The sequence below is a fragment of the Allobosea sp. 05L423 genome (assembly GCF_056397745.1).
Genome location: NZ_JBFTOA010000020.1, coordinates 1 through 56,915, shown reverse-complemented (window position 1 = coordinate 56,915; position 56,915 = coordinate 1). Strand labels below are relative to the sequence as shown.

General features: G+C 65.4%; 51 protein-coding genes (1 of these 51 running past the window's edge). 23 read left to right on the top strand and 28 right to left on the bottom strand.

Annotation, left to right across the window (positions count from 1 at the left end):
* The 4 genes from AC1DNE_RS26170 to AC1DNE_RS26155 form a co-directional block, all read left to right on the top strand.
* Window positions 1-695, top strand: the 3' portion of a protein-coding gene (locus AC1DNE_RS26170; RefSeq protein ID WP_476765249.1) for an amino acid ABC transporter ATP-binding protein. 34 nt of this gene lie to the left of the window's left edge; only the last 695 of its 729 coding nucleotides appear in the window; its start codon lies beyond the left edge, outside the window; its stop codon occupies window positions 693-695.
* Between the two features lie 7 nt (window positions 696-702).
* The gene (locus AC1DNE_RS26165; RefSeq protein ID WP_441469023.1) at window positions 703-1,302 is read left to right on the top strand and encodes a helix-turn-helix domain-containing protein; all 600 of its coding nucleotides are present in this window, start codon (window positions 703-705) and stop codon (window positions 1,300-1,302) included.
* Window positions 1,303-1,391: 89 nt separating this feature from the next.
* Window positions 1,392-2,462: an NAD/NADP octopine/nopaline dehydrogenase family protein gene (locus AC1DNE_RS26160; protein ID WP_476841272.1), complete on the top strand. Its 1,071-nt coding sequence runs from the start codon at window positions 1,392-1,394 to the stop codon at window positions 2,460-2,462.
* Window positions 2,463-2,521: 59 nt separating this feature from the next.
* Window positions 2,522-3,394, top strand: a complete 873-nt coding sequence (locus tag AC1DNE_RS26155; protein WP_441469021.1) for an amino acid ABC transporter substrate-binding protein — start codon at window positions 2,522-2,524, stop codon at window positions 3,392-3,394.
* A 91-nt stretch (window positions 3,395-3,485) separates the two neighbouring features.
* Here the strand turns inward: AC1DNE_RS26155 and AC1DNE_RS26150 are convergent, their stop codons facing one another.
* The 10 genes from AC1DNE_RS26150 to AC1DNE_RS26105 all read right to left on the bottom strand — a co-directional run bounded on the left by AC1DNE_RS26150 (window position 3,486) and on the right by AC1DNE_RS26105 (window position 14,302).
* Window positions 3,486-5,219, bottom strand: a complete 1,734-nt coding sequence (locus AC1DNE_RS26150; RefSeq protein ID WP_476765247.1) for a hypothetical protein — start codon at window positions 5,217-5,219, stop codon at window positions 3,486-3,488.
* 19 nt (window positions 5,220-5,238) lie between these two features.
* The gene (locus AC1DNE_RS26145) at window positions 5,239-6,336 is read right to left on the bottom strand and encodes a protein-glutamate methylesterase/protein-glutamine glutaminase (protein ID WP_476765246.1); all 1,098 of its coding nucleotides are present in this window, start codon (window positions 6,334-6,336) and stop codon (window positions 5,239-5,241) included.
* Window positions 6,333-7,208, bottom strand: a complete 876-nt coding sequence (locus AC1DNE_RS26140; RefSeq protein WP_476841271.1) for a CheR family methyltransferase — start codon at window positions 7,206-7,208, stop codon at window positions 6,333-6,335. The genes AC1DNE_RS26145 and AC1DNE_RS26140 overlap by 4 nt, the downstream gene beginning before the upstream one ends.
* A gap of 23 nt (window positions 7,209-7,231) precedes the next feature.
* Window positions 7,232-7,708 (bottom strand): chemotaxis protein CheW, encoded by a 477-nt coding sequence (locus AC1DNE_RS26135; protein WP_476765244.1) that lies wholly within the window; start codon window positions 7,706-7,708, stop codon window positions 7,232-7,234.
* An 83-nt stretch (window positions 7,709-7,791) separates the two neighbouring features.
* Window positions 7,792-9,870: a HAMP domain-containing methyl-accepting chemotaxis protein gene (locus tag AC1DNE_RS26130; RefSeq protein ID WP_476765243.1), complete on the bottom strand. Its 2,079-nt coding sequence runs from the start codon at window positions 9,868-9,870 to the stop codon at window positions 7,792-7,794.
* 27 nt (window positions 9,871-9,897) lie between these two features.
* Window positions 9,898-10,308 (bottom strand): chemotaxis protein CheW, encoded by a 411-nt coding sequence (locus tag AC1DNE_RS26125; protein ID WP_441469015.1) that lies wholly within the window; start codon window positions 10,306-10,308, stop codon window positions 9,898-9,900.
* 77 nt (window positions 10,309-10,385) lie between these two features.
* The gene (locus AC1DNE_RS26120; RefSeq protein WP_476765242.1) at window positions 10,386-12,404 is read right to left on the bottom strand and encodes a chemotaxis protein CheA; all 2,019 of its coding nucleotides are present in this window, start codon (window positions 12,402-12,404) and stop codon (window positions 10,386-10,388) included.
* Complete coding sequence (locus AC1DNE_RS26115; RefSeq protein ID WP_441469013.1) at window positions 12,404-12,766, bottom strand: response regulator; 363 nt, start codon at window positions 12,764-12,766, stop codon at window positions 12,404-12,406. Before AC1DNE_RS26115 ends, AC1DNE_RS26120 begins: the two co-directional genes overlap by 1 nt.
* 31 nt (window positions 12,767-12,797) lie before the next feature.
* Complete coding sequence (locus tag AC1DNE_RS26110; protein WP_441469501.1) at window positions 12,798-13,040, bottom strand: STAS domain-containing protein; 243 nt, start codon at window positions 13,038-13,040, stop codon at window positions 12,798-12,800.
* Between the two features lie 284 nt (window positions 13,041-13,324).
* Entirely contained in the window at window positions 13,325-14,302 is a 978-nt protein-coding gene (locus AC1DNE_RS26105; protein ID WP_441469012.1) for an AraC family transcriptional regulator, read from the bottom strand.
* A gap of 787 nt (window positions 14,303-15,089) precedes the next feature.
* On the opposite strand from AC1DNE_RS26105, the gene asnB reads away from it, so the two are divergent.
* The 4 genes from asnB to nadE are packed head-to-tail and all read left to right on the top strand — an operon-like array spanning window position 15,090 to window position 19,892.
* Entirely contained in the window at window positions 15,090-17,027 is a 1,938-nt protein-coding gene (asnB, locus tag AC1DNE_RS26100; RefSeq protein ID WP_441469011.1) for an asparagine synthase (glutamine-hydrolyzing), read from the top strand.
* A gap of 23 nt (window positions 17,028-17,050) precedes the next feature.
* Window positions 17,051-17,317, top strand: coding sequence for an acyl carrier protein (locus AC1DNE_RS26095; protein ID WP_441469010.1), 267 nt, complete (start codon window positions 17,051-17,053; stop codon window positions 17,315-17,317).
* 26 nt (window positions 17,318-17,343) lie between these two features.
* The gene (locus tag AC1DNE_RS26090; protein WP_441469009.1) at window positions 17,344-18,888 is read left to right on the top strand and encodes a class I adenylate-forming enzyme family protein; all 1,545 of its coding nucleotides are present in this window, start codon (window positions 17,344-17,346) and stop codon (window positions 18,886-18,888) included.
* Window positions 18,885-19,892: an NAD(+) synthase gene (gene nadE / locus AC1DNE_RS26085; protein WP_441469008.1), complete on the top strand. Its 1,008-nt coding sequence runs from the start codon at window positions 18,885-18,887 to the stop codon at window positions 19,890-19,892. Before AC1DNE_RS26090 ends, nadE begins: the two co-directional genes overlap by 4 nt.
* A gap of 63 nt (window positions 19,893-19,955) precedes the next feature.
* Here the strand turns inward: nadE and AC1DNE_RS26080 are convergent, their stop codons facing one another.
* The 3 genes from AC1DNE_RS26080 to AC1DNE_RS26070 form a co-directional block, all read right to left on the bottom strand.
* Complete coding sequence (locus AC1DNE_RS26080; RefSeq protein WP_441469007.1) at window positions 19,956-21,068, bottom strand: hypothetical protein; 1,113 nt, start codon at window positions 21,066-21,068, stop codon at window positions 19,956-19,958.
* Window positions 21,069-21,070: 2 nt separating this feature from the next.
* Window positions 21,071-21,733, bottom strand: a complete 663-nt coding sequence (locus tag AC1DNE_RS26075; RefSeq protein ID WP_441469500.1) for a N5-glutamine methyltransferase family protein — start codon at window positions 21,731-21,733, stop codon at window positions 21,071-21,073.
* 305 nt (window positions 21,734-22,038) lie between these two features.
* Window positions 22,039-24,693, bottom strand: coding sequence for a bifunctional diguanylate cyclase/phosphodiesterase (locus AC1DNE_RS26070; protein ID WP_476841270.1), 2,655 nt, complete (start codon window positions 24,691-24,693; stop codon window positions 22,039-22,041).
* 170 nt (window positions 24,694-24,863) lie between these two features.
* Here AC1DNE_RS26070 and AC1DNE_RS26065 point away from each other — a divergent pair, with 170 nt between their 5' ends.
* Window positions 24,864-25,655, top strand: coding sequence for a PstS family phosphate ABC transporter substrate-binding protein (locus tag AC1DNE_RS26065; protein WP_441469005.1), 792 nt, complete (start codon window positions 24,864-24,866; stop codon window positions 25,653-25,655).
* A gap of 21 nt (window positions 25,656-25,676) precedes the next feature.
* On the opposite strand, the gene AC1DNE_RS26060 is transcribed toward AC1DNE_RS26065, so the two are convergent.
* From AC1DNE_RS26060 to AC1DNE_RS26005, 12 genes are all read right to left on the bottom strand, one after another.
* The gene (locus AC1DNE_RS26060; RefSeq protein WP_441469004.1) at window positions 25,677-26,717 is read right to left on the bottom strand and encodes a 2Fe-2S iron-sulfur cluster-binding protein; all 1,041 of its coding nucleotides are present in this window, start codon (window positions 26,715-26,717) and stop codon (window positions 25,677-25,679) included.
* A 127-nt stretch (window positions 26,718-26,844) separates the two neighbouring features.
* Complete coding sequence (locus tag AC1DNE_RS26055; protein ID WP_441469003.1) at window positions 26,845-28,500, bottom strand: ethylbenzene dehydrogenase-related protein; 1,656 nt, start codon at window positions 28,498-28,500, stop codon at window positions 26,845-26,847.
* Between the two features lie 505 nt (window positions 28,501-29,005).
* The gene (locus AC1DNE_RS26050; RefSeq protein WP_441469002.1) at window positions 29,006-30,307 is read right to left on the bottom strand and encodes an acyl-CoA thioesterase/bile acid-CoA:amino acid N-acyltransferase family protein; all 1,302 of its coding nucleotides are present in this window, start codon (window positions 30,305-30,307) and stop codon (window positions 29,006-29,008) included.
* On the bottom strand, window positions 30,304-31,872 hold the full coding sequence (locus AC1DNE_RS26045) for an ABC transporter substrate-binding protein (RefSeq protein ID WP_441469001.1): 1,569 nt from the start codon (window positions 31,870-31,872) through the stop codon (window positions 30,304-30,306). The genes AC1DNE_RS26050 and AC1DNE_RS26045 overlap by 4 nt, the downstream gene beginning before the upstream one ends.
* Window positions 31,869-32,894, bottom strand: coding sequence for an ABC transporter ATP-binding protein (locus AC1DNE_RS26040; RefSeq protein WP_441469000.1), 1,026 nt, complete (start codon window positions 32,892-32,894; stop codon window positions 31,869-31,871). The genes AC1DNE_RS26045 and AC1DNE_RS26040 overlap by 4 nt, the downstream gene beginning before the upstream one ends.
* Entirely contained in the window at window positions 32,891-33,880 is a 990-nt protein-coding gene (locus AC1DNE_RS26035) for an ABC transporter ATP-binding protein (RefSeq protein ID WP_441468999.1), read from the bottom strand. Before AC1DNE_RS26035 ends, AC1DNE_RS26040 begins: the two co-directional genes overlap by 4 nt.
* Window positions 33,877-34,776, bottom strand: coding sequence for an ABC transporter permease (locus tag AC1DNE_RS26030; RefSeq protein WP_441468998.1), 900 nt, complete (start codon window positions 34,774-34,776; stop codon window positions 33,877-33,879). Before AC1DNE_RS26030 ends, AC1DNE_RS26035 begins: the two co-directional genes overlap by 4 nt.
* Entirely contained in the window at window positions 34,773-35,747 is a 975-nt protein-coding gene (locus AC1DNE_RS26025; RefSeq protein WP_441468997.1) for an ABC transporter permease, read from the bottom strand. The genes AC1DNE_RS26030 and AC1DNE_RS26025 overlap by 4 nt, the downstream gene beginning before the upstream one ends.
* Window positions 35,747-37,201, bottom strand: coding sequence for a SidA/IucD/PvdA family monooxygenase (locus AC1DNE_RS26020; protein WP_441468996.1), 1,455 nt, complete (start codon window positions 37,199-37,201; stop codon window positions 35,747-35,749). The genes AC1DNE_RS26025 and AC1DNE_RS26020 overlap by 1 nt, the downstream gene beginning before the upstream one ends.
* The gene (locus tag AC1DNE_RS26015) at window positions 37,198-38,166 is read right to left on the bottom strand and encodes a LysR family transcriptional regulator (RefSeq protein WP_441468995.1); all 969 of its coding nucleotides are present in this window, start codon (window positions 38,164-38,166) and stop codon (window positions 37,198-37,200) included. Before AC1DNE_RS26015 ends, AC1DNE_RS26020 begins: the two co-directional genes overlap by 4 nt.
* Before the next feature lie 4 nt (window positions 38,167-38,170).
* Window positions 38,171-38,749 carry a peroxidase-related enzyme gene (locus tag AC1DNE_RS26010; protein ID WP_441468994.1) on the bottom strand — a complete coding sequence of 193 codons (579 nt, stop codon included), beginning with the start codon at window positions 38,747-38,749 and terminating at the stop codon, window positions 38,171-38,173.
* A complete protein-coding gene (locus AC1DNE_RS26005; protein ID WP_441468993.1) occupies window positions 38,746-39,225 on the bottom strand; it encodes a hypothetical protein in 480 nt (159 codons plus the stop codon). The genes AC1DNE_RS26010 and AC1DNE_RS26005 overlap by 4 nt, the downstream gene beginning before the upstream one ends.
* 261 nt (window positions 39,226-39,486) lie before the next feature.
* Between AC1DNE_RS26005 and wrbA the strand changes: the two genes are divergently transcribed.
* From wrbA to AC1DNE_RS25990, 3 genes are all read left to right on the top strand, one after another.
* A complete protein-coding gene (gene wrbA, locus AC1DNE_RS26000) occupies window positions 39,487-40,089 on the top strand; it encodes an NAD(P)H:quinone oxidoreductase (protein ID WP_441468992.1) in 603 nt (200 codons plus the stop codon).
* Window positions 40,090-40,250: 161 nt separating this feature from the next.
* Window positions 40,251-43,310: a cyclic nucleotide-binding domain-containing protein gene (locus AC1DNE_RS25995; protein WP_476765239.1), complete on the top strand. Its 3,060-nt coding sequence runs from the start codon at window positions 40,251-40,253 to the stop codon at window positions 43,308-43,310.
* Window positions 43,303-44,154 carry an MBL fold metallo-hydrolase gene (locus AC1DNE_RS25990; protein WP_441468990.1) on the top strand — a complete coding sequence of 284 codons (852 nt, stop codon included), beginning with the start codon at window positions 43,303-43,305 and terminating at the stop codon, window positions 44,152-44,154. The genes AC1DNE_RS25995 and AC1DNE_RS25990 overlap by 8 nt, the downstream gene beginning before the upstream one ends.
* Window positions 44,155-44,251: 97 nt before the next feature.
* Here the strand turns inward: AC1DNE_RS25990 and AC1DNE_RS25985 are convergent, their stop codons facing one another.
* Together AC1DNE_RS25985 and AC1DNE_RS25980 are read right to left on the bottom strand one after the other, a co-directional pair.
* On the bottom strand, window positions 44,252-45,397 hold the full coding sequence (locus tag AC1DNE_RS25985) for an acyl-CoA dehydrogenase family protein (RefSeq protein WP_476765238.1): 1,146 nt from the start codon (window positions 45,395-45,397) through the stop codon (window positions 44,252-44,254).
* Window positions 45,398-45,407: 10 nt separating this feature from the next.
* Window positions 45,408-46,571: a dihydrodipicolinate synthase family protein gene (locus AC1DNE_RS25980; RefSeq protein WP_441468988.1), complete on the bottom strand. Its 1,164-nt coding sequence runs from the start codon at window positions 46,569-46,571 to the stop codon at window positions 45,408-45,410.
* Window positions 46,572-46,738: 167 nt separating this feature from the next.
* Here AC1DNE_RS25980 and AC1DNE_RS25975 point away from each other — a divergent pair, with 167 nt between their 5' ends.
* The 11 genes from AC1DNE_RS25975 to AC1DNE_RS25925 all read left to right on the top strand — a co-directional run bounded on the left by AC1DNE_RS25975 (window position 46,739) and on the right by AC1DNE_RS25925 (window position 56,274).
* The gene (locus AC1DNE_RS25975) at window positions 46,739-47,791 is read left to right on the top strand and encodes a LacI family DNA-binding transcriptional regulator (protein WP_441468987.1); all 1,053 of its coding nucleotides are present in this window, start codon (window positions 46,739-46,741) and stop codon (window positions 47,789-47,791) included.
* A 24-nt stretch (window positions 47,792-47,815) separates the two neighbouring features.
* The gene (locus tag AC1DNE_RS25970) at window positions 47,816-49,408 is read left to right on the top strand and encodes an acyl CoA:acetate/3-ketoacid CoA transferase (protein ID WP_476841269.1); all 1,593 of its coding nucleotides are present in this window, start codon (window positions 47,816-47,818) and stop codon (window positions 49,406-49,408) included.
* Window positions 49,405-50,178 (top strand): enoyl-CoA hydratase/isomerase family protein, encoded by a 774-nt coding sequence (locus tag AC1DNE_RS25965; RefSeq protein ID WP_441468985.1) that lies wholly within the window; start codon window positions 49,405-49,407, stop codon window positions 50,176-50,178. The genes AC1DNE_RS25970 and AC1DNE_RS25965 overlap by 4 nt, the downstream gene beginning before the upstream one ends.
* 1 nt (window position 50,179) lies before the next feature.
* Entirely contained in the window at window positions 50,180-50,941 is a 762-nt protein-coding gene (locus AC1DNE_RS25960; protein WP_441468984.1) for a 3-ketoacyl-ACP reductase, read from the top strand.
* A 112-nt stretch (window positions 50,942-51,053) separates the two neighbouring features.
* Entirely contained in the window at window positions 51,054-51,722 is a 669-nt protein-coding gene (locus AC1DNE_RS25955; protein WP_441468983.1) for an amino acid ABC transporter permease, read from the top strand.
* Window positions 51,723-51,732: 10 nt separating this feature from the next.
* Complete coding sequence (locus AC1DNE_RS25950; protein WP_441468982.1) at window positions 51,733-52,383, top strand: amino acid ABC transporter permease; 651 nt, start codon at window positions 51,733-51,735, stop codon at window positions 52,381-52,383.
* Between the two features lie 45 nt (window positions 52,384-52,428).
* Window positions 52,429-53,265 (top strand): transporter substrate-binding domain-containing protein, encoded by an 837-nt coding sequence (locus AC1DNE_RS25945; RefSeq protein WP_441468981.1) that lies wholly within the window; start codon window positions 52,429-52,431, stop codon window positions 53,263-53,265.
* Window positions 53,266-53,461: 196 nt separating this feature from the next.
* On the top strand, window positions 53,462-54,196 hold the full coding sequence (locus tag AC1DNE_RS25940) for an amino acid ABC transporter ATP-binding protein (protein ID WP_441469499.1): 735 nt from the start codon (window positions 53,462-53,464) through the stop codon (window positions 54,194-54,196).
* An 8-nt stretch (window positions 54,197-54,204) separates the two neighbouring features.
* Window positions 54,205-55,383, top strand: coding sequence for an AGE family epimerase/isomerase (locus tag AC1DNE_RS25935; protein ID WP_476765237.1), 1,179 nt, complete (start codon window positions 54,205-54,207; stop codon window positions 55,381-55,383).
* Window positions 55,364-55,666 carry a DUF6522 family protein gene (locus tag AC1DNE_RS25930; RefSeq protein WP_441468979.1) on the top strand — a complete coding sequence of 101 codons (303 nt, stop codon included), beginning with the start codon at window positions 55,364-55,366 and terminating at the stop codon, window positions 55,664-55,666. Before AC1DNE_RS25935 ends, AC1DNE_RS25930 begins: the two co-directional genes overlap by 20 nt.
* 80 nt (window positions 55,667-55,746) lie before the next feature.
* Window positions 55,747-56,274: an L-2-amino-thiazoline-4-carboxylic acid hydrolase gene (locus tag AC1DNE_RS25925; RefSeq protein WP_441468978.1), complete on the top strand. Its 528-nt coding sequence runs from the start codon at window positions 55,747-55,749 to the stop codon at window positions 56,272-56,274.
* 55 nt (window positions 56,275-56,329) lie between these two features.
* Here the strand turns inward: AC1DNE_RS25925 and AC1DNE_RS25920 are convergent.
* Window positions 56,330-56,915, bottom strand: a 586-nt coding sequence (locus AC1DNE_RS25920) for an aminotransferase class III-fold pyridoxal phosphate-dependent enzyme (protein WP_476841268.1), incomplete at its 5' end; no start/stop codon positions are given.

Genomic DNA, 56,915 nt, shown 5'->3' with positions numbered 1-56,915 from the left:
GCTCGCAGCAGATCCTCCGCGGTTGTTCGGCCGAAATTCGTCTCGGCGAGGTCGTGGTGGTCTGCGGGCCTTCGGGTTCCGGCAAGAGCACGCTGATCAAGTGCATCAATGGCCTGGTGCCTTTCGAACAGGGCACGATCACCGTCGACGGCGTCTCGGTCTCGTCGCCGAAAACGGATCTCCCGGCCCTGCGCTCGCGGATCGGCATGGTCTTCCAGAGTTTCGAGCTCTACCCGCACATGACCGCGCTGCAAAACGTCAGCCTGGCGCAGGTCCATGTGCTCGGGCGCTCGCAGAAGGAGGCCGACGCGCGTTCCGAAAAAATCCTGACGCGGGTCGGGCTCGGCGGCAAGCTCGGCAACCGCTCGTCTCAACTCTCCGGCGGGCAGCAGCAGCGCGTGTCGATCGCTCGCGCGCTGGCGATGAATCCGCAGGCGATGCTGTTCGACGAGCCGACCTCGGCGCTTGATCCCGAGATGATCAACGAGGTGCTGGAGGTCATGCAGGAACTCGCCCTCGAGGGTATGACCATGATCGTCGTCACCCATGAGATGGGCTTCGCCCAGCGTGTCGCGGATCGCGTTCTGTTCATGGATCGCGGAGAGATCGTCGAGGATACGCCCAAGGACCAGTTCTTCACTTCGCCTTCCTCGGAGCGGGCGAAGCAATTCCTGAAGCAGGTCCTGACGCACTGAGGGGCCAATGAACGAGCTGAACGCCCCTCAGATCGGCCCGCTTCTCCAACGCCAACGCAAGGAGCGGGGTCTGACGTTGCAGCAGCTCTCCGCGCTATCGGGCGTTTCAAAATCGATGCTGTCGCAGATCGAGCGGGGGGAGGCCAATCCGACCTTTGCCGTGCTCTGGAGCCTGACGCGCGGACTGGGGATCGACTTCGTTGCGTTGCTGGGAGAGAGGCAGGCGACGGCGGGCGCCGACAACGCCATCGAGATGCTGTCACTGGAGCGCACGCCGACGATCCGCAGTGCCGACAGTTCCTGCCAGTTGCGCATCCTGAGTCCACCCAGCCTATCCGGCGATATCGAATGGTACGATGTCGAGATCGCGGCTGGCGGATGCCTCGACAGTTCGCCTCATGCTCCAGGAGCCGTCGAGCATTTCACGGCGCTCTCCGGCGAGTTCGTGATCGCCAGCGGGAGTTCCCGCCACCTGCTCAGGCAAGGTGAGACGGCGCGATATCCGGTCGATGTGGTGCATTCCATCAGCAATCCGCTGGAGAAGTCGTCGCGCGGCCTGATGGTGCTGCTCTATCGCAAGTCGTCGAAGGGGCGAAATGCCCTTTAAGACGCGAATATATCCGGGTTTCAGTTTCTCCGAAGCGGCGGGCCTCATTTTTGGCGGGCTGCCGTTCCTAGCAGAAGAGGCGATTTCATATGCGCGTTAGTATCTTGGGTGCGGGGGCGGCTGCCTGCGGTGCCGCCGCCCAGCTATCGGTCATGGGGCATGATCCGATGCTCTGGTCGCCGTCAGGTCGGAGCACGGAGGCGCTTGCAGCCGGCGCGCCGCTGCGCGCAACGGCCGCGATCGAAACCAGCTTCCACCCGCGCATCGCTGGCAATGCCGCGGACGCCGTCGCCACTGYCGACGTCGTGATGCTCGCGATGCCGGGCTACGCCCACAAGATGGCGTTCGATGCGATCGCGCCTCATCTGAGGGAAGGGCAGCCCGTCATCATCAGCTCGCATGCCTCTTTCGGTGCGCTGTATCTTTCGCGATTGCTGGCAGCCCGAAAGATCCACGCCCCGATCATCGCATGGGGCACGACGCTGACGACCGGCCGCAAGGTTTCGCCGACCGAGGTCGCCGTGAATTCGCTGCGTTCGAAGATCGATCTCGCGACGGTGCCGCAGGACGCGTCGGCCGAAGCGCTGGCGCTGTGCACGTCTCTGTTCGGCGAGCGTTTCGTCCTCCGCGAAGGGCTGCTTGCGATCGCGCTGAGCAATCTCAACCCTCAGAACCATCTCGCGATTGCTCTGTTCAACCTGACCCGGATGGAGCGCGGCGAGAGCTGGGGCCAGGCGGAGAATGTCACGCCCGCGGTTGGGCGCGTGATGGAAGCGCTCGATGCCGAGCGGCTCGCCATTGCCGAAGCATTTGGCGTTTCGGTCAGGACGATCCACGAGCATTATGCCTATTCCTACCAGCTCCCGGTCGCCAGCATCGCGGAGATGAACGCCGAGCTGCACGGCCGCGGGAAGGGCGGTTTCGGCCCTGCGACGTTGGAGAGCCGCTATGTTCTCGAAGATGCGCCTTACGGATTGTTGCCGACCGTGCTGCTCGGACGGCTCATCGGGCGGCCGGCGACGTTGCACGAGGCGGGACTGACCCTGCTGTCGGCCGCTTATGGGCGCGACTTCACCCGCGAGAACGAACTGCTGCCCGCGCTCGGCTTCGACGTGATGACACGCGAGGAACTGGCCGCGCGGGCGAAGGACGGATTCTAGATACCGTCCTCCATCGAGGGCGGGCACCAGGCGAGCGATCGCAAAACGGGAGAGAGCTTATGAGATTCCATCTTTTCGCAGCTGCAGGCGCATTTCTGGCCCTGAATCTGGCGAGTTCAGCGGCCGGGGCCCAGGAGGTCGACGCGATCGTCAAGAAATTGCGCGACACCCAGACCATCACCATGGGCGTGCGCGAGGCGCTGTTTCCGTTCAGCTATCTCGACGACAACAAGAACCCGACGGGCTACGCGGTTGAGTTCTGCAAGCGCATCATCGACGACATCAAGACCGAGCTGAACCTGCCGGAGATCAAGATCAAATACGTGCCGATGACGATCCAGAATCGCCAGGCACTCGTCGCCAACGGAACGATCGATCTCGAATGCGAGGGAACGGTCAACACCTTCGGCCGCAACAAGCAGGTCGATTTCTCGTCGGTCAGCCACGTCTCGGCGAGCCAGCTCCTGGTTCTCAAGAGCTCGGGCATCAGGAACTATGACGACCTCAACGGAAAGATCGTCGCTGTGGCGACGGGCGGCACCAGCGAACCCGATCTCAAGAAGCTCGTGGCCGAGCGCAAGCTCAACCTGCGCGTCATCAATGTCGATGACCATGCCGCCGCCTTGATCGCTGTCGAAACCCGCAGGGCCGATGCCTATTTCAGCGACAACGGGGCGTTCTACGGGCTGATCAAGCAGTCGAAGAAGCCAGATGCGCTGGAGATCGTCGGCGACGAATATGGTTACGCGCCGCAGGGCTTCATGGTGCCCAAGCTCAATCCGACCATCCTCTGGATCGTCAATCACACGATGGGCAAGATGTTCAAGTCGGGCGAGGCCGAGGCCTTGTACATGAAGTGGTTCGGGCCGCTGGGGGCCCATGTCGGCCCGAAGCTGAAGGCGGCCTGGGCGACGCAATCCTACGCCGAGTGAACGCGACCGTCGCCGGATAGAAGCCTAACCCGCCATGGTCCGCATGGCCGGCTAGGCTGCCGAATTCGGCGGCGCCGTCGCTCTCGGGACCTCAGAACAGCAGGGCATCGACATCATCGGAAGCCGGCTCCGCCGTCGATACTTGCGCCGCCGCGTCCCAGACGGGCTCTATCACTCCACAATGGATCGTCCGTTCGATCGCCATCGTGTAATGCGGCCACACGGTGCCGTTCAGCCAGCCCCGCACGAGCTCGTTCATTTCAGCGGGAACGGCGGGCTTGTCGGAGGCCATCGCTGCAACCGCATGTGCGGCCGCCCCGATGGCTTCTCCCGTCGCGGCCGCGCCAGAGAAGCCGAGCCGGGCCTGATCGACGACCTTGCCGAAGGCCGCGCCTTCGCGCATCAGGCGGCTCAGCTCCAAAGCCAGCTCCGAGGCCGTCTCCTGCACGACGATGAGCGCGGTGCTCATCTCGCGATCGAGCGCGCCGAAATGTGCTGCATCGAGGCGATCCTGGCGTTTCAGCTCGCCGGCGGCCCGCTGCATCTGCTCGAAGATCGCCGGCAGGCGACTGGAGACGCTGGCGACGAGGTCGGCGGCGAGTTTCAGCTCGTGCGCGATGATGACCAGACTGCGGCCGTTGCTGCCGACGCGCGCGGCGCGCAGGCTGGCATTCGTACCGATGAGCACGATATTCGAGACGGTCGTGGCAAGCGCGTCGACTGTCTGCTGGGAAGTGTCGAGCAGCGCGGTCAACGCCTGTGCGACCTGATCGGCGCCGGCGCGGGCGCTGTTGCACTTGCCCAGAAGCGCCGACGCGTGGCCGAGATCGGCCCCGAGCTGCGCCATGAAGGAGCCGGTATCCGCGCCGCCCGCCCCGTAGAGCGACCGGACGAGGTCGACAAGATCCATGGTTTCGTCACGCAAGAGCAGCAGGTTCTGCTCGATCAGCTCGGCGTCCTCGCCGAGAGTGGCGGCGCTCGCCTCGAGCTGTGCCGCCTCGATCCTGAGCAGCAGGTCGCGGGCGTGGGACAGGGCCTCCGTCGGCAGCCCGTCGGCGGGGCGGCCGTCCTCCAGGGTCTCCGCCAAGTGCAGCCCCGCGGTCGCGTGCTCAAGCCGTTGACGGATGCTATCGCCGGATTGCAAGGCGACGATCGCCATCCCGGCCGCCATGGCGATCTTGCCGGAGCGCGCCGCCGCTTCGCTCGCGAGCGTCATGCCGCTGCGCTGCCGATCCTCGACCTCGGCCAGCGTGAGCGAGAGCTTGTCGGAGAGCGACGAGAGCGCAGCGCCATATTGCGTCTCGAATTCGCGCTGGGAAGCCAGCGCCGTGGCCAGCAACGCGCTCATCCGGTCGTGTTCGCGCGCGCAGGCCTCGATCGTACGCTGGGCCTGGGTCGTCAGCTCGAAGATCTCGTTGGCGAAGTCGCCGAAGTCGCGCCCCACACCCTGAATCGAGATCGACTCGATGCGGGCGTAATGGGCGATGATCGTGATCAGCCGGATATGCTCGACCAGCTTCTCCCAAGTCTGGCCGGCGGCGGCGCTATGTACGGCAATGTCGACCAGGGAGCGCGTCTCCTCGGCCAGCGTCTGCCGCAGCGGGCGCAGATCGTCGGCGAGGCGTGCAAGCGCGGCGCCCGCCGTGATGATCCTGTCGCCGGAGAGACGGCCGGAGAGGGCGCTCAACCGTTCCTGCAAGGTGTCGAAGAGGTTCAGTCCCTTCCCGAGATCGCGGCCCGCAACCGCGAAGGTCGCATCGACCGAGCCGGCGTGATCCTCCAATGACCTGATCAGCCGCATCAGACGTTCTGTTGGAGCGTTCATCGCATCCTCACGCATGCCGCTATGCGGGACCGGCGGCGTTCACCGCCTGCGGCCACGCCATGATCTCCTGCGCGATGAGCGGGAGGCGCACGACGCGCTCGGCCGCGCCGAACTCGATCGCCTCCTTCGGCATGCCGAAAACGACCGAGCTCTCCTCATCCTGGGCCAGCGTCCGCGCCCCGGCTTTGCGCATTTCCAGGAGACCGCGTGCGCCGTCGTCGCCCATGCCCGTCATGATGATGCCAAGCGCGTTGCCGCCGGCGTACTGCGCCGCCGAGCGGAACAGCACGTCCACGGATGGGCGGTGACGCGAGACGTGCGGACCGTCCTTGATCGCGACGCGATAATGCTGCCCCACCCGCTGCAGCAGCATGTGGCGATTGCCGGGCGCGATCAGAACGCGGCCGATCTTCATCTCGTCGCCGTCTTCTGCTTCCTTGATCTCCATGGCGCAGATGCCGTCGAGCCGGCGCGCGAAGGCGGCCGTGAACTTCTCCGGCATGTGCTGGACGACGGCAATGCCGGGGCAATTGGCCGGCAGCGCCTCCAGCACTTCGCGCAACGTCTCGGTGCCGCCGGTGGAGATCCCGATGCAGGCGATGCGATCCGTGCGCGCATGGAACCGGCCGGAAAGCGGCGGCGGCATGATGACGTCGGCGGTGAGCTTCGCTTCGATCTGCATGACCGGCCGTGCGGCCCGAGGCCGCGGCTTGGCCTGCGCGGCGGCATGGACCGCATGGCGCAGCCGGTCGGCGGTCTCCAGCAGCGCGTTGCGGGTATCGATCCGCGGCTTGGCCAGCACCTCGACGGCCCCGCTTTCCAGCGCCTCGAACAGGGTGGGCGAGCCGGTGCCGGTCAGGGTCGAGCAGATGATCACCGGGATCGGCCGCTGCGCCATGATCTTGCGCAGGAAGGTCAGGCCATCCATCCCCGGCATCTCGATGTCGAGGATCAGCACGTCCGGCACTTCGTTCTGCATGCGCCTGGTCGCCGCGTAGACATCGCCGGCCGTGCCCATCACCTCGATGCCGGGCGATTGCGACAGGATCGAGCTCAGCACCTGCCGCACCGAGGCGGAATCGTCGACGACGAGGACACGTATGGGCTTGCGCGTCATGCTGCGCTCCTCCCGAGGGCGGCCGGTTTCGCCTGGTAGACGGTCGGCGCGACCGAGTGGAGGCCGGGCACCCCGGCTCCCGCCATGGATTCGGAATGCCCCAGCAGGAGATAGCCTCCGGGACGCAGATGGGACACCAGTCGCGACAGCACTTCGGCCTGGGTCCGGCGGCCGAAGTAGATCAGCACGTTGCGGCAGAAGATGACATCGATGTCGCGATCGAAGGGGTAGGCTTCGTCCATCAGGTTCAGATGCTCGAAGCGGGCCCTGCGACGCAGCTCGGGAGCGATCCGCACCGTGTCCTGCGCCGGGTTGCGGGCCCGCATGAGATAGCGCTGCTGCAGTGGGGCCGGGATCGGCGAGACAAAGGAGGTCGGATAGATGGCGGTGCGTGCGGCGGCGAGAACCTGCGTCGAGATGTCGGTGCCGAGGATGGAAAAGCTCAGTTCGCCAGAGCTTCCGCGCGTGGCATTCGCGAGGTCCTGCAGCAGCATCGCGATGGTATAGGCCTCGGCGCCGATCGAGCAGGCAGCGCTCCAAATCTTGAGCCTGGTCGGACGGGGGCCGTGCAGGCGCCGGAGTGCGGGCACCGCGGTGTCGCACAGGAACGTGAAATGATTTGGCTCGCGGAAGAAGTCGGTCTTGTTCGTACTGACGCAGTCGATCAGGTGCACGTATTCCTTGTCCAGGCCGCCGCGTTCGAACAGCAGGTGCCCATAGTCCGCAAGGCTGCTCAGGCCGAGCGCGCGGACCCGCTTGCGCAGGCGACCTTCGACCATCGTGCGCTTGGTGCGCGGGAGCTTGATGCCGGCATTGCGCTCGACGAGGCTCGCGATGGCATTGAAATGCCGCTCCTTGAGATGGTCGCCCATGGGCTCTGTCGTCGCCGGGGCCGTCATGCGGCTTCGCTCGCGTCGACATGAGGGGGGACCCCGGCGCCTGCCATGAGCCGTGCGAGGTCTAGGACGATGACGAAGGCTTCGCCCTTGCGCCCGAGACCGGCGATGTAGTGCGACTGCCAACGGCCGCCGACGTCGAGCGGCGCGTCGGTCTGCGCCGAATCGAGGCTCGTCACCTCGAAGACACGGTCGGCGACGAAACCGACGCCGAGAGTCCGGCCGTCCAGCGGCACGTCCAGAATGATGATCCGCGTCGCCTCCGTCGGCGCGACGCGCGGAAGGCCGAGCTTGGTGCGAAGATCGACGATCGGGAAGCCGGTGCCGCGCACGTCGATCATGCCGAGCAGGAAGTCGGGGGCGTGCGGGAGCTTTGAGATCGGCCGCATGTCGAGGATTTCTCGCACATGCGCGATGTCGATGCCGAAGGACTCGCCGTCGATCCCGAGCGTCAGATATTGTGCGTTCTGGGTCAATGCCGTCTCCGCAGGGGGAAGTCGTCAGGCGCCGGCAGCCGGCGGGAAAGGCGGCTCCGCCGAAGCGGAGCGCCCGCTCGTCTTCAGGAGGCGCGGCGGAACTCTGCGTCCCGTGCATCGTGGGCGTCGTCGAGATCGAAGGAGAAGCCTCCGGAGGCCGCCTTCGCGTGAGGCTTGGCCGCAAGCGCCTTGCCGGCCGCGGGCTTGGCAACCTTCGGGGTGGAGGCGGCCTTCATCTTGCTCGCCTGCGCCTTGAGCTGCTCCACCGCGCGGTCCACACCGGTGCCGGCTGCATCGATCTTGAAGAAGGCGATGGCGGTCTGGAGCTGCTCGGCCTGAGCCGCGAGCTCTTCGGACGTCGCGGAGACTTCCTCCGAAGCCGCGGCGTTCTGCTGCGTCACCTTGTCGAGCTGCTGGATGGCCTGGTTGATCTGCGCGGAGCCGACATCCTGCTCGCGGCAAGCGGCGGTGATTTCCTCGACCAGCTCTGCGGTCTTCTTGATGTCGGGGACGAGCTTGGCGAGCATGGAGCCGGCCTCCTGCGCGACCTTGACCGTATCGGTCGACAGCGTGCCGATATCGGCGGCGGCAGCCTGGCTGCGCTCGGCGAGCTTGCGGACCTCGGAGGCGACGACGGCGAAACCCTTGCCGTGCTCGCCCGCCCGGGCGGCCTCGACGGCCGCGTTGAGGGCGAGCAGGTCGGTCTGGCGCGCGATCTCCTGGATGATGGTGATCTTGGAGGCGATGGTCTGCATGGCGTCCACCGCCTTGCCGACCGCGATGCCCGAGGCCTCCGCGTCCTTGGCCGACTGGGCCGCGATCTGCTCGGTCTGGCTGGCGTTCTCGGCGTTCTGCTTCACATTCGCCGCCATCTCCTCCATCGAGGCCGAGGCCTCTTCGGTGGAGGAGGCCTGTTCCGTAGAGCCCTGCGAAAGCTGCTCGGCGCTGGCCGACAGCTCCTGCGAGCCGGCGGAGACGTTTTCGGCGGCGCGCAAAGCGTCGGACACGACCTCGCGCAGCCTCTCGACGGTGCCGTTCAATGCGGTCAGCAGGTCGCCGACCTCGTCATTGCTGCGGGCGCTCATCGTGCGGGTCAGATCGCCCGCGGCCACGGCATTGGCGAGGCCGACGGCACCGGCGAGACCGCGGCTGATGCCGAGCGCCATCCAGGTCGCGACGACCATCGAGATCAGGGCCGAGATGGCGACGATCGCGACCAGCAACATCTTGGCGAGGCTCGCCACTTCGGCCGCGTCGGCGCTGATCTCGCCCATCCGCTTTTCGGCGAAGGTGCTGTACTGATCCATGGCCGCGATCGTGGCGTTCAGTGCGTTGCGTCCGTCGCCCTTGCTGAGCTGCGTCGCCTTGATGTTCCCGCCTTCGCGCGCGACCTCGATGGCGCTCCTCATGGCCGTCTGCAACTGCTCGGACTGGGCTTCGAGAGACCCGATCGAGAGACCGGCCTCCTTCAGCGCGGACAGGGCCGATGCGGTGGCCGGGCGCAGGAGTTCCGTCTGGGTCAAAGCGGCCGCGCTGCGGGCGGCAAGTTCGCTTTCGGTGGTCGCCGTGAAGATCTCATAGGTCATCCGCAGCGCGCGAGCGGTCTGATAGCGCATCATCAGAACCTGGCGCGCCGCCGCCTCTTGCGCCGAGCCGCCTTGCTGAGCGAGATCGCGGGCGAGGCTGTCCAAAGCGGTGTTCTGGGCGTTCAGAGCAGGAAGACCGCGCGCGGTCCACAGAGCCTCGGCCTTGTTGCCGGAATTGAGCTTCGCTTGCCGGATGGTCTCGTCCTGAACCGTGTCGAGCGTCTTTCGGGTGCCGACGATCTTGTCGAGCAGCATCTTGCCCTGATCGCTGGCCTTCTGCTCGAGCTCGGCGATGATCTTGCCGGCTTTCTCCCGCCGTTGAAGAACATCGGCAGCGAAAGCCTCGATGTCCCGGCCTTCGGACGCCAGGATCACGTTTTTCTCGGAGCGGACCTGGCCTTCGAATTCCGCCTGAAGATCACCGAGCAGGCTGACCTGCTTGGCCTGCCGCAAGATTCGCTGCTGGGCCTCCTCCATCTCTGCCAGGCGATTGTAGGCAAGGCCCCCGGCGGTGACCGAAAGGGCGATGATGACGCCGAACGACGTCGCAAGCTTTGCTTTGATGGTGAATCGCATGTGTGGCCCCGATCTGCGTCGATTTCTTTAAATCAATATGGTCGATATGCAGGGAATTATGATGAATTCGCCGTTCCATTTCGTGATGAATCGAATGTATTCAGGTCGCCAGCTCATGCCGAATCGTGGAGTCGTCTGGGTATCGTCTTGCGAGATCTCGGTGACCTCGTAGACTTTGTCGGCGATGATGCCGAGCGTGACGGGGTCGCCGTCGATCTCGACCTCGATCACGACGATGCGGGTGTCGGGCGTGGCTTCGATCTGCGGCATCCCGAAGCGCTCGCGCATATCGGCGAGCGGGATGATGTTGCCGCGGACATTGATCAGCCCGGGCAGATGCGGACGGGCTCCTGCGACGCGGGTCAGCGGGACCGGGTCGATGATCTCCCGGACCATCTCGGTCTCGATCGCGAAGATCTCCGGGCCGAGGCTGATCATCAGGGCTTTCATGGCGCCGCGCGAAGCGGGGCCCGGAGAGACGCCGGCCCGCATGGGGGGCGTTTGCGTCCGCATCATCACGCCGCCTCCGTCATCTTGCCCATTTCGGCCTGCGTTTGCCCCAGCCCGACGAGCTGGGCCACGTCGAGGATCAGCGCCGCCGAACCGTCGCCGAGAATGGTGGCGCCCGAGAACATCGTGACGTCGGCATGCAGCTTCGACAGCGACTTGATCACCGTCTGGTGGCTGCCGATGATCTGGTCGGCGACGAGTCCGACCCTGACCTCGCCGGTCGAGATGATGATGACCTTGGGATGTGGGTCCGGCTCGCCCACCGCGCCGAACTGCTCGCGCAGCCGCAAGAACGGGACAAGCTCTCCGCGCACGCTGAGGAAGCTGCGCGCCCTGGAGCGGTTCTCGTCGGCAAGGGTCAGCTCGATGCATTCCTCGACCGCCGAGAGCGGGATGATGTAGCGCCCCTCGCCGACCCGGATCAGCAGGCCATCGATGATGGCCAACGTCAGCGGCAGGCGCAGCGTCATGGCCGAACCATGGCCCGGGATGGTGGCCAGGTCGATCGATCCGCGCATGCCCTCGATGGTGCGCTTCACCACGTCCATGCCCACACCACGGCCGGACAGTGCCGAGACAGTCCGCGCCGTCGAGAAGCCGGGGTGAAAGAGGAGCTGATGGATGTCGTGTTCGGAGAGGCTGGCGCCGGCCTGGAGCAGTCCCTGCTCCTCTGCCTTGCCGCGGATGCGATCTGTGTCGAGGCCGCCGCCATCGTCCTGTACGGAGACCAGGACCTGGGCGCCGACATAGCGTGCGGAGAGCTCGATGCGGCCGCTCGCCGGCTTGCCGATCGCGGCACGGCGCTCGGGGCTTTCGATGCCGTGGTCGATGGCGTTGCGGATGAGGTGGACCAGCGGGTCGGCGAGGCGCTCGATCATGGTCTTGTCCATCTCGGTGTCCTCGCCGACCGTGACGAACTCGACCGGCTTGGCGAGGTCGCGCGAGAGATCGTGGACGAGACGCCGGAAACGCCCGAAGAGCGAGCCCATCGGCACCATGCGCACGCCCATGGTCGTATCGCGCAGGCCAGAGGCGAGCCTCTCGATCTCCTCGGCGATGGCCTTGATCGCAAGGTCTTCGCTGGCATGGGCCAGCTGGGACAGGCGAGCCTGGGCGATGACCAGCTCCCCGACACGGTCCATGAGTTCGTCCAGCCGTTCGGCCTGGACGCGCACGGTCGAGCTCTTGTCGTCCGCCCGGCGGTTGTATTCGATCTTCCCGGCCGCCGGCTTGTTCTTGGCTGCTGCCGAGGGGGTGGGCGTGACCAATGCGGGAGCTGCCGCCGCATCGGTGACGGCGCCGGACGCAGTCACCGTCTCCTGCGATGCGCCGGCGTCGAGCGGCGTGATCGCGAGCGTCATTTCGTCCCGAACGAACGTGAAGATGTCTTCGATCGCCTCGCGCGGGCACGGAGCACTCAGTGCGACCCGCCAGCGGATGAAGCAGCCTTCCGGATCCAGCGCAGCAAGATCGGGCACATCGTCGAGATGGGCGGTGACCGAGCAGGGGCCGAGGTCGCGCAGTTCATCAAGCAGGTTGAGCGGATCGGTGCCGTTGCGCAGGACGTCCGGCAGGAAAGCGATGTCGATCAGCCAACCCGGCGCCAGATCAGGCGCGGTCGGCGCATTCGCCGCCGCCGGAGCGTCGCCGAGCCCTGCGACCAGGCGGTGCAATCCCGCTACGATAGCCTCACCGATGATCTCGTCTGTGGAGTCGGGATCCTCGATGAGGATCCGGATGTAGTCCTTGGCCGAGAGCGCGACGGTGACGATGTCATGGTTCGCCTCGATCCGGCCCTTGCGGATCAGGTCGAAGGCGGTTTCGAAATCATGGGTGAAGGCGGCAACGCGGTCGAAGCCGAACATTGCGCCGGAGCCTTTGATGGTATGCAAGGCCCTGAAGGCGGCATCGACGAGATGGCCTTCGTTTGGTCGCTGACCTAGGTCTAGCAGCACCGTCTCGAGCGTCTCGAGCAGTTCGGCGGCTTCCTGCCGAAAGATCTCTGCCGGATCGAGCTCCTGCATCAGCGCACCAGCTTGGCGACGACCGCGAGAAGCTGCTCGGGCTTGAAGGGCTTGGTGATCCAGCCCGTCGCGCCGGCAGCCTTGGCCTGTTGCTTCATCACTTCATTGGATTCGGTCGTCAGGAAGACGATCGGCACGCCGGTGAAGCTGGGCAGCGCCCGCATGCCGCGGATCATGTCCAGCCCGTTCATCACCGGCATGTTGAGATCGGTGATCACGAGGTCGAAGCGCTGCGCCTTCGCCTTGGCCAGCCCATCGGCGCCATCGCCAGCCTCGGCTACCTGATGGCCGGCGCCGCCAAGGACGAGCTTGATCATCTGCCGAATGCTTGGAGAATCATCCACCGTCAGAACGCTGGCCATAATCATCACTTTCCGGAAAGAAGGCGGGTGTTTACGCCAGTGAAACGCTGGTGCGGGCGAAGGCCGAAACAACGGCCGCGGAGGCCCCTTCGATCGTCAGCCGCAGCCCGCGCGCAGCGAAGCTGCAGCGGGCGCTGACAACGAGCTGAACGAAGGTGATGTCGGCGGCCTCGATGTTCGCGCAGTCGATCTCGGCGGGTTGGCCTGCGGCAAGCAGGTCGCGCATCCTTTCCGCGACGGCGCCTACGCCCCTGATCGAACAATCCGGCGGCATGCTGAGCCGAACCGGTGTTGCGATCGATTCCGGTATCGCCTGCGGCATACTCAGTGCTCTCCCAATGAAAACATCATCCGGATGCACATGTCTTACGAACTAGATTGATGACATATTAAGGGAGTTGCGACGAATATTATACAATTCTTTACGGTTGTTCGCCGAGCGAGTCGTGCGTGCGCTCCCGGAGTCGCAGTGGAGTAGTTGCGTAACTCCGCGTTTACCATACGCGCAATTTGGGCGTCGGAGCCGCCGGGGCTTCCCGTTTCGGTGGGCAACAGCATTCACCGTGCGCGACGAGTCTCTGACGGCAACTCGCCGAAAAGTCGGCGATACTGCGCGGCAAAATGACCGCGGTTGGCGAAGCCCCACCGGCGCGCGATCTCCTCTACCGAGCGTTGCGAATGCGGATCCTCTAGCTCGCGGCGCGCGCCGTGGAGCTTGGCGGCCTTGATGTATTCCTGCGGCGACGTCCGCAGGACCTTTCGGAAGCTCTGCTGCAACGTTCGAAGGCCAACCCCCGCCGCGTGGGCTACATCCTGGACCGTAATGTCCTCGTGAGCATGGGCGAGGATGTGGTCGACAGCTCGCCTGATCTGCAGGGGAGCATTCTGCGTGCCCCCGTGCGACATGCCCCGCGAGTAATTATGGGGAAGGTTTTCCAGCACCAGCGCGACCCAGCTCGATTGCAGGAAATCGGCGGCGCAGGGCGAGATCTCCGGAGTTCTGCCGCCCGACGATCCGGCGACGGTCGCAGCGAGAATCGCGGCAAGCACATAGCCCGTCCCCTGACGGATGTCGAAGCTGGTGGCGATCTGAAGCTGCTCATCGAGCCGGCGCCCAGCCAGTCTTTCCAAGAGCGGAACGATGTCATCGATCCGGACCTTGAACATACAGAACTCGGTTCCCGCCAAGAAGGTCACTCGCCGCGCCAAGGAGGTGTTCAACGCAACTCCGTCGCCCCTGCGACAAGTCAGGAGCCCGTCTTGGACCTCGAGGCGCACATCCCCCGATAGGACAAAGATGGCGGTGATGTTGTCCGGGCAATCGACGAAGGCTCCTTCGAGGCTCTGCGACACCCTCGACAGCATGATCGTCGTGTTGGCGATCTTGATCGATAGGAGCTTGTTGCTACCGGATCTGTCCGCGTTTTCTTCAGTTCGAAAGTGATACCCCAATATGCGTTCGTATGATAAGATCAGATCCTCGGATTCAACTGCAGGAAGGTTGATATTGATGAATGTATTATTGATAATATCCACGTATATATCCTAAATACATATCAAATATATAAATTAATGCTCGATTCAAATTTGTAATTATTGAGTATTTCGTCAGGAGCCATCCAAAATCGGCGCCTGATAATTTGTATTAAATATCGAAATTCGAGTAGTATGTGCATCACAATCCCGAGCGTGCGGGTGTATGCGCGCAGGTAAGCCTCCTCGTATTTGGCCGATTTCCGGATGCGCTCGACGAAGACGCTGTCGAGTCAGGCCCTTGCCGTGGAAGCGAATTTGATGCCGGGAGCGATCAGCAGGGCGATGAACTTACCGCCGGCAAGCCGCGGGCCTTGATGGCCCTTGACGATTCAGGCCTGCCGAAGGGGGCATATCCTCCTCGACCGTCTCGACGCGGACGGCGACATCCATGGTGATCGCCAGCTGCCAAGCCAGCCTTGGCGGCTGACCAGTCGGCGACAGCCGGCGGATCGATGAGGCCCCGCGCCATGGGGATATGGATGAGGTCGCTACGCGCGGTCCTCCGGTCCATCGCCGGTTGGCGGTTCCGAGTTGATGGTTCCTGTCCCGCGCGCGGCCTCGCGCATTGCGCCTCCAAATGCGAAGACGCGGCTTGCGCGACAGAACCATGTTCCTTTGCGTTGCCCTGGACGACACCTCTTGGCAGACCTGCGCATACGCAGAAAAAGCGCCTGTGACGGCGCGTCAAAATTTACCATTCCTGCGAATAGTCCGGGATGTTTAACGCCTCTCGGTGTCTTGCTGGCTATAGTCCGAGTCGCGCTGATAGACTTGGAAATAACTCGGCATGTGTGGTTTTGGCGGCTATTTCGGGACCGTCCCGGATGGAAGGACGCTCCTCGAGAGGATGACGGCCGCCATTGCGCATCGCGGCCCCGACGAGCAGGGGTTCTTCACTGCAAAAGCAGCCGGCCTCGGCCATGCGCGGCTGTCCGTCGTCGGGCTGGGCGATGGCCAGCAGCCCATGTCCGACGCAACGGGCCAACTGACGATCGCCTTCAACGGCGAGATCTTCAACTATGTGGAACTGCGCGAGCAGCTTCGCGCCAAAGGCCGCCAGTTCCGGACAACCAGCGATACCGAAGTGATCCTGCATCTCTATGACGAGATGGGGGAGGATTGCGTCTCCATGCTCAATGGCGATTTCGCCTTTGCGATATGGGACGGCCGCCGCCGCCGCATGGTTCTGGCGCGCGACCGCATGGGAGTCCGGCCGCTCTTCTATACCCGGCGCGGCGAGCGCCTCTACTTCGCCTCGGAGGTCAAGGCGCTGCTCCAGGTCCCGGGTGTCGTGGCGGAACTCGATCCGGTCGCGCTCGACCAGATCTTTACGCTCTGGGCCCCGATCGCGCCACGCACGGCCTTCCGCGACATCTACGAACTCGAACCCGCAAGCCTGATGATCGTGCAGGAGGGCAGCGTCTCGACGCGGCCCTATTGGAGTCTGGCCTATCCGGACCGGGACGCGCCGTCCCGGCATCGGGACGAGCGCGCCGTGGCCGAGGAACTGCGCGCCCTGCTGACGGAGGCGACGCGTATCCGCATGCGCGCCGATGTGCCGGTCGGCTCCTATCTCTCGGGCGGCCTCGATTCCTCCATCACATCGGCGTTGGCGGCGGGCAGGGCGCCTGGGGGCCTCAGAACCTTCTCGGTCACCTTCGACAGCGCCGAACATGACGAGAGCGCCTTCCAGCTCGAGATGGCCCGCGCGCTCGGCACGCATCATAGCGCCGTCGCCTGTGGCGAAGGCGACATCGCCGCCGTGTTTCCCGACGTCATCCGCTTCACCGAGCGCCCAATCCTCAGGACCGCCCCCGCGCCGCTCTACAAGCTCTCGCACCTCGTACGGGAATCCGGCCTGAAAGTGGTGCTGACCGGCGAAGGCGCCGATGAGATCTTTGCCGGCTACGACATTTTCAAGGAGGCCCGGGTTCGTCGCTTCTGCGCCAGGCAGCCCGGCTCCCGCATGCGGCCGCATCTGTTCCGCAAGCTCTACCCCTATCTGCCGGGGCTGAGGCAGCAATCGGCCGAATATCTGGCATCCTTCTTCGGGGCGGGCGGCACGGGGCTCGACGACCCGCTGTTCTCCCATCGCGCGCGGCTCGACGGCACGGCGGCGACGAAACTGTTCTTCTCGGGCGACCTGCGTGCGACATTGTCGGGATATGATGCGGCCGAGGACCTCGCCGCGCGGCTGCCCGAGGCTTTCGCCCGCTGGCACCCCCTGCACCAGGCGCAATATCTGGAAGCCCGCTTCCTTCTGCCCGGCTATATCCTGTCGAGCCAGGGCGACCGCATGGCGATGGCCCATGGCATCGAGGGCCGCTTTCCCTTCCTTGACCATCGTCTGGTCGAGTTCGCTGCCGGCCTTCCTCCCGAGATGAAGCTGAAGGGGCTCGTGGAGAAGCATATTCTTCGGGAAGCGACCAAGGATCTGCTGCCGCCTGCGATCGGCAGGCGACCCAAGCAACCCTATCGTGCACCGGACAGCCAATCCTTCGTCGGGGCGGGGGCGAGAGACTATGTCCGGACGGCGCTGAGCGAAGCCGAGATCGGCGCCGGCGGGCTCTTCAATCCGAAGGCGGTGGCAAAGCTGCATGAGAAATGCAGTCGCCACCCGGCCTCCGGCTTTCGCGACAATGCGGCCTTCGTCGGCATCCTGTCGACGCAACTCTGGCTGAAGGCCTTCACCGGCACAGGCAGCTGCAGCGCCAAGGCGGCCTGACACCATCCAAGAGAGGGAAAGACATGACAGATACGATCCGAGACGCCGTGAAGGCCTTTGTCATCGAGAACTTTTTGTTCGGCGACACCACCCACGCCATCGCCGATACGGACTCGCTCATCGAGAACGGCATCATCGACTCGACCGGCGTTCTGGAACTCGTGGCCTTTATCGAGGACCGTTACCAGATCACCGTCGCGGACGCCGATATCGTGCCGGCCAATCTCGATTCACTGGCGCGCATCACGGCCTTCATCGCATTGAAGACCGCATCGCTCGTCACGGCCTGACGGCTAGCAGCACAGGTCTTGGGTTCATGCGGGTCGAGCAATTCCTCATCACAAGCGCGGCCGCGCATGGCGCGAAGACGGCGCTCGTCACCGACCGGAAGCGGTTGCGCTATGACGAGCTGGACGACCTGTCGAACCGGCTCGCGGCTGCTCTCGCCGCGAATGGCGTGCAGCGCGGCGACCGCGTTCTCGTCTTCATGGATAATTGCTGGGAAGCCGTCGTCTCGATCTTCGCGGTTCTCAAGACGGGCGCGACCTTCAGCCCGATCAACGCCTCCACCAAGGTCGACAAGCTTGCTTATGTCATCGGCGATTGCGAGGCTGCGGCGATCCTGACCCAGGCGAAGCTGATGCCCGTCGTGACGCAGGCGCTTGCGTTGTCGGACGGACCGCTTTTCGTTGCGTCGACGCAGGCGCCATCGGGCCTTACGCCGGATGGCGCCGCCTCCTTCGAGGATTGTCTCGACGTCGCGCCCGGGTCCGTCAGTCATGGCGGGATCGACATCGACCTCGCCATGCTGATCTACACTTCGGGCTCCACCGGCCGCCCGAAGGGCGTGATGATGACGCATCGCAATATCGATGCTGCCGCGGAGTCGATCACCACCTATCTGCGCAACACCCCCGACGATGTCATCCTCAACGTCCTGCCCCTGGCTTTCGACTACGGCCTCTACCAGTTGCTGATGGCGATGCGGCTCGGCGCGACCCTCGTCCTCGAGAAATCCTTTGCCTTCCCGCAGGCGATTTTCGAGCGCATCCGCGCTGAGCAGGTCACCGGCTTCCCGCTCGTGCCGACGATGGCGGCGCTGATCCTGCAGATGCGCGATCTCGAACCGGGCTTCCTGCCGAGTTTGCGCTATATCTCGAACACCGCCGCGGCCCTGCCGCCCCCGCACATTGCCCGCCTGCGCGAACTCTTCCCCGGCGTGCGGATCTATTCCATGTATGGCCTGACCGAGTGCAAGCGTTGCACCTATCTGCCGCCGGAGGAACTGAACCGGCGGCCGGGTTCCGTCGGCATCGCCATCCCCAACACGGAAGCGATCGTCGTCGACGATGAGGGCAACCGCGTGCCGCCCGGCGTGGCGGGGGAGCTGGTCATCCGTGGCCCGCATGTCATGCAGGGCTATTGGCGCAACGAAGTCGCGACTGCGCAGATGCTGCGCTCTGGTCCGCATCCCTGGGAGAAGCGCCTCCATACCGGCGACCTGTTTCGGACGGATGAGGAAGGCTTCCTCTATTTCGTCGGCCGCAAGGACGACATCATCAAGACGCGCGGCGAAAAGGTCGCCCCGAAGGAAGTCGAAGCGGTGCTGCATGCGCATCCCGGCATCGCGGAAGCCGTGGTGACCGGCGTGCCGGACCCGGTGCTTGGCCACGCCATCGCCGCCGTCGTCGTTCTCTCGGACGAGACCCTGAGCGAACGGGACATCATCCGCCACTGCGCCGCTCATCTCGAGGATTTCATGGTGCCGAAGCTCATCGAATTCCGCCATGAACTGCCGAAGACGGATACCGGAAAGGTCAGCCGAAGGCTGGCGGCCGAAACGCTGGGAGCGGCGGAATGAACATCTCGCCTGCCTCGAGCCGTCCTGCCTTCTCGGCTGAGACGCTGACGCTCGATGACGCCGCGGAAACCGACCGCATCGTGACCGGGCTGCGCGAGCAGTTGCGCGGCATGCGCAAGCGCGGGCTCGTACTCGGTCTTTCCGGCGGCATCGATTCCAGCGTCTCGGTCGCGCTGGCAGTGCGCGCCGTCGGCGCAAAGAACGTCTTCTGTCTGTTCATGCCGGAAAGCGACTCCGATCCCGAGAGTCTCCGCCTCGGCCGGCTGGTCGCCCAGACCTTCGGCGTCGAGGCGGTGGTGGAGGATATCGGGCCGACGCTGCAGGCGATGGGCTGCTACGAGCGGCGCGATGCCTTCATCCGCGAGCTGGTGCCCGGTTACGGGTCTGGCTGGGCCTCGAAGATCGTCATCGCCTATTCGCTCGCAGGCGACGGCTACAACATCTCCTCGCTGGTGGTTCAGGATCCCGAAGGCCGCCAGATCAAGCTGCGCATGCCGCCAGCGGTCTATCTCGGCATCGTCGCTGCGACCAACATGAAGCAGCGCACGCGCAAGCAGGTCGAATACTATCACGCCGACCGGCTGAACTTCGCCGTGCTGGGTACGCCGAACCGGCTCGAATACGACCAAGGCTTCTTCGTGAAGAACGGCGACGGCGCCGCTGACGTCAAGCCGATCGCGCATCTCTACAAGAGCCAGGTCTATGCGCTCGCCGCCCATCTCGGCATTCCCGAGGAGATCCGCCGGCGACCGCCGACGACCGACACCTATTCCCTCGCGCAGACGCAGGAGGAGTTCTACTTCTCCCTGCCCTATGACCGCATGGATCTTTGCCTCTTCGGCCTCAACAACGGCATCTCGGCCGCAGAAGTCGGCGCCGCCGCGAAGCTGACGGCGGTCGAGGTCGAGCGGGTCTGGGCCGATATCGCGGCCAAGCGCAGGGCGACGCGCTATCTCCACCTTGGCCCGCAACTCGTCCGCCCTGTCGCGGAAATCGCCGGCTGAGACCGGCGCCGCGGTTGGGCCTATCGGCGTCGTTGCGGAGCGCGGCGATCGACCAGGCGCCGGCTATTCGAACGGCTCCCCGGCCAGGCGATTCCAGTGTTCACCGGCCAGCCCGTTGAAGAAGCCCTGCGCGTTCACGAATGCGTTCACCAACTCCTCGTCGCGCGAATGCACGACGGTCGAGGCGGGTTGGGTGAAGGCAACCCGCCGACCCAGCATCGCGGCCAGCAGGGCGGGCTGCGTCCGGCCGCGCAGACCGGCAGCGCCGCGCTGCGCCGCATGGCCGATCAGGCAGTCGATAACGGAACCAGCCTGCCCCGGCACAGCCAGAACCTGCAGGACGCGCGCGACCCGGCCCGGATGGGCATGGTAGAGGAAGGCGCCGATCGGAGCCCCGTTGGCGGAGGAGACGGACGCGAAGACCGCCGCGCCATAGTCCGGCTTCTGGGACGCCTCTTCGATGATGTGTGCGAGTTGCTCCTCGCTCCAGTCGGGGCGGAGGGCGAACTGGCGCGTCAGCGGCTCTATGAGGGCCGCAAAGCCGGCCCGATCGGTTTCGGTGACCTTGAGGCCCTTGCTGGTCCAGATCTCCGGAACTCCGGTCCAACGCAGCTCATTCTCCTGCATCCGTCCGCGCAGGTAGCGATCGAGCCCGCGCGCGAGCGGGTCGAACAAGCGGGCGGCGCCGATCCGTCTCGACGCCAGGTCGAGCACGAAGGCGGAGGGCCGGATCACCCGGAGCCAGTCCAGGCTGTATTGGGGCAGGGCGACACCGCGCAGTCTCGTCCACATCTGCGTCGACAGGGCGTTCGCGGTCTCGCTGAACGAGATGTCCTGCGGCCCGGCCAGGAACGTTCTGAGCAACCTTGCGCCGGCCATCGGGTCGTTCGCCCGCGGCTCGACCATCAGCGAGCCACAGATGGCGGCACGCAGCTTGCGAGGGCCATGGCTCATCGGCAGCACATTCACGCCGACAAAGCCGGAGATGTCACCTTCGCTCGCAACATGGACAAGCGACGCGATATCCGGATCGCACAGCGGAGCTTCGAGATACAGCCGGCGCAGATAGGCTTCGAGCGCCGGCGGAGGCGGTTTCCTGTCGTCCCGGAAGGTTCTTTGAAAGAGCCCGGCGACAGCCGGAATATCTGCGACCTGCAGGGGGCGAACCTGGCTCATGCTCAACCAGCCGAGGATGCGGTCGCGGGCGCGCCGTTCCGCAGTTTGCGAGCAAGCGCGACGCGCGGCATTCCGTCTTCGTCCGCGGCGAATGTCACGGGCTCATAGGCTTTGGTTCTGGTTATCAGCGCCGTGACCTGGCGGTCCTGCCCCTGCCCGAACTCGAACAGCAGCCAGCCGTCCGGCTTAAGGAAATCGACTGCGTCCCGGATCAGCCGCTGATGGATCGAGATGCCATAAGGCCCCCCGTCGAAGGCCTCGCGCGGCTCGGCTTCCAGCAGATGAGCGCTCTCGCCTTCGAGGCGTGCGGTCGAGATATAAGGCGGGTTGCAGACGATCATGTCGGCCGCGCCGGCAAGCCCGTCCTCTGCCAGGGCGCCGAACAGATCGCCTTGCCGGATGGTGACACGGTCCTGAACGGCCAAGCGCTCGGCATTGCTCCGGGCCAGCGCAACCGTGCTGTCGGTCATGTCCGCCGCCCAGACACGGGCCGATGGAACTCCGGCTGCGATTGCCAAAGCAAGGTTGCCCGAGCCGCAGCACATGTCGATCACCGTGGAACCCGGAGCGCGATCGTGAAGGATCGCGATCGCGCGCCTTCCGAGCAGCTCGGTTTCCTGACGCGGCACGAGAACGCCAGGAGCAAGTTCCAGCGTCACGCTCATGAAACGATGCAGGCGAGGCTCGAAGCCGCCGGGTGGGGCAGATTCTTTGGGCGGCACGGCGGCTCCTCCGTCACTGGACGGGAATACATGCATGATGAACTATCGCGCTCCGGTAAACGGCCGCTGAAAAACCGCGACTGCTCGATTTACCGAGCGGAAGGGCTTCTTCCGACGGACCGACCCAAGGACCTGGAGCGTTTGATACGGACGGGGATCGCCGCGCCCCGCACTGCCCAAATCAGCTGCCGCGCAAGATCGGACCCGATGCCATTGTCAGGGAGGTCGCGAGCCAGAGCGTTCTGGGCCTATCGCGATGAGCGCTTGATATCCGGATAAGGTTCAAGCTGGCTCAGGAGCATTTTGCCGGACCTGGAGATCTGGCGCAGGCGTCTTGCATTCACGAAGGCCTCAAAGCTCCGGATCGGAAGTGCCTCGCTGAAATAGTAGCCTTGAGCCACGTCGGCACCTTCCTTCATCATGAAGGCCAGATCCTCCACCTGCTCGATGCCCTCGACAATGGTGCCGAAGCCCAGCGAGCGCGACAACGACAGAATCGTCCGGACGATCACCTGCTGTTCGACGCTCGCTCGCGCACCCTGAACCAGCGAACGATCGATCTTGAGCGTATCGAACTTCAGGCGGGCGAGCATCGAGAGATTGGAGTAGCCGGTTCCGAAATCGTCGATCGAGAAGCGGACGCCAAGCGCCCGCAATTGCCTCAGCTGTCTTTGAACAACGTCCGAAGCACGCATGGCCACGGACTCGGTCACCTCCAACTCGAGGCGCGAGGGCGGCACACCTGCCTTCAGGAGGCAGTTCTCCACCGAGATGGCAAAAGTCGGATCTTCCAGTTGCAGGACCGAGACATTGACCGAGATTCTGATCTCGCCCGCTTGGCGAAGCTCCTCTATCGCCCGCGCGAGGACAAATTGGCCGAGATCGGCGATCAAGCCTGCTTCTTCCGCGACGCTGATGAACTTTCCGGGAGGAATGGCGCCCCGCGAGGGATGCGCCCAACGCACCAGAGCCTCGGCCCCCACAACTCCGTTGTCGGCCAGAGAGATCATCGGCTGGTAGAAGACATCGAGCGAGCCGTCCCGCAATGCGGTTCGCAGGTCCTGCTCGAGCGCTCTCCGCTCATGCATGAGCTCCGCCGCTTCCGCGGTGAAGAACGCGAAAGAGTTCCGCCCCTTCCGTTTGGCTTCGTACATCGCAACATCGGCGTTGACGAGAAGTTCGTCATATCTGACGCCGTCCCGGCCGGAGATCGCAATTCCGATACTTGCTCCGATCGTCATATGGGTGCGATCGATGACGTAATTCTCGCTCAATCTCTGGATCAGAGCTTCTGCACAAGCACGGAGGCCATCAACGGTCAGCGGCCCGCTCAGAATGATCAGGAACTCGTCACCGCTCAAGCGCCCGGCCGAGAAATGACGGAAGTCTCCAGCCTCCTGCCGCTCCTCGAAGAACTGCTTGAGGCGAGAGGCCAACTGCCGAAGCAGAACGTCGCCTGTCTTGTGGCCGAACGTGTCGTTGATCGATTTGAAGCGGTCGACGTCGATGAAGAAGAAGGCCACGACATCCTTGCCGCTCAGCAAGGTGCTCATCCCCTCGATGCGGATCTTCTCCCGGTTGGCGAGCTCCGTCATCTGGTCGAAGAAGGCGAGCTGCCGGATGCGGCCAAGGCTCTCGCGAAGGTTCGAGAGCATCACTTCGAAGGCTTGCCCGAGGCTGCGCACCTCGCCGATACCGGATGCGTTGAACGGGATATCGAGGTCGCCGCGCGCCACCGACGTCGCGGCGGACGCCAATTGAGGCAGACCGCGGGTGGCGCGCTTGACGCTGATCAAGACCACCAGCACCAGCACGCCGAGCGCGCCAGCAGCAAGAAACAGGAACCATCGAAACAGGGTGCCGGCCTGGCGCTCGCTGATGCGCTGCAGTTCATTCTGCGTTTCCTCGACCTGCGCGGCATCGACATGGACGCAGACCAGAAGGCCGAGTTGATCGGGGACGCAACGCGCCACGCGCCCGCTCCCGTCCATCGTGAGCAGACCATCCGGTGTTTGCGAAGCCGCTGGCTTGAGGCCGACCGGCGGCTCACCGCCGGCGGAGATGATCTTGTCGCTATCCACGACAGCGACCCCGGCCTGTACAATTCCGGCGAAGAGCTCGAGAGTTTTCTCCGAAGGGGCGAGCGTTCTCAGACCCACCAGCGCTCCCGCCACATCGCCGAAGTCGTCAAAGACGGGTTCGATCGCGAGATGTGCGATGGTTCGGCCTTGCGGGAGCCCTACCGCGGCATTGAAGCTTTCCGACACCCGGTACGTTGCGTGATGAGACCATCGGACCAGGCGGCGATTGTCCTTGAAGATCGAAGTGATGGCCTCCTTGACGCCAAGTGCCGAGAGAGCTTCCGAAGCGGCGAGCAGGTCTGACACGCGGCTGCCGCCGATGACGGAGCCGGTCGCATCGGCGACGAGCAAAGCGTCGAGTTCGCCGGTGACGCTGGCGGGAGCCAGCAACTCCTGAATGGCCACATGATTGGCGGAATCGACTGCCTTCACGATGTCGAGCCGCTGGGCGAGATACCGCGTTTGCCGACTCGCTTCGCCGAGCAGGACCGAGACGCGTGCCTGGGCGAGCAAGGCTTCGGCGTCGAGCCTGCGCGCGATCTGCTGACGGGACAGCTGTGCCAGCGCATGCGCCTGCTCGACGGCATCCTCACTGAGGCGCAACAGGGCAACGAGCCCAACGACGGCAAAGGTTACGGCTCCCGTCACCATGACCACGAAGGCAAGATGCGTTCCGATATGAGCCGTCGAAATCCAATCACGCCAAGCTGAGCGCAGGCGCCACCTCCGGGCGCCCATGGACCTTAATACATGGCGCAGGGAACGCCCATCCGTGCGGCCAGGTTTATCGATCTGCCTGGCGCTGGCCTGATCCTGCGGCACGAAGCCCACTCCACGACGGAAATTTTTCGTCCATCCTGGCAGCAACCATTGAAGCTTACGTAAATTCAAAACTAGAAGAAAAATCCTATCATTTTTACGTTTTCGGTTAGAAATTGTTCATGCGGTCATGGCAATTCTGATCATCCTTCAGCGGAAGATTTTATCGATCTATGACATCCTGCTCGACTGCATTGATCTTTGGTCTCCTGGCTCTCTGCAATCCCGTCAGGGCCGACGAGCTGATCGTGGTCGGCACGGGGGATGGCGTGGAGATGCTTCAGGCCGTCGCCAAGCGCTTCCGGGACGTCGAACCGACCATAGAGGTCAAGATTCCTCCCAGTATCGGCTCGGGCGGCGGCATTGCCGCTGTCGGCTCCGGAACGGCGAAGCTGGCTCGCGTCGCCCGTGTGCTCACCGATGCCGAGCGGGCACGCGGCTTGATCTACGTCCCGGTGGCCAAGATATCCTGCGCCTTCTTCGTTCATCCCAGCGCTGGCGTTACGCAACTGAGCGGAGAGCAATTGACAGGCATCTATGCGGGCCGGATTTCCAACTGGAAGGACGTCGGCGGAGCCGACCAGCGCATCCGCGTCGTCCGGCGCGAAGAGGCGGACAGCACGCTCACGACCTTGCGGGCTACCATGCCGGGTTGGCGAAACCTCGAGATCACCGAACGCTCGAAGACGGCGACGTCGACCCAGGAGGCCGTCGAGACGGTTCGCCTGACGGAGGGCACGATCGGCTTCGGGCCGTATAGCCGGCTTCTCGACATCGGCACACAGGTGCTGAAGGTCGACGGCCTCCATCCGTTGGATCCGCGCTATTCGAGCAGCGGTGAAATAGCCTATGTCTACAAGGAAGGTGCGCTGACGCCGGAGGCGGAGAAGTTCATCGCCTTCACCCGCATCCCAGATGCGGGCAGCGTGATCCGGGAGTTCGGCGCCATTCCGACAGCGCCCTGAGCCCGGCGAGACAGCGCTGCTTCAGGGGCGGAGGTTTTCAGTCGTCTGGGTCTGCGGCGCCTTGGGCCAGTTTGCAGAGCGCGCAAAGAAGAAGCCCGCGATCCTGTCCCTTATCGTCCGCTTTGCCACCGAGGCGACGAATGGGTCGGCGTAGCAGGTCGTGCCGGCAGCCTCGCAACGCGCCTGCACCGCCGCCACCATCTCGAAGGAGCCGGCGACGTAGACCGCGTCATCCGGGCGGAGCGCCGGCATATGATCGGTCGGGCGACCACTCAGGATGCCGGCTGCCTTGGCGCCGCTGCTGGTGGGCATGATGCTGGCAACGCCGGTTTCAGCCAACCAGGCCAGCGAGTCGGCCATGTAGAGATTGCGGGCGTCGCGCGCACCGACGATCACGACCATCTCCCGTGACGGCTCGCGGTAACGCGCTGCGCGGGCAATGGCCCAGATGGGAGCCCAGCCGGTGCCGGCTGCGACCAGAACGATACGCCCGGCGCCAGTCCGATGGAATGCACTGCCGTAAGGCCCTTGCACGGTCACCTTGTGCCCTGGGCGGATGCGTGTTCCGAGGTCTGGCGATACGACCCCGCCGACCTGCCGGCGGATCTGCAGGATCAGCTCATTGCGCTCCCCGGTTCCGTCGGTGCGCAAGGTCGGGCTGTAGTCGCGGCTCGGGTACCCGTTGAATTTGCATTTGACGTATTGGCCCGGGAGGTAGGTGAAATCCCTCCTGAGCAGGAGCGTGGCTTCGATGATGTCGGGTGAGATCGGGCGAATGGCCGAGACTGTTGCGGCCAGCTTGCGAACCTCGGGAACCGCATCGAACTGGAGGACGGCGTCGCCGATCACGCGGGCCTGGCAAGCCAACACCGTATCGCCCTGTTGCGTTCCCTGCGCATCGACTTCGCCAGCATAGACCCGGACGCGGCAGGTCTCGCACTGGCCTGTGCAGCAATCATGCGGAATCAGGATGCCCGCGCCCATGGCCGCTTCGAGCAGGCTGTCGCCCCGCGCGACCGCGGCTGCTTTGCCATTCACGACGAGGGATACCTGCTTAGCCATGGCCTACTCTGTTCGCGGTGCTGATCGAGGCGACCTGCCCTGGCTGGATCGCCGCGCGCCTTATCGGACGCGAGGTGGCGATCCAGGCCTTTGTGTGAGCGCCTTCTCCGAAAAGTGGCCGGCTGCCTTAGTGCAGCTTGAGGGTGACGGGGCGAACGTGCCGCGTATGCCGCGTCTGCGTGTGGTCGAACACTGCCACCCAGAGATAAACGGGCGTTCCAGGCTCGAAATCGACATCGTAGGCACTGCCCGTTCTGAGATCACGCGAGGCTTCCAGGGTCCAGTACCCGTCCTTCCAGCGCGCTCCGGCACGGATCTGGGCGCGATCTCCTTCATAGGCACCCAGGATCACCACGCCGGGCATGACGGTGCCGACCGGTATGCGTGCATCGGCCTCTGCGCTGTAGGGGGCGCTGTCGGTCTCGGTAAGCCACCACCGGGTGCCCTCATCATGAATCAGCTCGGGGTTCTTTGCGTCGAACCGGCCAAGAGCGGCCATGGTCGCGGCGGGATCGTTGGGCAACCGTTTCGGCGTGACGGGGCCGGCATAGCCGCCAGGCCCTTCGAAGCCGAAATTATAGCTGTAGAAGGCTCGGCCGGGATCGTTCCAGTATCCCCCTTGGTAACGTGCCCGCTTGGCCGCCTCGTCGGCCGTCGGCTCGCGCGGGGGGCCGATATATTGATCATCCATGTAGCCAAGCAGGCCGCCGCGGGAGGCCTTCCATTGCCACATGTCGATGACCGACCCATCGCCGGTGTAATGGAGGCCTCGCTGATTGAGCGAAGAGGGCTTGTCGTCGAGCGGCTTCGGGCCGAGATGGGTCGCTCCGCCGGCTCCAAAACCGTCTGAGCGCGAGAAGATTACAGCGAACTTGTCCTCGTAGAAATCGACCACATCGGCTTCGCCGGCATGCGTGCCGACGACATGCCAGCCATCCTGCTGCTTGAGCAGGGGAAGCCGGGCGAGCGAGCGCGTCGGGTCTTGCCAGCGGAAGGCAAAATAGATCTTGGCGCCATCGTGCACGGCGCGGATTTCGACGGTCGACTCGCCTGATCCGCCGAGATTGGCCCCCTGCTGCGTCCTGACCCGAACCGGCCGCGCGTTGCGCCAGACGTCTTCGTCGAGCACTCCATCCAGCGTCGGCGGGGTTCGCGCCTGCCCGACGACCAGTTCGTCGCGGCTACCGAAATCGAGCCCGACCGCAGCGGCGGCGACCGGGATTGCGATAACGGTGGCCATCAGCAAAGGCCGCTGGCTGCGTCGCCCCGCTGCCGGCATGAGCCGGGCCGGCCTGAAGATCCGGAGCAGCTGGCGCCAGCCGCCATAGCCGAAATGCGACAGGATATGGACGAGCGTATAGGCGAGCATGCTCATTGCCGCCGTCACATGGACGGAAACAACCCAACCGCCGAAGCCGAGATATAGCAGGATGCCCGTCACGGTGAGCACGATGACCAGGGCATAGAGCAGCCAATGGAGCAGGATGTTCGCGCTCATCCAGCGCAGCTTTGACGTGGTGGCCATCCGCCACATCTTCAGCCGCCGAAGAGCGACGCGATTGCCGAGGCCGCTGAGCGCCATATAGGCGAGATAGGCCGTCGATGCCCCGAAAAGCGTGAGGCCGGCGATGATATGGACGCTCCAGATCTCGCCCTGCGGCAAGATCGGCGCCATCCATCGCGAAATCACGGCATCGAGCGCATCGGCGGAAATGCGCAATCCGGTGGCGAGGCTCACCATCACGGCCCCCACCGTCAGCCAATGCAGCAACAGCGTGCCCACATCGGTTGATGGCCAACTCGCTTCCGACGGGGTTTGCCGGTTCGGTGTCTCCCGTGCGGCGGTTGACGTAAGCTGGGCCTCGCGCACTCGCGGCCTTTCGGCTGAGTCCGTAAGCTCCACGTTCGACCCGGTCATGATCAACCTCGATCTGGCAGGACGCGTCGACATGAAGCCCCCCGACTGCATGGTTAATGAAACTTAACTGCGTTCTGGGGGCAAGCTCGTCATCCGGCTAGCCACAGGGACTGTTGATCCGTCTCGAACGTCGCAGGGCGTTGCCGCGGACTAGAGCGGGATGGCGCCTGAATGCGAGCAAGCCATCGATCTAATGTTGGGCGGGCAAAAGAGGGCTCAACCGCGCCTTACGAAAAGGCCTGCGCCAGTCAGCGTCTGAAGGGCGAGGGCAGGGGTCGTCATGATGCAGACGGCGAAGCCCGGCGCCGCGTGTGCCTGGCATCAAGAGCAAAGCGGCACGGCGCAAGCGCACCCGCTCCGCTCATTGCCCTCAGCCGGCCAGCCCGGAGTGACGCTTCACAAAAGCATAGGCGCTGGCCCAGGCACCTGCGTTGGCCTCTGCATTCGCGGCGGGCGTTCCGCCCATGGTCGAAGAGGTCCCGTTCATCGGGTGGCGATGGGAGATGCGCGTGGCCGGGGTGTAGGGGAACAGGATGGAATGCCCCGCTTCGGACCAATTCTCCCAGACGACCTCATGCTGATGGCCAGCAGCCATCAGGCTCGACTGCACGATGAGGGAATAGAGGTCCGAGGGCCAGGCACCATCATCCCCGCCTGAGAGCAACAGCACCGGGCCGGCAATCCGCTCGGCCGGAATCCGTGCGCGCGCCATTGCGCGGGGATCACCGAGCGCCGTGCGCATCGCATCGGCATTGCGGCGCACACCCGCGGCTTCGTCATAGGGCTTCCAGCTCGCCGTGGCGTTGTCCTGCCATTGATGGACGAGCGGCTTGCCATCCAGCGTCCAGCAGGGGCCGTCGCGGCCGAGTCCCGGTGCAGGATCGGCGGCGGCCTGCCCGCCATGGACGAAGGCGCTCGGCACATAGCCCAGCACCGCCGATACCTTTTCGGGAAAGCTCGCACCGAGCAGCAGCGCGAGCTCGCCGCCGCGTGATTGCCCGGCGACCGCGACGAAATCGTTCTTCGGGCGCACCGCGGCGCGCAGCCAGTCGAGTCCTCCAGCGAAATATTCAAGCGGCGTGTTCGAGATGTATTTCGGCAGGCCGGGCGCGCCGAAATAGCCGAGCGCCAGTGCCGCGACGCCACGCGAGGCCCAGAGCGCCGCGCGCGGTTCGTTGATGCCGCCGCCGGAGCCGTTGAGGATCATGATCGCCGGGTGCGGCCCATCCCCCGCCGGCAGGAAGAGCGTGCCGACGAGCCCATCCTCTGACACGGGGCGGCGCACGACCCCCTCGGCCATCAGAACCTGAGTGAAGCCAGCCGAGGCAACGGGCTGGTCGCCGAGGCGGGCGGAGAGCGTCGTCTCCAGCGGACGGGCCATGTCGGGATCGAACAGGTCGCCGGTCCCGGTCTGGGCCCAGATCAGCCCCATTGGCTCGACGCCGGCATAGTCGCCGCGCAACGGCGCATCCCGCATCAGGTCGACGGTCCCATCGGCCGCGGCGATGAAGACCGCGTCTGCCCGCCAGAGCTGGTCTCCCCGCAGCGTTTCCGCTGCGAGGGTCACCTCGGCGCCCGCCGGCAACCCGGAGAGGGCAATCCGGCGGGGCACGTCGATCAGTTCGACGGCGGGTTCGACGATCAGCGCGACGGCCATAGCTGCGACCGTCACTTCGCCTTGCTGACCTGCATGGCGACGGTACGGTCGCTGTTCCAGGGCACGACCTTGAGGTCCGGCCGGCTCGCCCAGATGTTCTTGTAATGGTAGAGCGGGATGATCCCGGCATCGTCCATCACTACCTTGACGGCGTCCTTGATGATCGCTTCGCGCTTGGCATCGTCGAATTCGGCGCCGGCCTTGGCGAGCGCCTCGTCCAGCCTGGGATTGCTGTAGCGGCCCCAGTTCGAGGCGCCGAGCCCCTTCGCCGGATCGACGGTCGCCAGGATCGAGGTCATGGCATAGGTGCCCTCGCCGGTGCCGTTGCCCCAGCCGATGATGCTCATCGCGTATTCGTTCTTGTTGGCGCCGCCGACATAGACCGAGAAGGGCACGACCTCGACCTGGGTCTCGACGCCGATGCGGGTCCAGAACTGGGCGACGGCCTGCGCGGTCTCGGGCGCCAGCGGATAGCGCTCGCCCGGCACATGCATGGTCAGTTTGAAGCCGTTGGGATAGCCGGCCTCGGCCAGGAGAGCCTTCGCCTTGTTCGGATCGACCGCGATCTTGGCGTAGTCGGGATTGTAGCCGAAGGTGCCTTCCGGCATCCACTGCGTCGCGACCGTCACGCCGCCTCGCGCGACGCGGTCGGCGATCGCCTCGCGGTTGATCGCCATGTTGAGCGCCTGGCGGACACGCGCGTCGAGCAGCGGGTTCTTGTCGAGCGGCTTGCCGGCCTTGTCCGTGAGGAATTTCGACGGTGCGGGATTGAAGCTCGGCTGCAGGATCAGCGCGCGCAGACCGGGATAGGACCAGACCTTGACCTTGGGGTTTTTCTCCAACTTCTCGATGTCGGAGAACGAGACCTTGTCGATCACGTCGACATCGCCCGACAGCAGCGCCGCGGTGCGCGCCGCCGGATTGGCGATATAGCGGTAGCTGACCTTGTCCCACTCGGCCTTCTCGCCCCAGTAGGTGTCGTTGCGCTTCATCTCGACGCGGTCGCCGGGCGTGTAGCTGACGAAGGCATAGGGGCCGTCGACCACCATCGCCTTGCCGCTGTTGTAGTCGTCGGTCGTCGCCTTCTGGCCGATATGCTTGCTGACGATGTAGATGCTGGAGATGTTGATCGGCAGCAGCGGGTCCGGCTCCTTGGTGGTGATCACCAGCGTATGCGGGTCCTTGACCTCGACCTTGGCGACACTGCGCAGGAAGCTCTTGAAGCTCGCTGCAGAGCCCGGCACGTTCTGGGCGCGCTCGTAGGAAAAGGCGATGTCCTCGGCTGTCACCGGCTGGCCGTCGGTCCAGACCGCCTTGTCGCGGATCTTGAATTCCCAGGTGGTGGGCGAGGTGTTCTTCCAGGCCGAGGCGAGGCCGGGGGCCAGGCCGCCGATCGTCTTCTGCGCGACGATGGCGGGCCAGAAATGCTGCGCCACCGAATGGTCGCCGGCATAGTTGTTGAGCTGGGGATCGATGGCCGAGACCGGATCGGCGAAGCCGATGCGCAGATCGTCCGCCCGGGCGGTCCCCGCGGCGACGATCAGTGCCGCGGACAGGGCAAGCCTACTCAGTTTGGTCATGCGATCTCTCCTGTTTGCGCGCGGGCTGGAACCGCGGAAGCGTCGTTGAGGTGGCAGGCGGAACGGTGGCTCGGCGCGATCGCGCGCAGGACGGGCTTTTCGACACGGCAGCGCGCGAAGGCGGCCGGGCAGCGCGGGTGGAAATGGCAGCCGGGCGGCGGCGCGGCGGGGCTCGGAATCTCGCCCTTGACCGGAGCATAGACCCGCCGGCGCTGCTTCAGGTCGGGGATCTCCGCCAGCAGTCCGCGCGTATAGGGGTGGTTGGGACTGCCGAAGAACCGAGCGGCGGGCGCGTCCTCGACGATGCGACCGAGATACATGATGACGACGCGGTCGGCGATGTGCTGGACGACGCGCAGATCGTGGCTGATGAAGAGATAGGTCAGGTCGAGATCGCGTCGCAGCTCCATGAACAGGTTCAGGATCTGAGCCTGGATCGAGACGTCGAGCGAGGCAACCGACTCGTCGCAGACCAGGAAGCGCGGCTGCATGGCGAGCGCACGGGCGATCGAGATGCGCTGGCGCTGCCCACCGGAGAACTGGTGCGGAAAGCGCTGGCGATAGGCGGGATCGAGCCCGGCCCGGCGCATCTGCGCGCAGACATAGTCGTCGAGTTCGGAGCGACCGACCATGCCGTGGACGAGCGGCGCCTCGCCGATCGCCGCGGCGACGCGCATGCGCGGGTTCAAGCTCGCCTGCGGGTCCTGGAAGATGAGCTGCACGTCGCGATGAACCGAGCGGTCACCCTGCGGATCGCGCCCGAAGACGCGAACATCGCCGCCGCTCGGCGGCAGCAGTCCGGCAGCGATGCGCCCCAGGGTCGACTTGCCGCTGCCGGATTCGCCGACGAGGCCGACGAATTCGCCGGTCGGGATGGTGAGGTCGATACCGTCGAGCGCATGGATGACAGGCTGACGCTTGGCGAGACGCAGCTTGACCGCAAGCCCGTCCGCACGGCCGAAACGGCGGCTCAGGTCGCGCGTCTCAAGCGCGGGAGCGGAAGAGGAAGCGATCGTCGTCATGCCGCCACCTCGGCGAGCGAAGCCGGGCCGGAGAGAGGGTGGAAGCAGCGCAGCTTGTGTTCGCCTTGCGTGAAGGCGGGCTGGCGGGCGCAATCATCGGCACGGCGCGCGCAGCGCGGCCCGAAGGCGCAGCCATCAGGCGGGTCGACCATGTCCGGCGTGGTGCCGGGAATCTGGACCAGCATCGAGCCCGGCGCACTCGCGCCCGGCAGACTGCCGATCAGCCCGGCCGTGTAGGGGTGGCTCGGCCGGTCGAGAACCGCATCGGCGCCACCCTGCTCGACGATGCGGCCGGCATACATCACGGCGATCTCGTCGGCGATGCCGGCGATGACCGAGAGGTCGTGGGTGATCCAGAGCAGCGCAGTGCCGCTCTCGCGGGTCAGTTGCTGCACCTCGGCCAGGATCTGCGCCTGGATCGAGACATCGAGCGCGGTCGTCGGCTCGTCGGCGATGATCAGGTCGGGCCGGTTGATCAGTGCGATGGCGATGGCGACGCGCTGGCGCATGCCGCCCGAGAGCTGATGCGGATAGGCGTCGAGCCGCGCCTCCGGGCTCGGGATGCCCATAGCGCCCAGCAGATCCCGCGCGCGGATGCGGGCCGAGGCCTCGTCGATCGTTTCGTGGGCGCGGATCGTCTCGATCATCTGCGTGCTGATCCGGAGCACCGGGTTCAGCGTCATCATCGGGTCCTGAAAGACCATGGCGATGCGGTTGCCGCGCAGGCGGCGCAGGCTCTCCTCGTCGAGCTTTGTCAGGTCCTGCCCGCGGAACAGGATCTCGCCGCCGACGATCCGGCCGGGCGGATCGATCAGCCCCATGATCGAGAAGCCGGTCACGGACTTGCCCGAGCCGCTCTCGCCGACGAGGCCGAGCGTCTCTCCGGCACGCAGCGTGAAGGAGACGTCGCGCACGGCGTCGAGATCGCCGCGATCCGTGCGGAAGCGGGTGCGCAGATTAAGGACTTCGAGCAGCGGCGCGGTCATTTCAGCGCCCTCGGATCGAGCACCTCGCGCAGGCGGTCGCCGACCAGATTGATCGCGACGATGGCGGTAAGCAGCGTCAGGCCCGGAAAGAAGCTGATCCAGTATTCGCCCGAGAGCATGAACTGGAAGCCGTTGGCGATCAGCAGGCCCAGCGAGGGCTGCGTCACCGGGGCGCCCAGGCCGAGGAAGGAGAGCGTCGCCTCCAGCGTGATCGCGCGCGCGACCTGCAAGGCGGCGATGACGAGCAGCGGCGGCAGGCAGTTGGGCAGGACATGGCGCAGCAGGATGCGCGAGGTCGGAAGCCCCAGCCCCCGCGCCGCCTCGAAATAGTCGCGCTTGCGCTCGACCAGCGCCTGGGCGCGCGCCGTGCGGGCGTAATAGGCCCATTCCAGCAGCACCAGCGTCAGCACGACATTGCCGATGCCCCGGCCCAGCAGCGCGAGCATCAGCAACGCAACGAGGATCGAGGGCAGTGACATCAGCAGGTCGACGAGCCGCATGATCAGCGCATCGACGAACCCGCCGCTCCAGGCCGCGATCAGGCCGAGCAGGATGCCGAGAATGCCAGCCAGCACCGCCGAGCCGACGCCGACCGTGAGGCTGGTGCGCAGTCCGTAGAGGATGGCGGAGAAGAGATCGCGGCCCTGGCCGTCGGTGCCGAGCCAATAGGTGAGATCGCCGCCCGAGGAGGCCGAGCCGGGTGGAAGCCTTGCGTCGAGCACGTCGATGGCCGCGAGGTCGAAGGGGTTCTGCGGCGCGATCTGTGCGGCGAAGACGGCGCCAAGGATCAGCAGCGTCAGCAGGCCAAGCCCGATCACGGCCGCAGGCGCCCGCAGGAAGCGGATGAGCGCGCTGATCGCGGGGCGGCGGCCGGTGACGACGGGAACGCTCGTCATGCCGAGGCCTCCTCGCGGACGCGCGGATCGAGGATGCGGTAGAGAATGTCGACGACGAGATTGATGACGACAAAGAGCGTCACGACCACGAGCAGGTAGGCCATGACCACCGGCCGGTCGAGCGCGTTGATGCTGTCGAGGATGAGCTTGCCGGAGCCCGGCCAGGCGAAGATGCTCTCGGTCACAACCGCGAAGGCGATGGTCGAGCCGAGCTCGAGCCCGAGCACCGTCACCAGCGGGATCATGATGTTGCGCAGGATGTGCATCATGACGATCCGGCCGCGGCGCAGCCCCTTCGCCCGCGCAAAGCGGACGTAATCGAGCGGCAGCACCTCGCGCACGCCGGCCCGCGTCAGCCGGATCACCAGCGAGACCTTGAACAGCGACAGGTTGATCGCCGGCAGCAGCAGGTGGCGCCAGCCATTCAGTGTCAGGAAGGACCATTCGACGCCGAAGACACGCACCGTTTGGCCGCGCCCGCTTGCCGGAAGCCAGCCGAGCGACACGCTGAAGGTCATGATCAGCAGGAGCCCGACCCAGAAGGTCGGCAGTGAGAAGCCGAGGATGCTGCCGGTCTGGATCAGCTTCGAAAATGGGCGCTCGGGATAGAGCCCGGCATAGAGCCCGAGCGGCACGCCGAGGGTGATCGCGAAGATCGTCGCGGCGAAGGCAAGTTCGAGCGTTGCCGGCAGGCGCTGCAGGATCAGCGTCACAGCTGGGACGTTGTAGACGAAGCTGCGGCCGAGATCGCCCCGCAGCGCACTCGCTGCAAAGCTGAGATATTGCTGCCAGAGCGGGCGATCGAGGCCGAGCTGCGCGATGAGCTCGGCACGGTCGGCCTGCGTCGCGTCAGGCGCAAGCAGAATGTCGGCGGGATTGCCAATGGCGTGCATGCCCAGGAACACGACGAGCGACATCGCCACGATGACGAGGAGCGCTTGCGCGATACGTTGGAGCAGCCAGCCAAGCATCAGACCGGAACCGCCGTCTCTTCAGGCAGGATCGGCACCCACTCGTCGCCGAAGATCTCGGGCTCAGCGTAGTCCTGCCCGCGCTGGAAATGGCTCTCCACATCCTCGACATAGAGTCGCCCGGCGATGGCCTGCGAAAGCCGCAGGGCTCCGTCGCTGATCGCCGGAATGTCGCCGGACACGGTGCCGTGGGACATCATCGCCGGATAGCAGAAGCAGTGCACACGGGCGAGGCCGGGGCAGGTGCCGGGAATCTTGGGCAGGAACTCGAAGGCCGGGCCGAGATCGGGCATGGCGCCGAGGCTCTCCTCCGCATCGGGCGGAACGCCGCGATCGACCCAGTTGCGGGCGCATGCGGCGATTTCCGAGAGGAAGGGACGATTGCCCCAATCGACCTTGAAGCCGGTCGAGAAGATGACGAAGTCGTACCGCATCGGGCCGATGCTGGTCTCAAGGACGACCTCATGGCCTTCCATCCGGGCCGAGACCAGCGAGGTGCCGAGCCGGAAGAAGGCGTTGGGATGGCCGGAGACGCGCAGGACGCTGGCGCGCGGGGGAGGCACCTGCTCGCGAGCGACATAGCTGTTGATCCGCCACTTCCAGTCATCGGGCAGATAGCGATACCCGGCAACGGCGCCGGCATGGCCCATGCCCTTGCCGCGATTGATGCGCGGCAGGTCCCGACGCCGGATCAGCAGGTCGACTTGCGCCGCGCCGGCTTCGAGCGCCGTGCCGGCGCTGTCCATCGCCGAGGCGCCAGCGCCGATGACGGCGACGCGCTTGCCGCGCAGCTCGGCGTAATCATTGGGGTCGGAGGAATGGGCCCAACGCTCGCGCGGCAGATCGCGGGCGAGCTCGGGCACGACCGGACCGCCGAGCCCGTCACGGCCGGTCGCCAGCACGACATGGCGGGCGCGCACATGGCGAGGCCCCTTCTCCGTCGCCATCTCGACCGCGATATGGTCCGGATGCAGGCGGATCGCGGTGACGTCATGGCCGTTGCGGACATCGAGGCGCAGCACGTCGCGGAACCAGCGCAGATAATCCATCCACATCAGGCGCGGGATCTTGTCGAGCTGCTCCCAATCCTCGGCGCCGAACTGCGCCTCGAACCAGGCCCGGAAGGTCAGCGATGGAATGCCGAGCGCCGGCCCCGTCAGGGTCTTGGGCGAACGCAGCGTCTCCATGCGCGCGGTCGTTGCCCAGGGGCCTTCGAAGCCCTTCGGGCGGCGATCGTAATTGACGGCGCGCACGCCGATGTTGCGCAGCGCGCCTGCCGCTGCCAGCCCGGCCATGCCGGCGCCGATGACCGCGACGTCGAGCAGCGGCTCGCCCTCGGCGCTGCGCGCGGGCACCCACTGGGCGGCCGGGAGAGTCAGCAGTTCGAGTTCGCGGGCGACGCGGCGGTTCAGCGCTGCCAGCCCCTCGGGAAAATTGTCTTGATCGGCTGTCACAGCCGCATCTCCTGTTTGGTCAGCGAGGCGAGGAGGGCGTGGTGCTCCTCGGGCGGGATCAGGGTGAAATCGTCCAGCCGCTCCTGCGCCGCAATCTGCAGCGCCGCGATCAGCTCGCGGGCCTTGTCGGGGACGGCGACGCCGCGTGCCGTCACCACCCCGAAGCAATAGGGGATCGGCGTCGCCAGCGGCAGGATGCGGACGCCCGGCGTCGGGCGGCCGGTCAATGTCAGCGGCTCGACGATCGCCACACCTGCTCCGGCCTCGATGAAGGAGAGCGCATTGATCGTCGAGGTGGTGCGGACCCGGACGCGAACATCGACGCCGGCTGCGTTGAGGGCTGCGCGAATGCGCGCGGGCACTCCGCGGCGCATCGACATGCCGACGAGACTGCGCCCGGCGAGCGCTTGCAGCTCGACGGGCCCTTCGCGACGCGCCAGCGGGTCGCCTTCGGGCACGGCCAGGACGCAAGGCGCGGTGCCCAGCCACTCGACGGTGAGATCGCGATGCAGCAAGGGCGCGCTGGTCGCGCCGATCTGGGCAGTGCCAGACATCACGGAGTTCTGGACGCGGTCGGGATTCTCGACCTCGATTGCGAGCCGCGGCGGCTCGTCGAGGCATCCGATCGCCTTCCAGGCATCGGTCAGCAGCCCGAAGGCAAGGGCGGAGACTGCGGAAACCCGGATAGGCGGCTCGGCCTCGCCGACGACTTCGCGGGCACGCTCCCACAGATTGACGAAACCGGCCAGCGCCCGCTCGACATCGTCGCGCAGCACCATGCCCTTCGGCGTCAGGACCAGCCGCTGGCCGGCGCGCTCGAAGAGCGGCTGGCCGAGGTCGCGCTCCAGCTCCTGGATCATCCGGCTCACCGAAGGTTGCGACACGCCGAGATGGCGCGCCGCCGCGGTGACGCTGCCCAGTGAGGCAACCTGCAGATACGCCTCGAGGGTCTTGAGGCGGCTCATTGCGTCAGTCGTTACGGACGGGATCGCCGAGCACGTGCATCAGGCGGTTGGCCCAGCCGAACAGCGCCGTGGAGAGGATGAGGTCGACCGCCTCGGCCTCACTGATGCCGGCCTCGCGCAGCTTGGCGGCATCAGCCTCGGTGACCGCCGGGGGCGATTGCGAGAGCTTGACCGAGAAGTCGAAGATCGCCTGGTCGCGCGGCGAAAGCTTTGCCTGTTCGCCACGCGCGAAGAGCTCGTCGGTGACGGCCGTGTCCTTGCTGAGCTGTGCATGGCGGGAAGCATGCACGGCGGCACAATAGATGCAGCGATTGACGATCGAGGCGCCGATGGCGCCGAGCTCGCGCTCGGCCCGGCTCATGCCGCCGGGATCGTACATGATCGCGTTGAACAGCGGAGAGCGCACCGCCAGCGTCTCCGGATCATGCGCCAAGACTAGCACATAGTCCGAGACCTTGGTGTTCGACGGCGTGATCTTCAGCGCGTCGCGCTGCTCGGGGGTGGCGCTGGCCAGATCGACCGGGGTGACCCGAGGCTGCCATTCCGGGACGGTGCGGGTGAAGCGATGGACGACCCGGCTCATGCCGCAGCTCCCTTGAGTACAGCGAGCCCGGCGAAGACGCGGCACTGGTAGCTCATGAAGGCATTGAGTTCGCAAAGGCGCACGATGTCGGCCTCGGCGACGCCAGCCGACTTCAGCCCGCCGATATCCCCGGTGACGACCGCACGCGGCTCGGCGGCGACCTTGTCCATGAAGGCAACGACGGCCCGTTCCCGCGCATCGCTGCCGGTTTGGGCAGGATCGGCAAGGTCATGAAAAGCCGGCTCAGCAATCAATGCGAGATAGTGCTTGGCCAGATCCGTCAGGCCGTTCAGGGCCGCGATGCGCGCTGCCATCGCGATGCGCCACTGTGCGGGAAATCCACCGGGATCGCGGGGTTGGATTACGGCGGCCTCGGCTTGGCGGCTCATTTCGATGATGTTGGCGCGCGCTTGCGCCGCGATCAGGGCTTTCGCATCGAGCCAGGGAGACGCCTCTGGACCTGTGGTCTGGGTCATAGCAATTCTCTCTATGCATCAACTTATCGAGTTGATGCTTGTAGCGAATGAAGCGCGCTGTTTGCGCCAAGTCAAGGATCGATCGTGGCCCGCGTGATAGCCGGCCCGGTTCTCCGGTCGCTTTCGGGCGGGCCGACGCTGCGCGACGTTTGGCGCGGCTCGCCTGGCGCCCTTGTCAACGGACGATGAGGCTGCTTCCTTAACCTGCTGCCGCCAGGGCCGGCGGCCCCGGCGGCTGGCACCCAAAGGAGGATCGCTCTCATGACGAAGGTTCTGGTTCTCTACTATTCCAGCTACGGACATATCGAGGCGATGGCGCAGGCGGTCGCCGAAGGCGTACGCGAGGCCGGCGCGGAAGCGGTGGTCAAGCGCGTGCCGGAACTCGTGCCGGAGGAAATCGCCCGCAAATCGGGGTTCAAGCTCGATCAGGCCGCCCCGATCGCAACGATCGACGAACTCCCCGGCTACGACGCGATCATCCTCGGCGTGCCCACCCGCTTCGGCAACATGCCGGCGCAAATGAAGAACTTCCTCGACCAGACCGGCGGCCTCTGGCTCCAGGGCAAGCTTGTCGGCAAGGTCGGCAGCGTCTTCTCCTCGAGCGCCACGCAGCATGGCGGGCAGGAAAGCACGATCCTCTCGACCCAGATCGTGCTGCTGCATCAGGGCATGGTCATCGTCGGCCTGCCCTACGCTTTCCAGGGTCAGATGACGATGGCCGAGATCAGCGGCGGTTCTCCTTACGGCGCCAGCACCATCGCCGGCGGCGACGGCTCGCGCCAGCCGTCCGAGAACGAGCTTGCCGGCGCCCGCTATCAGGGTCGCCACGTCGCGCAGATCGCGGCGAAGCTTGCGACGGGCTGACGACCTGAAGACGGGCTTAGGAGCCCGTCTCCTTTTGATTTGAATACTCTATAGATGCTCCGCCTGGATCGTATCGCTTCGCCCTCGTATTCATAGAAGTGCGTTTTATTCCACGGCTTGAGGCGCCTAAGACTCGTGTGCGTTTCGAAGCGGGAAAAATAATGCCCCATGTGAACCAGCTTTTTTCCTATATATGGAAGAATAGCTACCGTGATCAGGTCGGAATTATCTCGATTGTTGTTTTATCTCTGCCATTTTATTATCTTTCTCTTGAACTGCCGAAATATATCATATCTGGTGCATTGCAGGGAAAAGCTTTCGATGATGGAAAAGAATATGCGATATTTATGCCGTTCGATACGGGTATAAGTCTGTTCGGATTGGAAATAAAATCCGGAGGAATTAGAGTCGATCGTATTTCGTATCTTTTCATTCTGTCTTTTTTATTTCTTATATTGATCGTTATCAATGGGTATTTCAAGTATATCATCAACATGAAAAAGGGGGCTCTCGGTGAGAGATTACTGCAGCGGCTCCGCTTCGATCTGTTTTCGTCCTTGCTTTTGTCGACGCCCGAGCAGCGTCAGCGTTTGAAGCCTTCGGAAGCCGCCTCGATCATCAAGGATGAGGTCGAGCCCGTCGGTGGCTTCGTCGGAGATGCGTTCGTTCAGCCGGTCTTCCTGGGCGGGCAGGCCCTGACTGCACTCATCTTCATCCTGATGCAGAATGCTCTGCTCGGCCTTGTCGCCGTCGCGATGATCTCCTCGCAGGTTCTGGTCATTCCGCGGCTGCGGCGAGAGCAGATCCGGCTTGGCAAGCAGCGCCAAATCGCTTCCCGCGCCTTGGCTGGCAAGATCGGGGAGGTGGTCGAGACGCTGGACGAGGTTTCCAATCATGGGACCGCCGCGCTTGAACGCGGACAGGTCGCACAACGGCTCGAAACTCTGTTCGGCATTCGCTACCGGCTGTACGGGCGGAAATTCGCCGTCAAAGCCCTCAACAATCTGATGGCGCAGATCACCCCGTTCCTGTTCTACACGATCGGCGGCTACGCCACCCTGACCGGGAATCTCGGGATCGGCCAGCTTGTGGCGGTGATCGCGGCCTATCGCGACCTGCCGCCGCCCGTGAAGGACCTCATCGACTGGGATCAGCAGCGTCTCGATGTCGAAGCCAAGTTTCAGCAGGTTACGGAGCAGTTCGCACTCTCCGCTCCGTCAACTCAAAGGGAGCCGGTCAGCCACCAATTCCCCGAGACCGGCGTGATCGCCTTGCAGGGGCTCAGCGCGGTCAGCGCCACGGGCGACCGAATGCTCGACCGGGTTTCCCTGACACTGCCGCTGAAGCAGCATGTCCTGCTGTCGGGAATGGGAGAGGGCGCGGGTTGCGTCGCGCGCATCCTCGGCGGACGGCTGACGCCGAGCGGTGGCGCGCTCAAGATCGGCGATGTCTCGCTCGACAGGATTTCCGAGGCGGCTCGCGGCCGCTGCATCGCTTATGCGGGCAGTGAGCCGGCGATCTTCGATGGAACCCTGCGCGACAACATCGTCTACGGCCTGCGCGGTCACGCCTCGAAGACAGATCGCGATGTGGGTCCGACCAGGGAAGGCGAGACCTTGGGAACGGCCGACGACGAGCTGTCGGCAGCTCAACTGGCTGCAACGCTGCACATCGTCGGTCTTTCCGGCGTCGTGTTCCGCTATGGCCTCGCTAGCAGACCCAACGCGGACGAAGTCCCCGTTCTGGTCGGCCGGCTGGGGGAAATCCGGGCGCATATCCGCAAGGTACTGGCTGCACGAGGAGCGCAGGATGCCGTCGAGCCCTACGATGCGACGCACTACATCCACACCGCCACGATCGGCGAAAACATCCTCTTCGGCGTTCCGAACGATGCCGCGATCAGCGGAACCAGGCTGGCCGAGCATGCGCTGACGCAGGACGTTCTCGACTCGCTTGCCCTGAGCGATGATCTGACGACGGTCGGTCTGCGCATCGCCGCGACCATGCTCGAAATCTTCTCGGATCTGACCCCGGACCACCTCCTTCTCGATAGCTTTTCCTTCATCGCCGCAGAGGAGTTTCCCGCCTATCGCGAGCGCCTGGCGCGGGCCGAGGCCGGGCAGATCGACGAGACTGATCGGGCCCGGTTCCTGGGGCTGTCGTTTCTCTACGCCGAGCCGCTGCACCGCCTCGGCCTTCTCGACGAGGGGATGAAAAGGCGCATCCTGCTGGCACGTCACGCCTTTCGCGCACGCATTTCGCAGGACGCCGCAAAGATCATCGATTTCTACGACTCCGGTGAATGGGGAGCCGCATCGGTCCGCGAGAACATCCTGTTCGGGCGGGTGACGCAAGCGAGCGCCGGTGTCCGCGAGCGGGTCGACGAGGCCGTTCGCGATGCCATGACCGAGCTCGGGCTCGATCACGAGATTTTCCGGATCGGCCTTGCGCAGCCGGCCGGCTATGCTGGCCGCCTGCTGTTCCCGGCGGTCAAAGCCCAGGTTGCTCTGGCACGCTGCCTGATCAAGCGCCCCGCGCTGCTGATCCTCGACAACGCCTTGAGCAGCTTGAGCCCGACGGAGGGCAAGGCAATCTTGCGGCGCCTTCGCGATGCGATGAAGGGCAGGACCCTGATCGTCGTCGCGCGTGATGACGACGGTGATATTCCCATGGACCTCTCCGTCGTCTTCGACGGCGCCAGGCTGCGCCCGGTTCCCGGCCTGCAACCCGCGGCGGCCGGGGCACCGATCGACGAGGTAGGCAGCGAGCGTGACGATGTCAGAGCGCTAAGAGCCGTGCCGATCTTTGCCAATCTCGATCTTGCGCGCATCAAGCTGCTGGCCTTTACCAGCGAGCGAACCGTTTTCGCCGCCGGCGACCTGCTGTTCGAGCAGGGGGCGGAATCCGATGCGGCCTATGTCGTGATAGCCGGCACCGCGAACGTCCTGATCGGACCTCCGGAGAACGCCGTTTGCGTTTCCCGGATCGAGGCTCCTGCGATCGTCGGCGAGATGGGAGTCGTCACCGGAGAGGTCAGATCGGCGACCATCCGGGCGACCAGCGAATTGACCGCGTTGAAGCTCCGTAAGGAGGTGTTCATCGCCTTGATGGAAGAATTTCCGGACATGACGCTCTCCGTCATGCGGCTGATGGTCAAGCGATTGCAGGACAATGTCGCGATTGTTTCCAAGCGCGAGCTCGAAGGCCCGGCGCGTGACTGAGACGGCGCGGTTGCTCGATTGCAGCTTCGGCATCCGGTTCTGGGGAACGCGTGGATCGATTCCGGTTTCCGGCCGCTCCTGTAATCGTTTCGGCGGGGATACGACGTGCTTCGAGGTCCGGATCGCCGGTCGCCGTGTCATCGTCGATGCAGGATCCGGACTGCGCCGGCTCGGGCAGGCCATGGCAGCTGCCGGGGAGCGTGATGCGACGCTCCTGTTCAGCCATCTCCATCTCGACCATGTCATCGGCCTGACCGCATTCGCGCCGCTCTGGCGCATGCCCGGCGAGATTGCGATGCATGTGCCGGCCTGCACGGCAGCGCGTGCCGAGGCGAATCTGTCGGCTCTGTTCAGTGAACCGTTCTTCCCCGTCAGCTTTGCCCAGGCTCCCAGCCGGGTTCGCTTTTCGAGCTTCACGGCGGGTGGCGATCTCGGTCTTTCGGGCATCGACGTCGCGACGATCGCGCTGCAGCATGATCCGTGCGCGGCCGGTTTTCGGTTCCGCTATGGCGGGCAGACACTTGTGATCCTGACGGATCATGAACATGCCGGCGATGATGCGGACCCGGCGTTCACCGCCTTCTGCCGAGGCGCCGATCTTCTCGTCTACGACGCGATGTGGGACGAAGCGACCGACTACGACCCGCATCGCGGCTGGGGGCACTCGACCTGGCAAGCGGGACTGCGCCTGCTGGAGGCTGCCGGGGCGAAGCGCCTTGCCTGCGTCCACCATTCGCCCGAGCTGTCCGATGCGGCGCTCGAGCTGCGCGAGGCACATCTGAAGCGATGCCATTCGCAGAGTTTTTATGCGCGGCAGGACGACGTCGTCGTCCTGGTGGCCTGACGCATTCTTCAGGCATGGCGGAGCACGGGCGGCGCCCGGTCCGATCGTGACCACCTCTGCTGGGGCGCCTGTCGCTTCTCCAGCGCGCCTGGCGCCGTCAGGCGCCCTTGATCAGCTCCCGCGCGATGATGGTGCGCTGAATCTGGTTGGTGCCCTCGTAGATCTGGGTGATCTTGGCATCGCGGTAGAGCCGCTCGACCTCGAAGCCGCGGATATAGCCTGAGCCGCCGAAGATCTGCACGGCGTTGGCGGTCTGCGCTACTGCCATGTCGCTGGCGAAGCACTTTGCCATCGAGGAGGCGGAGGTCGCGGGCTTGCCGTGGTCGATCAAGAGCGCGGCGCGCTCGACGAGGGCGCGGGCGGCGGCGATGTCCTTGGCCATGTCGGCCAGCATCCACTGCAGGCCCTGATTGTCGAGGATCGGCTTGCCGAACTGGCGCCGGTCGCGTGCATAGGCGAGCGCCGCCTCGAGCCCCGCCTGCGCGATGCCGGTCGCCAGCGCGGCGATGCCGACGCGCCCCTTCTCCAGCACACTCATCATGATGTGGAAGCCGCGCCCCTTGGGTCCCAGCAGCGCTTCTCGCGGTACGGTCACGCCGTCGAAGGTCAGCGCGCCAACCTGGCTCGCGCGCTGGCCCATCTTGTGCTCCTTCGGCCCGCGCGAGACGCCCGGCGCATGGAGATCGACTAGGAAGATGCTCATGCCGCGATGGCCGGCGGCGGGATCGGTCGAGGCCAGCACGAAGCCGAGATCGGCGACCGGCGCGTTGTGGATCCAGAGCTTGCCGCCGTCGATGACGTAGCCCTCGGCGGTCTCGCGCGCGACGGTGCGGACGTTTGAGAGGTCGGAGCCGGCTTCGGCCTCGGTCAGGCAATAGGCGATGCGGGTTTTCGCGGCGAGGATGTCAGGCAGGTGCCTCAACTGCTCGGGTGTACCGTAGCGGGTGAGCAGCGTGCCGATGAGTTCGACGAGGCCGCATTGGTCGGCGACGGAGGAATAGCCGCGCGACAATTCCTCCATCACGATCGCATAGGCGAAGGCGTCGAGCCCGGCACCGCCATGCTCCTCCGGCACGGTGATACCGAACAGGCCGAGTTCTCCCATCCGTCGGTAGATCTCGGCGGGAAAGGTCTCGTCGCGGTCGAGATCGATGGCGACGGGCTTGACGACATCCTCGGCGAAGCGCCGGGCGGTCTCACGGATCTGGTCGTAGATCTCGGCGTCGAGCAGAGGGGCGTGCATGGCTTTCTCCTCAGGCGATGCCGTTGAGGGCGCAGAGATGCGCCATGCGGTGCCCCGCGAGCTCGGGATCGACGAAGAGCCCGGCTTGGTCGGCAAGGCGGAAGAGATCGGCATAATGCAGGATGCCGCGCGCAGATTCGGCGCCGCCGACCATGCGGAAATGGTTCTGGAAGCCGCCGAGCCAGGCGAGGAAGACGACACCGCATTTGTAATGCTGCGTCGGTGCCTCGAAGAGCCGGCGCGACAGCGCAACGGTCGGATCGAGGATGGTGTGGAAGCCGGCGCGGTCGCCCCCTTCCAGCTTGGCGAAGGCCGCGGCTGCGGCCGGGGCGATCGGATCGAAGATGCCGAGCAGGCCGTGCGAGAAGCCCTGCGCGTCGCCGCCGATCAGCTCGGCATAGTTGAAGTCGTCGCCGGTATACATCACGACGCCCTCGGGCAGGAGGCGACGCATCTCGATCTCCTTGCCGGCGTCGAGCAGCGAGATCTTGATGCCGTCGATCTTGGCGGCGTGCTCACGGATCAGGGTGAGCACCGTCTCCATGGCCGGCTTGAAGTCGCGGCTGCCCCAGTAGCCGGCGAGCGCGGGGTCGAACATCTCGCCGAGCCAGTGCAGGATCACCCTGCCGCGGCACTGGCGGATGAGGTGGCTGTAGACGGAGAGGTAGTCCTCCGGGCTTTTGGCGACGCGGCAGAGCGCCCGGCTGGCCATCAGGATGATCTTGCCGCCGTGCTCCTCGATATGGCCGATCTGCTCCTCATAGGCGCGGATCACGTCGTCGAGGCTGCGCGCGGCTTGCGGATCGAGCTGGTCTGTGCCGGCGCCGCAGGCGAGATCGGCGCCCGGCGTTACCTTGGCCTCGGCGAGGACGCGGGTGATCAACTCGGCGGCGTTCGGCCAGTCCAGCCCCATGCCGCGCTGCGAGGTGTCCATCGCTTCGGCGATCTTGAAGCCGAGGCCCCAGAGGTGATGCCGGAAGGTGAGGGTGGCGTCCCAATCGACCGCCGGCACGCGCCAGGGCTCCTGGAGCTTCAGCGGGTCGGCGACGACATGGGCGGCAGCATAGACGGTGCGGACGCCGTTCGCCGGCGCGGTGCGCGGAAATGGCGAGGGCGGGGCCAGCCTGTAGCGCTCGCTGCTGCCGTCCATGCGGGGCAGGGTGATCTCGGCCATCGCTTCCTCCGATCTTGATTATTGGAACGTTCCATCAATGAAACGTGCTGGAGGCGTTATACATGGCGATAAAATCGTTTGAAAGAGGGAGATTGCGTGGGTGATCAAAGGCTGATAATGGAACGTTCCAAGATAAGAATGGCGTACGCCACTTCAGGGATGAAACGATGCCGCAGCCGAAAGGCAGCAAGGGAAAGGTGACGATCATCGAGATCGCGGACGCCGCCGGCGTCTCGAAATCGACGGTTTCGCTTGTTCTGACCGGGCGCGGCAGCGTCAAATCCGAGACGCGCCAGCAGGTTCTCCAGACCATGGACCGGCTGGGCTATGTCTATAATCGCGGCGCGGCCAATCTGCGCAATGCGCAGTCCCATATCGTCGGCCTCGTCCTCAACGACCTCTCCAATCCGTTCTTCGCCGAATTCGCCATTGGGGTGGAGAAGGTGCTCCAGATGGCGGGCTATGTCGCCTTCATGGCCAATACCGCCGAGAGCGTGGTGCGGCAGGAGCAGGTGATGCGGATGATGCGCGAGCACGGTGCTGGCGGCATTATTCTCTGCCCGGCTTTGGATACGCGGCCTGAGCATCTCGACTGGGTCAAGGCGGCCGGCACCGCGCTGCTGGTGGCGATCCGTCGCCTGCCGGGCGCTGAGGCGAGTCTCGTCGTGCCGGAAAACGTCGCGGGCGCCAGCCGGGTCACGCGTCATCTCATCAATCTCGGCCATGAGCGCATCGCCTTCCTCGGCGGCATGCATTCCATGGTCGTCCGGCAGGAGCGCCATGGCGGCTTCCTCTCGGCGATGGAAGCGGCCGGCCGCAATGTCGACCCGGCGCTCAATCTCGAGAGCATGCCGACGCGCGACGGCGGCTTCGGCGCGATGAGCGCGGTGCTCTCCCTCGCAGACCGGCCGACCGCCGTCGTCTGCTATAACGACGTCGTCGCCATCGGCGCGATGCTGGCAGCGGCGCGGCACGGGCTCGTGGTCGGCCGCGACATCGCCATCGTCGGCTTCGACGACACCAGCGAGGCGCGCCATGTCTCGCCGGCGCTGACCACCGTCGCGGTCGATCCCGTCGGGCTCGGCGAACGCGCCGCCGCGCTGCTGCTGAAGCAGATCGCCGATCCCGCCGCCGAGCCGGAAAGCTTCATCGGCCCCGCCAACCTCGTCATCCGCGAATCCTGCGGCGCCTATCAGCGTGCGCTCGCTGCCGCCGGCTGAAACGTTCATCCAGAGACAAAAACCATGGCCTTTCCCCGCATCCTCTCCGCCGACGAAGCCGCCGCTCTGATCCCGGACGACGCGATCGTCACTGTCTCCTCCTCTTCGGGGCTTGGCTGCCCGGACGCGGTGCTGGCGGCGATCGGCCGGCGCTTCGATGCGTCCGGCCATCCGCGCAATCTGACCACGCTGCACCCCATCGCCGCCGGCGACATGTGGGGCGTCAAGGGCGTCGATCACATCGCAAAGCCCGGCCTGCTGGCCCGGATCATGGGCGGCTCCTACCCCTCCGGCCCGTCCTCGGCCGAGCCGCCGGCGATCTGGAAGATGGTCACGGGCAACGAGATCCCGGCCTACAATATCCCGAGCGGCATTCTGTTCGACATGCATCGCGAAGCCGCCGCCAAGCGACCGGGCGTGCTGACCAAGATCGGCATGGACACTTTCGTCGATCCCAAGCACCAGGGCTGCGCCATGAATGCGCGCGCCATGGCCGAGCCGATCGTCAGCCGCGTCGAATTCGACGGCGAGGACTGGCTCTATTTCCGCAGCATCGTGCCGCAAGTCGCGATCATCCGCGCCACCACGGCCGACGAGCGCGGCAACCTGTCCTACGAGCATGAGGGTGGCCTGCTCGGGCCGCTCGATCAGGCGCTGGCCGTGCGCAACAATGGCGGCGTCGTCATCGCGCAGGTGAAGCGCGTGGTCGAGGCGGGCAGCCTCAACACGCAGGCCGTCTTCGTGCCCGGCATCCTCGTCGATGCGATCGTGGTCGCGCCCGACCAGATGCAGACGACGCAGACCGTCTACGACCCCGCCATCTCCGGCGAGGTGCGGCGGCCGCTGTCGAGCTTCGAGACACCGGCCTTGGACGTTGCAAAGGTGATCGCGCGGCGTGTGGCGCAGGAACTGCGCCACGGCGATGCCGTCAATATCGGCTTCGGCATCTCGGCCAATGTCCCGCGCATCCTGATCGAGGAGGGCCAGCACGGCGCCGTGACCTGGGTGATCGAGCAGGGCGCCGTCGGCGGCGTGCCGCTGCTCGAATTCCAGTTCGGCTGCGCCTCCAATGCCGAGGCGATCGTGCCGTCTCCCTACCAGTTCACCTATTTCCAGGGGGCGGGCTTCGACATGTCGCTGCTCTCCTTCCTGCAGATCGACAGGCAGGGCTGCGTCAACGTCTCGAAGCTTGGTGTGCGTCCTCACGTCACGGCCGGCGCCGGCGGCTTCATCGACATCACCGCCCGGGCCAAGCGCATCGTCTTCTCCGGCTATTTCAGCGCCGCGGCCAAGCTCGCGATCGCCGATGGCAAGCTCGTCATCGAGAAGGAGGGCAAGGTGAAGAAGCTCGTCGAGGCCGTCGAGCACATCTCCTTCTCCGGGCCGCGCGCTGTCGCGCAAGGTCAAGACGTGACCTACATCACCGAGCGCTGCGTGATGAAGCTGACGCCGGAAGGCATCGTCGTCACCGAGATCGCGCCGGGCGTCGATCTTGAGCGCGACATCCTCAGCCAGAGCGAGTTCCCGCTGCTGGTGCCCAAGCCGCCGAAGCTGATGGATGCCGCGCTGTTCGACGAGGCCCTGATCGGCCTCAACGTTCCCAGGAGGGCAGCATGAGCGACCCCGCCCGCCTCGACATCGCCTCCGGCATCGCGACGATCACGCTCGCCCGGCCGGAAAAGCTCAACGCGCTCGACGATGTCATGGTCGGGCTGCTCGGCCGCTTCGCCGACGCGATCGATGCCGACCGCTCGGTGCGCGCCGTCATCCTGACCGGGGAGGGCAAGGCCTTCTGCGCCGGCGGCGACATCGTCGCCTGGGGCGGGCTGTCGCCGCTGGAGATGGGGCAGGGCTGGGTGCGCTCCGGCCACCGCGCCTTCGACAAGCTGGCGCGGATGAAGCCGCCGGTCATCGCCGCGATGAACGGCCATGCGCTGGGCGGCGGCCTCGAGCTCGCCGTTACCGCCGATATCCGTATCTGCGAGGTGCAGGCCAAGATCGGCCTGCCCGAGACCGGGCTCGGCATGATCCCCGGCTGGTCCGGCACGCAGCGCCTGGTGAAGCGGCTGGGCGGGCAGGTCGCGCGCCGGCTGGCGCTGACCGGCGAGATCGTCACCGCCGAGACGGCGCTGACGCTCGGCATCGTCGATCAGGTGGTCGATAAGGGCGGGGCGCTCGCGGCGGCGCAGGCGATGGCCGAGCGCGTCAGCCAGCGCGGGCCGGTGGCGAACCTCGTCGTCAAGCAGCTCATCAACGCCGCCGAGAACGAGGATAGCAGCGCGATCATGGAGGCGCTGGCGAGCTCGCTCGTCTCCTACACCGAGGATGTGAAGGAGGGCGTTGCCGCTTTCCAGCAGAAGCGCGCGCCGCATTACCGGGGAGAGTGAGATGACGCGTCCCGTCGCCCTGATCACCGGCGCAAGGCGCGGCATCGGCCGCGCCATCGGTATCGCCCTCGCAAAGGCGGGCCATGACGTCGCCTTCACCGACATTGCCGAGGACGAGGCGGTTGGCGAGGCGCTGAAGCTGTTCGAAGAGGCCGGCGCTGCAGCGCGGTTCTTCAAGCATGACGTTTCGGCGATCGACAGCCATGCCGCTCTCGTCGCGGATGTGAAGGCTGCCTTCGGCCGGCTCGATCTCTTCGTCTCGAATGCCGGCATCGGCGCGCCGGTGCGCGGCGACATGCTGGAGATCACGCCGGAGAGCTTCGACGTCGTGATGGATGTCAACCTGCGCGGTGCCGCCTTCCTGAGCCAGGAGGTCGCCAGGGCGATGCTCGCGGACAAGCCGCAGCGTCCCGCGATCGTCTTCGTCACCTCGGCCAGCACGGAACTCGTCTCGATCGACCGCGCGCAATATTGCGTCTCGAAACTCGGCCTTTCGATGTGGGCGAAGGCGCTTGCCGTCAGGCTCGCTCCCGAGGGAATTCCGGTCTTCGAGGTCCGGCCGGGTGTGATCCGTACCGATATGACCGCGAAGGTCGCCGCCAAATACGATGCGCGTATCGCCGAGGGGCTGATCCCCGCCGGGCGCTGGGGCGAAGGCGAGGATGTCGCAGCCTGCGTCGCTGCTCTGACCAGCGGGCAATTCGCCTATGCAACAGGAACAGTGATCAACGTCGATGGCGGCTTGCTGATTCCGCGATTGTAGGGATGGTGCGACAACATCGGCCGAGCTGGTGGAACAATGCCGGCCGGGAGGATTGGATGAGGAAGGCGCATGAAGGCGGTTCGGCTTTCGCCCCACGGAACGGGCGGCTCGCATGAGCTATGAATTCGATTTCGCCGACGTCTTCGCGGCGTGGCCCGAGCTGCTGCAGGGGCTGTTCAATTCGCTCGTGCTGTCGGCGCTGGCGATGGCGATCGGCATGGTGGTCTCGATCGCGGGCGCGCTCGGCAAGACTTCGGGGCCGAAATGGCTGCGGCGGATCATCGACGAATATATCGAGCTGATCCGAAACACGCCGTTCCTGATCCAGATTTTCGTGATCTATTTCGGACTGCCCTCGATGGGCTTGAAGATGTCCTCGAACATGGCGGCGCTGCTGGCGCTCGTCGTGAATGTCGGTGCCTACGGCATCGAAATCATTCGCGCCGGCATCGAGAGCATCCACAAGGGGCAGGTCGAGGCGGGCAAGTCGCTCGGCATGCGCCCGCTCCAGATCTTCCGCTACATCATCCTGAAGCCGGCGATCCAGGCGATCTACCCATCTCTGACCAGCCAGTTCATCCTGCTGATGCTGAACACCAGCGTCTGCTCGGCGATCGCGGCGAGCGAGCTGACTGCGGTGGCGGGCGACATCCAGTCGCGCACCTTCCGCAGCTTCGAGGTCTATTTCGTCGTCACTTGCATGTATCTCGGCTTGTCCGTCTTCTTCTGGACGGTGTTCGCCGGGATCGAGCGCGCCTTCCTGCGCAAACCAACCCGGTGAGGTGACGACGATGCGCACGCTCGGATCAGCCGACATCATCTACATCATCATGGCGGTGCGCTGGACGCTGCTGCTCTCGCTCGTCGCCTTCGTCGGCGGTGCGCTCGGCGGCGCGCTGGTCGCGCTCGCCCGCACCGGCGAGTACAAGTGGCTCAGGATCGCCTCGGCCGGCTACATCAAGGTCTTCCAGGGCACGCCGCTGCTGATGCAGCTGTTCCTCGCCTTCTTCGTGCCCGGGCTGTTCGGCTGGTCGGTCGACCCCTGGACGGCGGCCGCGCTTGGCCTCTCGCTCCATGCCAGCGCCTTCCTCGGCGAAATCTGGCGCGGCGCGATCGAGGTGGTGCCGCGCGGGCAATGGGAGGCGGCGACCTCGCTCGGCCTGCGCTACTGGCCGAAGATGGTGCTCGTCCTCGCGCCGCAGGCGGTCCGCATCGCCATTCCCCCGACGATCGGCTTCCTCGTGCAGCTCATCAAGGGCACCTCGCTCGCCTCGATCATCGGCTTCGTCGAGTTGACCCGCGCGGCGCAGATCATCAACAACGCGACCTTCCGGCCCTTCACGATCTTCGCGCTCGTCGCGCTGGTCTATTACGTCATCTGCCGGCCGCTCTCGGCCTACAGCAAGAGAATGGAGCAGAAGCTCCTCGTCGCCGCGCGCTGAGCGCGGCTGCGCAACACCAAGCCTACACCACAGAGGAGAACGTCCATGTCGCTGTTTAAATCGATTTGCCGCCGCAGCCTCGGCGCGCTGGTCTTCGCCGGCCTCGCCGCCGCCGCGCTCAATACCGCCCCGGCGCAGGCCGCGACGCCCGACGAGATCAAGGCCCGCGGCAAGCTGATGGTCGGCGTGCTGACCGACTACCCGCCCTTCGGCGGCACCGACGCCAACCAGCAGCCCGCCGGCTACGATGCCGACGTCGCCGCCCTCATGGCCAAGTCGCTCGGCGTCAAGCTCGAGCTCGTCCCGGTCACCGGCCCGAACCGCATCCCCTATCTGCTGACCAACAAGGTCGACCTGCTGATCGCGACCTTCGGCATCACCCCCGAGCGTCAGAAGCAGGTGCTGTTCTCCAACCCCTACAGCACGCTGACGATCTATGTGCTGGCTCCCAAGAGCCTCAGCATCAAAACGCCGGAAGACCTGAAGAACGTGACCATCAGCGTCGCGCGCGCCTCGACGCAGGACATCGCGCTCAGCGCCGTCGTCCCGCAGGGCACGCCGCTCAAGCGCTTCGACGACGACGCCACGACCCTGCAGGCGCTGATTTCCGGCCAGGTCCAGGCGATGGGCGCGAGCAACACCATCCTCGCCCAGCTCAACAAGGACTATCCGCAGCTCGGCATCGAGCCGAAGATCACGCTGAAAGAGCAGGCCAATGGCATGGCCTTCCGCAAGGCTGACACGGCGCTGGCCGAGTTCTCGAACAAGTTCATCGCCGAGATCGAGGGCAACGGCGAACTCTCCAAGATCAACCAGAAGTGGTTCGGCATCCCGCTTCCGAAGCTGCCGCCCATGCCGGTGTTCGAATCCGGAAAATTCTGATTGCCCACGCAACCACGACGTCGTCCCGGGTTGAATCCGGGACGACGTACGAGCCAGCGCGATCGCATCGGTTCCTGTAACAGCGGAAGCGCCCGGTCATAGACCGGGCTCTTCTTCCACCAGCCAGTCCAGAACGGTTTTCCAGATGGCCGCTATCGCCTCAACCGAAGCCGAGATCGGCGCCCCGATCATCGAGATGCGCAAAGTCGACAAGTTCTATGGCGACTTCCATGTTCTGCGCGATATCGACCTCACCGTGGCGCGGGGCGAGCGCATCGTCATCTGCGGCCCCTCAGGCTCGGGCAAGTCGACGCTGATCCGCTGCCTGAACCAGCTCGAGGAGCACCAGAAGGGCGAGATCGTCATCGACGGCACGACCGTCGATGCCGGGCTCAAGGGCATCGAGGACATCCGCCGCGAGATCGGCATGGTGTTCCAGAGCTTCAACTTGTTTCCGCATCTGACGGCGCTGGAAAACTGCACGCTCGCGCCGATGAAGGTGCGCGGCATTCCCAAGGCGGAAGCCGAGGCGAACGCCCGCAAGATTCTGGAGCGCGTCCATATTCCGGAGCAGGCGCACAAATACCCTGTCCAGCTCTCCGGCGGCCAGCAGCAGCGCGTCGCGATCGCGCGCTCGCTCTGCATGAATCCGAAGATCATGCTGTTCGACGAGCCGACTTCGGCGCTCGATCCGGAGATGGTCAGCGAGGTGCTGGATGTGATGGTCGAGCTCGCCGAGAGCGGCATGACCATGCTCTGTGTCACCCATGAGATGGGCTTCGCCCGCAAGGTCGCCGACCGCGTGATCTTCATGGATGCGGGCGAGATCGTCGAGGTCGCGCCGCCCGATCAGTTCTTCACGGCGCCGCAGAACGAGCGCACGCGCAAGTTCCTCGGCCAGATTCTGCACGCGCAGACTCAGGCGCATTGAGGCGGCCCATGCCTGACCTGTCGCCCGCCGGCCTGCAGCGCTGGACCTATGGGACGCTGATCCCGGCCTGGATCGAGCGTGCGGTCGATCGCAAGACGGGTGGCTTCGTCGAGGGGGTCTCGCTGGATGGCCTGCCGGTCGCCACGCCCGATCGCAGTGCGCTGACGACGGCGCGCCTGACCTACACTTTCAGCCATGCCGCCCGGCTGAGCGGGAGCAAGGCGGCGATGGAGGCGGCGCAGCACGGCTTCGCGCTTCTGCTGAAGGCGCATCAGGCCAACGGCTATGTGCCGAAGCGCTTCCTCCCCGATGGTGCAGCGAGCGTCCCGCAGCGCGATCTCTACGACCTGGCCTTCCTGCTCTTCGGCTGCGCGCATTACCACCGGGCGACCGGCGACGTTGCCGCCATCCGCCTAGCCGGGGTGACAATGGACCTGATCGAGACCGAGCTTGCCGCCCCGTTCGGCGGCTATGCGGAAGACGATCTGGGAACGCTGCCGCGCCGCCAGAATCCGCATATGCACCTGCTAGAAGCCTTCCACGCGCTAGCGGAAGCGACCGGGGACCAGCGCTGGTTCGATGCAGCCGACGGCATCGTCCGGCTGGCAGCGGAGCGCTTCATCGACGCCAAGGGCACGCTCGGCGAGTTCTTCGACACAAACTGGCGGCCCGTTGCCGGCGATGCTGGCCAGTTGCGCGAGCCTGGTCACCAGTTCGAGTGGGTCTGGCTGCTGCATCACCATCACCGCCTGACCGGCTGGGACAAGGCGCGTGCGCTTGCCGACGGGCTTTACGGCTTCGGCCTCGCGCATGGGCTCGACCGTGATCCGGGGTACCCAGCGCTGGTGCTCGATGGCGTCAACCCAGACGGGGCTGTCGTTGCGCCGACGAAGCTGCTTTGGCCGCAGACCGAGTTCATCAAGGCGCTCGGGGCGCGTTTCGAATTCGCAGGCGACGAAGATGCAGGCTTGCGGCTGCCGCGCCATATCGAGCTGATGTTCCGCCACTTCGTCGATGCACGGACGGGGCTCTGGCACAACCAGCTCGACCGTGCCGGTGGGCCTTTGCCGGTATCGCTGCCGTCCCGTGTCCTCTATCATCTCTTCCTGTGTCTGGCCGAGACGCTGCGGGTCATGCCGCCGCCGGCCACGTCTCCGGAAGTGGAAGATGGAACAGCAGCGCGCTGACCCAGCCGATCTCCCGATCCTTCGCGACGCCAGCGGTGCCTTCGTGCTCGATGCCGAGCGCATTGCGGCGCGCTTCGGCTGGTCGGCGGGGGAATGGCTGGGCATGCAGCGGCGTGGCCTGGTGACGAGCCGCGTCGAGCGCGGCGAAGGCGAGGATCAGGGCCGCTGGCGGCTCTCCGTGCATTGCGGCAACCGGCGCTGGTTCGCCATCGTCTCGGACGACGGCGCCGTGATCGAGGAGAAGCTCGATTTCCTGCCCTCGCCGCCGCGCCGCGGTCGATGATCGTGGGGGCAGCGTGTTTCCCGGCGAACTCTAATCGTTCTAAACTTGCGGTGCCGCATGCAGACAAACGGAGGCGGGAGATGAGCGAGACGGAGAAACCGGTCGAGCAAGGCGATAACCCGGTCTTCGACGGCGAGATCGGCATCCTGGCCCGCAGGCGGATCGAAGCCGGCATCATCGCGCCGATCTATGAGGAGATGCGCGAGCGCTTGGGCGAGGAGATCGCGCAATCGATCCTCGATCAGGCGATCCGCAAGGCGGCGATCGCAGCCGGCCAATCTTTCGCCGCCAAGACGCCGGGCGGCACCAGCCTGCGCAGCTTCCAGGAATTGCAGGCGCTCTGGACGCAGGACGATGCGCTCGTCATCGAGGTGGTCAAGGCGACGGACACCGAGTTCGACTATAACGTCCATCGCTGCCGCTATGCCGAGACCTATCGCGAGATGGGGCTCGGCAAGATCGGCCATCTGCTCTCCTGCAACCGCGACGGCGTGTTCTGCACGGGCTATGACCCGCGCATCACCCTCGAACGCACGCAGACGATCATGGGCGGCGCGACCCACTGCAACTTCCGCTACACGCTGCAGGACGAGTCGAAGGCTGGCTGAGCGTCGTCCCGCCAGCTGATGCCGGCCCATCCCTGAGGACGGGCCGGAGCCGCCTTCAGCGCGCGGCCTCGACCTCGCGCAGGCAGATCCTGAGGCGGTCGAGGATCATCTCGACGTCATCAGCGCCGACCGTGAGCGGGGGGCGGATCTTGAGGATGTTGTCGGCCGGGCCTTCGCGCCCGACGAGGATGCGCATGTCGCGCAGGCGGTTCATGACATGGGCGGCCGCGTCGGTCGCAGGTTCGAGCGTCTCGCGATCCGTGACCAGCTCGAGGCCGAGGAAGAGGCCGATGCCGCGGACGTCGCCGACGCAAGGATAGTCCGCCATCAGCGCGCGCATGCCCGCGAGCAGCTTGTCGCCCATCGCCTTGGCATTGGCTGAGAGCCCTTCCTCCTCGACGATGTCGAGCACCTCGGAGGCGATGCGGCAGGACAGGTTCGAGCCGCCGAAGGTCGAGAAGTATTCAGGGCCTTCGGCGAAGCGCTCGGCGATGGCGCGGGTGGTGATGACCGCGCCGATCGGGTGGCCGTTGCCGAGCGGCTTGCCGAGCACGACGATGTCCGGCCGCACCGCCTGCTGCTCGAAGCCGAAATAATGGTCGCCGAGGCGGCCGAGACCCGTCTGGACCTCGTCGGCGATG

Coding starts and splice junctions, on each gene's coding strand:
- AC1DNE_RS26165 (WP_441469023.1), top strand. CDS start 703: ATGAACGAGCTGAACGCCCCTCAGATCGGCCCGCTTCTCCAACGCCAA.
- AC1DNE_RS26155 (WP_441469021.1), top strand. CDS start 2,522: ATGAGATTCCATCTTTTCGCAGCTGCAGGCGCATTTCTGGCCCTGAAT.
- AC1DNE_RS26150 (WP_476765247.1), bottom strand. CDS start 5,219: ATGAACGCTCCAACAGAACGTCTGATGCGGCTGATCAGGTCATTGGAG.
- AC1DNE_RS26145 (WP_476765246.1), bottom strand. CDS start 6,336: ATGACGCGCAAGCCCATACGTGTCCTCGTCGTCGACGATTCCGCCTCG.
- AC1DNE_RS26140 (WP_476841271.1), bottom strand. CDS start 7,208: ATGGGCGACCATCTCAAGGAGCGGCATTTCAATGCCATCGCGAGCCTC.
- AC1DNE_RS26130 (WP_476765243.1), bottom strand. CDS start 9,870: ATGCGATTCACCATCAAAGCAAAGCTTGCGACGTCGTTCGGCGTCATC.
- AC1DNE_RS26125 (WP_441469015.1), bottom strand. CDS start 10,308: ATGATCAGCCTCGGCCCGGAGATCTTCGCGATCGAGACCGAGATGGTC.
- AC1DNE_RS26120 (WP_476765242.1), bottom strand. CDS start 12,404: ATGCAGGAGCTCGATCCGGCAGAGATCTTTCGGCAGGAAGCCGCCGAA.
- AC1DNE_RS26115 (WP_441469013.1), bottom strand. CDS start 12,766: ATGGCCAGCGTTCTGACGGTGGATGATTCTCCAAGCATTCGGCAGATG.
- AC1DNE_RS26110 (WP_441469501.1), bottom strand. CDS start 13,040: ATGCCGCCGGATTGTTCGATCAGGGGCGTAGGCGCCGTCGCGGAAAGG.
- asnB (WP_441469011.1), top strand. CDS start 15,090: ATGTGTGGTTTTGGCGGCTATTTCGGGACCGTCCCGGATGGAAGGACG.
- AC1DNE_RS26095 (WP_441469010.1), top strand. CDS start 17,051: ATGACAGATACGATCCGAGACGCCGTGAAGGCCTTTGTCATCGAGAAC.
- AC1DNE_RS26090 (WP_441469009.1), top strand. CDS start 17,344: ATGCGGGTCGAGCAATTCCTCATCACAAGCGCGGCCGCGCATGGCGCG.
- nadE (WP_441469008.1), top strand. CDS start 18,885: ATGAACATCTCGCCTGCCTCGAGCCGTCCTGCCTTCTCGGCTGAGACG.
- AC1DNE_RS26080 (WP_441469007.1), bottom strand. CDS start 21,068: ATGAGCCAGGTTCGCCCCCTGCAGGTCGCAGATATTCCGGCTGTCGCC.
- AC1DNE_RS26075 (WP_441469500.1), bottom strand. CDS start 21,733: ATGAGCGTGACGCTGGAACTTGCTCCTGGCGTTCTCGTGCCGCGTCAG.
- AC1DNE_RS26065 (WP_441469005.1), top strand. CDS start 24,864: ATGACATCCTGCTCGACTGCATTGATCTTTGGTCTCCTGGCTCTCTGC.
- AC1DNE_RS26060 (WP_441469004.1), bottom strand. CDS start 26,717: ATGGCTAAGCAGGTATCCCTCGTCGTGAATGGCAAAGCAGCCGCGGTC.
- AC1DNE_RS26045 (WP_441469001.1), bottom strand. CDS start 31,872: ATGACCAAACTGAGTAGGCTTGCCCTGTCCGCGGCACTGATCGTCGCC.
- AC1DNE_RS26040 (WP_441469000.1), bottom strand. CDS start 32,894: ATGACGACGATCGCTTCCTCTTCCGCTCCCGCGCTTGAGACGCGCGAC.
- AC1DNE_RS26035 (WP_441468999.1), bottom strand. CDS start 33,880: ATGACCGCGCCGCTGCTCGAAGTCCTTAATCTGCGCACCCGCTTCCGC.
- AC1DNE_RS26030 (WP_441468998.1), bottom strand. CDS start 34,776: ATGACGAGCGTTCCCGTCGTCACCGGCCGCCGCCCCGCGATCAGCGCG.
- AC1DNE_RS26025 (WP_441468997.1), bottom strand. CDS start 35,747: ATGCTTGGCTGGCTGCTCCAACGTATCGCGCAAGCGCTCCTCGTCATC.
- AC1DNE_RS26015 (WP_441468995.1), bottom strand. CDS start 38,166: ATGAGCCGCCTCAAGACCCTCGAGGCGTATCTGCAGGTTGCCTCACTG.
- AC1DNE_RS26010 (WP_441468994.1), bottom strand. CDS start 38,749: ATGAGCCGGGTCGTCCATCGCTTCACCCGCACCGTCCCGGAATGGCAG.
- AC1DNE_RS26005 (WP_441468993.1), bottom strand. CDS start 39,225: ATGACCCAGACCACAGGTCCAGAGGCGTCTCCCTGGCTCGATGCGAAA.
- wrbA (WP_441468992.1), top strand. CDS start 39,487: ATGACGAAGGTTCTGGTTCTCTACTATTCCAGCTACGGACATATCGAG.
- AC1DNE_RS25995 (WP_476765239.1), top strand. CDS start 40,251: ATGCCCCATGTGAACCAGCTTTTTTCCTATATATGGAAGAATAGCTAC.
- AC1DNE_RS25985 (WP_476765238.1), bottom strand. CDS start 45,397: ATGCACGCCCCTCTGCTCGACGCCGAGATCTACGACCAGATCCGTGAG.
- AC1DNE_RS25980 (WP_441468988.1), bottom strand. CDS start 46,571: ATGGCCGAGATCACCCTGCCCCGCATGGACGGCAGCAGCGAGCGCTAC.
- AC1DNE_RS25975 (WP_441468987.1), top strand. CDS start 46,739: ATGCCGCAGCCGAAAGGCAGCAAGGGAAAGGTGACGATCATCGAGATC.
- AC1DNE_RS25970 (WP_476841269.1), top strand. CDS start 47,816: ATGGCCTTTCCCCGCATCCTCTCCGCCGACGAAGCCGCCGCTCTGATC.
- AC1DNE_RS25965 (WP_441468985.1), top strand. CDS start 49,405: ATGAGCGACCCCGCCCGCCTCGACATCGCCTCCGGCATCGCGACGATC.
- AC1DNE_RS25960 (WP_441468984.1), top strand. CDS start 50,180: ATGACGCGTCCCGTCGCCCTGATCACCGGCGCAAGGCGCGGCATCGGC.
- AC1DNE_RS25955 (WP_441468983.1), top strand. CDS start 51,054: ATGAGCTATGAATTCGATTTCGCCGACGTCTTCGCGGCGTGGCCCGAG.
- AC1DNE_RS25950 (WP_441468982.1), top strand. CDS start 51,733: ATGCGCACGCTCGGATCAGCCGACATCATCTACATCATCATGGCGGTG.
- AC1DNE_RS25945 (WP_441468981.1), top strand. CDS start 52,429: ATGTCGCTGTTTAAATCGATTTGCCGCCGCAGCCTCGGCGCGCTGGTC.
- AC1DNE_RS25940 (WP_441469499.1), top strand. CDS start 53,462: ATGCGCAAAGTCGACAAGTTCTATGGCGACTTCCATGTTCTGCGCGAT.
- AC1DNE_RS25935 (WP_476765237.1), top strand. CDS start 54,205: ATGCCTGACCTGTCGCCCGCCGGCCTGCAGCGCTGGACCTATGGGACG.
- AC1DNE_RS25930 (WP_441468979.1), top strand. CDS start 55,364: ATGGAACAGCAGCGCGCTGACCCAGCCGATCTCCCGATCCTTCGCGAC.
- AC1DNE_RS25925 (WP_441468978.1), top strand. CDS start 55,747: ATGAGCGAGACGGAGAAACCGGTCGAGCAAGGCGATAACCCGGTCTTC.